Origin of the sequence: Staphylococcus ureilyticus (assembly GCF_025558845.1) — a bacterium.
GTDB classification, from domain to species: Bacteria; Bacillota; Bacilli; order Staphylococcales; family Staphylococcaceae; genus Staphylococcus; species Staphylococcus ureilyticus.
Map to the genome: position 1 here is coordinate 980,414 of NZ_CP094825.1, position 57,671 is coordinate 1,038,084.

The 57,671-nt window shown below is 32.9% G+C and carries 48 protein-coding genes and 3 pseudogenes (2 of these 51 running past the window's edge); 48 read left to right on the forward strand and 3 right to left on the reverse strand.

Annotated elements, in window-relative coordinates; translation table 11 throughout:
• The 7 genes from MUA21_RS04750 to MUA21_RS04780 form a co-directional block, all read left to right on the forward strand.
• On the forward strand, positions 1 to 3,850 hold the 3' portion of the coding sequence (locus MUA21_RS04750; RefSeq protein WP_262561978.1) for a PolC-type DNA polymerase III. The gene continues 467 nt to the left of window position 1, outside the view; 3,850 of the gene's 4,317 nt are visible here — the last part of the coding sequence; the start codon falls outside the window, past its left edge; it ends in the stop codon at positions 3,848 to 3,850.
• Positions 3,851 to 4,057: 207 nt separating this feature from the next.
• On the forward strand, positions 4,058 to 4,525 hold the full coding sequence (rimP, locus tag MUA21_RS04755; RefSeq protein ID WP_046208630.1) for a ribosome maturation factor RimP: 468 nt from the start codon (positions 4,058 to 4,060) through the stop codon (positions 4,523 to 4,525).
• A 23-nt stretch (positions 4,526 to 4,548) separates the two neighbouring features.
• Positions 4,549 to 5,745 (forward strand): transcription termination factor NusA, encoded by a 1,197-nt coding sequence (gene nusA / locus MUA21_RS04760; protein WP_046208629.1) that lies wholly within the window; start codon positions 4,549 to 4,551, stop codon positions 5,743 to 5,745.
• A gap of 16 nt (positions 5,746 to 5,761) precedes the next feature.
• Positions 5,762 to 6,046 carry an RNase P modulator RnpM gene (gene rnpM / locus MUA21_RS04765; RefSeq protein WP_046208628.1) on the forward strand — a complete coding sequence of 95 codons (285 nt, stop codon included), beginning with the start codon at positions 5,762 to 5,764 and terminating at the stop codon, positions 6,044 to 6,046.
• A complete protein-coding gene (locus tag MUA21_RS04770; RefSeq protein WP_046208627.1) occupies positions 6,043 to 6,360 on the forward strand; it encodes a L7Ae/L30e/S12e/Gadd45 family ribosomal protein in 318 nt (105 codons plus the stop codon). The genes rnpM and MUA21_RS04770 overlap by 4 nt, the downstream gene beginning before the upstream one ends.
• Before the next feature lie 4 nt (positions 6,361 to 6,364).
• On the forward strand, positions 6,365 to 8,479 hold the full coding sequence (gene infB / locus MUA21_RS04775; RefSeq protein WP_107525971.1) for a translation initiation factor IF-2: 2,115 nt from the start codon (positions 6,365 to 6,367) through the stop codon (positions 8,477 to 8,479).
• 316 nt (positions 8,480 to 8,795) lie between these two features.
• Positions 8,796 to 9,791 carry a hypothetical protein gene (locus tag MUA21_RS04780; RefSeq protein WP_225309919.1) on the forward strand — a complete coding sequence of 332 codons (996 nt, stop codon included), beginning with the start codon at positions 8,796 to 8,798 and terminating at the stop codon, positions 9,789 to 9,791.
• A 67-nt stretch (positions 9,792 to 9,858) separates the two neighbouring features.
• Here MUA21_RS04780 and MUA21_RS04785 read toward each other — a convergent pair whose 3' ends face one another.
• Positions 9,859 to 10,731 carry an HTH domain-containing protein gene (locus MUA21_RS04785; RefSeq protein ID WP_262561979.1) on the reverse strand — a complete coding sequence of 291 codons (873 nt, stop codon included), beginning with the start codon at positions 10,729 to 10,731 and terminating at the stop codon, positions 9,859 to 9,861.
• 423 nt (positions 10,732 to 11,154) lie between these two features.
• Between MUA21_RS04785 and rbfA the strand changes: the two genes are divergently transcribed.
• From rbfA to rny, 18 genes and pseudogenes are all read left to right on the forward strand, one after another.
• Positions 11,155 to 11,499 (forward strand): 30S ribosome-binding factor RbfA, encoded by a 345-nt coding sequence (gene rbfA / locus MUA21_RS04790; RefSeq protein WP_019468695.1) that lies wholly within the window; start codon positions 11,155 to 11,157, stop codon positions 11,497 to 11,499.
• Positions 11,500 to 11,625: 126 nt separating this feature from the next.
• Complete coding sequence (gene truB / locus MUA21_RS04795; RefSeq protein ID WP_107525969.1) at positions 11,626 to 12,543, forward strand: tRNA pseudouridine(55) synthase TruB; 918 nt, start codon at positions 11,626 to 11,628, stop codon at positions 12,541 to 12,543.
• A gap of 13 nt (positions 12,544 to 12,556) precedes the next feature.
• Positions 12,557 to 13,528 carry a bifunctional riboflavin kinase/FAD synthetase gene (locus tag MUA21_RS04800; RefSeq protein WP_107525968.1) on the forward strand — a complete coding sequence of 324 codons (972 nt, stop codon included), beginning with the start codon at positions 12,557 to 12,559 and terminating at the stop codon, positions 13,526 to 13,528.
• Positions 13,529 to 13,635: 107 nt separating this feature from the next.
• Complete coding sequence (gene rpsO, locus MUA21_RS04805; protein WP_019468698.1) at positions 13,636 to 13,905, forward strand: 30S ribosomal protein S15; 270 nt, start codon at positions 13,636 to 13,638, stop codon at positions 13,903 to 13,905.
• Positions 13,906 to 14,060: 155 nt separating this feature from the next.
• The gene (gene pnp, locus MUA21_RS04810; RefSeq protein ID WP_046208621.1) at positions 14,061 to 16,169 is read left to right on the forward strand and encodes a polyribonucleotide nucleotidyltransferase; all 2,109 of its coding nucleotides are present in this window, start codon (positions 14,061 to 14,063) and stop codon (positions 16,167 to 16,169) included.
• A 352-nt stretch (positions 16,170 to 16,521) separates the two neighbouring features.
• The gene (rnjB, locus tag MUA21_RS04815) at positions 16,522 to 18,195 is read left to right on the forward strand and encodes a ribonuclease J2 (protein WP_046208620.1); all 1,674 of its coding nucleotides are present in this window, start codon (positions 16,522 to 16,524) and stop codon (positions 18,193 to 18,195) included.
• Positions 18,196 to 18,472: 277 nt separating this feature from the next.
• Positions 18,473 to 19,348, forward strand: a pseudogene (locus MUA21_RS13320) (DNA translocase FtsK 4TM domain-containing protein); the annotation flags it as partial.
• A 105-nt stretch (positions 19,349 to 19,453) separates the two neighbouring features.
• A pseudogene (locus tag MUA21_RS13325) lies at positions 19,454 to 20,908 on the forward strand (DNA translocase FtsK); the annotation flags it as partial.
• A gap of 2 nt (positions 20,909 to 20,910) precedes the next feature.
• Entirely contained in the window at positions 20,911 to 21,624 is a 714-nt protein-coding gene (locus MUA21_RS04825; RefSeq protein WP_107525967.1) for a GntR family transcriptional regulator, read from the forward strand.
• Between the two features lie 10 nt (positions 21,625 to 21,634).
• Entirely contained in the window at positions 21,635 to 22,921 is a 1,287-nt protein-coding gene (gene yfmF, locus MUA21_RS04830) for an EF-P 5-aminopentanol modification-associated protein YfmF (protein ID WP_262561984.1), read from the forward strand.
• Between the two features lie 2 nt (positions 22,922 to 22,923).
• On the forward strand, positions 22,924 to 24,210 hold the full coding sequence (yfmH, locus tag MUA21_RS04835) for an EF-P 5-aminopentanol modification-associated protein YfmH (RefSeq protein WP_262561985.1): 1,287 nt from the start codon (positions 22,924 to 22,926) through the stop codon (positions 24,208 to 24,210).
• A 3-nt stretch (positions 24,211 to 24,213) separates the two neighbouring features.
• Positions 24,214 to 24,918, forward strand: a complete 705-nt coding sequence (gene ymfI, locus MUA21_RS04840) for an elongation factor P 5-aminopentanone reductase (protein ID WP_046208616.1) — start codon at positions 24,214 to 24,216, stop codon at positions 24,916 to 24,918.
• A 190-nt stretch (positions 24,919 to 25,108) separates the two neighbouring features.
• A complete protein-coding gene (locus tag MUA21_RS04845; protein WP_046208615.1) occupies positions 25,109 to 25,939 on the forward strand; it encodes a DUF3388 domain-containing protein in 831 nt (276 codons plus the stop codon).
• A 31-nt stretch (positions 25,940 to 25,970) separates the two neighbouring features.
• Positions 25,971 to 26,363, forward strand: a complete 393-nt coding sequence (locus MUA21_RS04850) for a helix-turn-helix domain-containing protein (RefSeq protein WP_080937823.1) — start codon at positions 25,971 to 25,973, stop codon at positions 26,361 to 26,363.
• Between the two features lie 54 nt (positions 26,364 to 26,417).
• On the forward strand, positions 26,418 to 26,996 hold the full coding sequence (pgsA, locus tag MUA21_RS04855; RefSeq protein ID WP_046208613.1) for a CDP-diacylglycerol--glycerol-3-phosphate 3-phosphatidyltransferase: 579 nt from the start codon (positions 26,418 to 26,420) through the stop codon (positions 26,994 to 26,996).
• Between the two features lie 226 nt (positions 26,997 to 27,222).
• Positions 27,223 to 28,374: a CinA family nicotinamide mononucleotide deamidase-related protein gene (locus tag MUA21_RS04860; RefSeq protein WP_107525965.1), complete on the forward strand. Its 1,152-nt coding sequence runs from the start codon at positions 27,223 to 27,225 to the stop codon at positions 28,372 to 28,374.
• Positions 28,375 to 28,540: 166 nt separating this feature from the next.
• Positions 28,541 to 29,596 carry a recombinase RecA gene (gene recA, locus MUA21_RS04865; protein ID WP_262561990.1) on the forward strand — a complete coding sequence of 352 codons (1,056 nt, stop codon included), beginning with the start codon at positions 28,541 to 28,543 and terminating at the stop codon, positions 29,594 to 29,596.
• Between the two features lie 331 nt (positions 29,597 to 29,927).
• Positions 29,928 to 31,487: a ribonuclease Y gene (gene rny, locus MUA21_RS04870; protein ID WP_107525866.1), complete on the forward strand. Its 1,560-nt coding sequence runs from the start codon at positions 29,928 to 29,930 to the stop codon at positions 31,485 to 31,487.
• 408 nt (positions 31,488 to 31,895) lie between these two features.
• Here the strand turns inward: rny and MUA21_RS04875 are convergent, their stop codons facing one another.
• Positions 31,896 to 32,111, reverse strand: a complete 216-nt coding sequence (locus tag MUA21_RS04875) for a hypothetical protein (RefSeq protein WP_046208610.1) — start codon at positions 32,109 to 32,111, stop codon at positions 31,896 to 31,898.
• 165 nt (positions 32,112 to 32,276) lie between these two features.
• Between MUA21_RS04875 and MUA21_RS04880 the strand changes: the two genes are divergently transcribed.
• The 21 genes and pseudogenes from MUA21_RS04880 (at position 32,277) to hfq (ending at position 55,594) form a co-directional block, all read left to right on the forward strand.
• Entirely contained in the window at positions 32,277 to 33,068 is a 792-nt protein-coding gene (locus MUA21_RS04880; protein ID WP_046208609.1) for a TIGR00282 family metallophosphoesterase, read from the forward strand.
• A gap of 110 nt (positions 33,069 to 33,178) precedes the next feature.
• A complete protein-coding gene (locus tag MUA21_RS04885; RefSeq protein WP_046208608.1) occupies positions 33,179 to 34,939 on the forward strand; it encodes a 2-oxoacid:acceptor oxidoreductase subunit alpha in 1,761 nt (586 codons plus the stop codon).
• Positions 34,940 to 35,806 (forward strand): 2-oxoacid:ferredoxin oxidoreductase subunit beta, encoded by an 867-nt coding sequence (locus tag MUA21_RS04890; RefSeq protein ID WP_046208607.1) that lies wholly within the window; start codon positions 34,940 to 34,942, stop codon positions 35,804 to 35,806.
• 165 nt (positions 35,807 to 35,971) lie between these two features.
• Positions 35,972 to 36,571, forward strand: a pseudogene (locus MUA21_RS04895) (poly-gamma-glutamate hydrolase family protein).
• A 117-nt stretch (positions 36,572 to 36,688) separates the two neighbouring features.
• The gene (locus MUA21_RS04900; protein WP_262561992.1) at positions 36,689 to 37,312 is read left to right on the forward strand and encodes a poly-gamma-glutamate hydrolase family protein; all 624 of its coding nucleotides are present in this window, start codon (positions 36,689 to 36,691) and stop codon (positions 37,310 to 37,312) included.
• Between the two features lie 68 nt (positions 37,313 to 37,380).
• The gene (locus MUA21_RS04905; RefSeq protein WP_064209022.1) at positions 37,381 to 37,779 is read left to right on the forward strand and encodes an RrF2 family transcriptional regulator; all 399 of its coding nucleotides are present in this window, start codon (positions 37,381 to 37,383) and stop codon (positions 37,777 to 37,779) included.
• Between the two features lie 108 nt (positions 37,780 to 37,887).
• The gene (locus MUA21_RS04910) at positions 37,888 to 38,787 is read left to right on the forward strand and encodes an NAD(P)/FAD-dependent oxidoreductase (RefSeq protein ID WP_107525862.1); all 900 of its coding nucleotides are present in this window, start codon (positions 37,888 to 37,890) and stop codon (positions 38,785 to 38,787) included.
• Positions 38,788 to 38,870: 83 nt separating this feature from the next.
• Positions 38,871 to 39,167, forward strand: a complete 297-nt coding sequence (locus tag MUA21_RS04915; protein ID WP_073342254.1) for a thiamine-binding protein — start codon at positions 38,871 to 38,873, stop codon at positions 39,165 to 39,167.
• 384 nt (positions 39,168 to 39,551) lie between these two features.
• On the forward strand, positions 39,552 to 41,093 hold the full coding sequence (miaB, locus tag MUA21_RS04920; protein WP_070658454.1) for a tRNA (N6-isopentenyl adenosine(37)-C2)-methylthiotransferase MiaB: 1,542 nt from the start codon (positions 39,552 to 39,554) through the stop codon (positions 41,091 to 41,093).
• Positions 41,093 to 41,452: a YlbF/YmcA family competence regulator gene (locus MUA21_RS04925; RefSeq protein ID WP_262561994.1), complete on the forward strand. Its 360-nt coding sequence runs from the start codon at positions 41,093 to 41,095 to the stop codon at positions 41,450 to 41,452. The genes miaB and MUA21_RS04925 overlap by 1 nt, the downstream gene beginning before the upstream one ends.
• A gap of 34 nt (positions 41,453 to 41,486) precedes the next feature.
• A complete protein-coding gene (gene thiW / locus MUA21_RS04930; RefSeq protein WP_046208599.1) occupies positions 41,487 to 41,975 on the forward strand; it encodes an energy coupling factor transporter S component ThiW in 489 nt (162 codons plus the stop codon).
• A gap of 435 nt (positions 41,976 to 42,410) precedes the next feature.
• Positions 42,411 to 45,032: a DNA mismatch repair protein MutS gene (mutS, locus tag MUA21_RS04935; RefSeq protein ID WP_438873808.1), complete on the forward strand. Its 2,622-nt coding sequence runs from the start codon at positions 42,411 to 42,413 to the stop codon at positions 45,030 to 45,032.
• A 15-nt stretch (positions 45,033 to 45,047) separates the two neighbouring features.
• Complete coding sequence (mutL, locus tag MUA21_RS04940; RefSeq protein ID WP_262561996.1) at positions 45,048 to 47,009, forward strand: DNA mismatch repair endonuclease MutL; 1,962 nt, start codon at positions 45,048 to 45,050, stop codon at positions 47,007 to 47,009.
• Positions 47,010 to 47,022: 13 nt separating this feature from the next.
• Positions 47,023 to 47,556: a glycerol-3-phosphate responsive antiterminator gene (locus MUA21_RS04945; RefSeq protein WP_262562239.1), complete on the forward strand. Its 534-nt coding sequence runs from the start codon at positions 47,023 to 47,025 to the stop codon at positions 47,554 to 47,556.
• Positions 47,557 to 47,663: 107 nt separating this feature from the next.
• Complete coding sequence (locus MUA21_RS04950) at positions 47,664 to 48,698, forward strand: S66 family peptidase (RefSeq protein ID WP_262561997.1); 1,035 nt, start codon at positions 47,664 to 47,666, stop codon at positions 48,696 to 48,698.
• 171 nt (positions 48,699 to 48,869) lie between these two features.
• Positions 48,870 to 49,688, forward strand: a complete 819-nt coding sequence (locus MUA21_RS04955) for an MIP/aquaporin family protein (protein ID WP_064209016.1) — start codon at positions 48,870 to 48,872, stop codon at positions 49,686 to 49,688.
• A 177-nt stretch (positions 49,689 to 49,865) separates the two neighbouring features.
• Positions 49,866 to 51,368 carry a glycerol kinase GlpK gene (gene glpK / locus MUA21_RS04960; RefSeq protein WP_046208594.1) on the forward strand — a complete coding sequence of 501 codons (1,503 nt, stop codon included), beginning with the start codon at positions 49,866 to 49,868 and terminating at the stop codon, positions 51,366 to 51,368.
• A gap of 147 nt (positions 51,369 to 51,515) precedes the next feature.
• Positions 51,516 to 53,189, forward strand: a complete 1,674-nt coding sequence (locus MUA21_RS04965; RefSeq protein ID WP_064209015.1) for a glycerol-3-phosphate dehydrogenase/oxidase — start codon at positions 51,516 to 51,518, stop codon at positions 53,187 to 53,189.
• 277 nt (positions 53,190 to 53,466) lie between these two features.
• Complete coding sequence (locus tag MUA21_RS04970) at positions 53,467 to 54,408, forward strand: alpha/beta fold hydrolase (RefSeq protein WP_107525857.1); 942 nt, start codon at positions 53,467 to 53,469, stop codon at positions 54,406 to 54,408.
• A 15-nt stretch (positions 54,409 to 54,423) separates the two neighbouring features.
• Complete coding sequence (gene miaA / locus MUA21_RS04975; protein ID WP_107360250.1) at positions 54,424 to 55,371, forward strand: tRNA (adenosine(37)-N6)-dimethylallyltransferase MiaA; 948 nt, start codon at positions 54,424 to 54,426, stop codon at positions 55,369 to 55,371.
• A gap of 1 nt (position 55,372) precedes the next feature.
• Positions 55,373 to 55,594, forward strand: coding sequence for an RNA chaperone Hfq (hfq, locus tag MUA21_RS04980; protein ID WP_070037804.1), 222 nt, complete (start codon positions 55,373 to 55,375; stop codon positions 55,592 to 55,594).
• A gap of 99 nt (positions 55,595 to 55,693) precedes the next feature.
• Here hfq and MUA21_RS04985 read toward each other — a convergent pair whose 3' ends face one another.
• A complete protein-coding gene (locus tag MUA21_RS04985) occupies positions 55,694 to 56,167 on the reverse strand; it encodes a glutathione peroxidase (RefSeq protein WP_262561999.1) in 474 nt (157 codons plus the stop codon).
• A gap of 103 nt (positions 56,168 to 56,270) precedes the next feature.
• On the opposite strand from MUA21_RS04985, the gene hflX reads away from it, so the two are divergent.
• The gene (hflX, locus tag MUA21_RS04990) at positions 56,271 to 57,503 is read left to right on the forward strand and encodes a GTPase HflX (protein WP_262562000.1); all 1,233 of its coding nucleotides are present in this window, start codon (positions 56,271 to 56,273) and stop codon (positions 57,501 to 57,503) included.
• Between the two features lie 14 nt (positions 57,504 to 57,517).
• Positions 57,518 to 57,671, forward strand: the beginning of a protein-coding gene (locus tag MUA21_RS04995; protein WP_064209013.1) for a methionine gamma-lyase family protein. 1,070 nt of this gene lie beyond the right edge of the window; 154 of the gene's 1,224 nt are visible here — the first part of the coding sequence; it begins with the start codon at positions 57,518 to 57,520; the stop codon falls past the right edge of the window.

Genomic DNA, 57,671 nt, shown 5'->3' on the forward strand with positions numbered 1-57,671 from the left:
AATCAGTAGTATCATTTTTGAAACAGACCATACATCAAATGGAGACGACTTGGCATCGTTAGAAGCACACATTCAACAAGAAGATGAGCAAAGTGCACGTGAAGCCACTGAAAAGTTAGAAAAGATGCGTGCTGAAAAAGCTAAACAACAAGATAATAATGAAAGTACTGTAGCTAAATGTCAAATTGGAAAACCAATTCAAATAGAAAATGTAAAACCTATTGAATCGATTATTGAAGAAGAATTTAAAGTTGCAGTTGAAGGTGTTATCTTTGATATTAATTTAAAAGAATTGAAAAGTGGACGCCATATAGTAGAACTAAAAGTTACAGACTATACAGACTCCTTAGTATTGAAAATGTTCACTAGAAAAAATAAAGATGATTTAGCTCATTTTAAAGCTCTCAGTGTCGGTAAATGGGTTCGAGCACAAGGTAGAATAGAAGAAGATACATTCGTACGTGATTTAGTCATGATGATGTCTGATATAGAAGAAATAAAAAAAGCAGTTAAACAAGATAAAGCAGATGAAAAACGCGTAGAATTTCACTTGCATTCGTCCATGAGTCAGATGGACGGCATTCCGAATATAAGTGCATATGTAGAACAAGCAGCTAAATGGGGTCACAAAGCTATTGCAATTACTGATCATAATGTGGTTCAAGCATTTCCAGATGCGCATGCTGCAGCAGAAAAAAATGATATTAAAATGATTTATGGCATGGAAGGCATGTTGGTCGATGATGGTGTGCCCATAGCGTATAAGCCTCAAGACATTGATTTAAAAACTGCAACATATGTTGTTTTTGACGTTGAAACAACAGGTCTATCTAATCAGTATGATAAAATTATCGAACTCGCAGCTGTAAAAGTACAAGAAGGAGAAATTATTGATAAGTTTGAACGTTTTAGTAATCCACACGAACGTTTATCTGAAACAATCAAGAATTTAACGCATATCACAGACGATATGCTCGTCAATGCACCTGAAATTGAAACTGTTTTAACCGAGTTTAAAGCGTGGGTCGGTGACGCGATATTTGTAGCACATAATGCATCATTTGATATGGGGTTCATTGATACCGGTTATGAAAAAACTGGCCTAGGCGCATCAACTAACGGTGTGATAGATACACTTGAACTTTCTAGAACCATCAACACTGAATATGGAAAACATGGTCTGAACTTTTTAGCTAAAAAATATGGTGTAGATTTAACACAACATCACAGAGCGATTTATGATACTGAAGCAACAGCTTATATTTTTATAAAGATGTTAAAACAATTAGAAGAAGCAGAAGTTTATAATCATCAAGATATTAATAAGTCTTTATCAAATGAAGACGCTTATAAACGTGCTCGCCCAAATCACGTAACACTTATTGTGCAAAATCAACAGGGCTTAAAGAACTTATTTAAAATAGTAAGCGCATCTTTAGTTAAATATTATTATAGAACACCTAGAATTCCACGTTCACTTTTAGATGAATATCGAGAAGGTATTCTTGTTGGTTCCGCATGTGATGAAGGTGAAGTATTTACTGCAGTAATGCAAAAAGACCAATCTCAAGTGGAAAGAATAGCAAAATACTATGATTTTATTGAAGTACAACCACCTGCATTATACCAAGATTTAATAGATAGAGAATTGGTGAGAGATAATGAAACATTACATGAAATTTATCAACGTCTCATCCAAGCTGGAGATGTGAATGATATACCTGTTATTGCAACAGGAAACGCGCATTATCTAAATGAACATGATGGTATTGCACGTAAAATTTTAATAGCGTCACAGCCAGGTAACCCGTTAAATCGTAGTACTTTACCTGAGGCGCACTTTAGAACAACGGATGAAATGTTAGATGAATTACATTTCTTAGGTGAAGCAAAAGCACATGAATTAGTTGTGAAAAATACAAATGACTTAGCAGACCGTATCGAACGCGTAGTTCCGATAAAGGATGAATTGTATACGCCCCGCATGGAAGGTGCTAATGATGAAATACGAGATATGAGTTATGCTAACGCCAGAGCATTGTATGGTGAAGATTTACCACAAATTGTAATTGACCGATTAGAGAAAGAGCTTGAAAGTATCATTGGGAATGGTTTTTCTGTGATATATTTAATTTCACAAAGACTGGTTAAAAAATCATTAGATGACGGTTATCTAGTTGGATCACGTGGCTCTGTAGGTTCGAGTTTTGTAGCGACAATGACTGAAATTACAGAAGTTAACCCATTACCTCCACATTATATTTGTCCAGAATGTAAAGAAAGTGAGTTCTTTAACGATGGATCCGTTGGTTCTGGTTTTGATTTACCAGATAAAAAATGTGCCACATGTGGATGTGATTTAATTAAAGAAGGCCAGGATATTCCTTTTGAAACTTTCTTAGGTTTTAAAGGTGATAAGGTTCCTGATATCGACTTGAACTTTAGTGGTGAATATCAACCACAAGCTCATAATTATACAAAAGAATTATTTGGTGAAGATAAAGTATTTCGTGCAGGTACAATTGGTACGGTGGCTGAAAAAACAGCTTTCGGTTTTGTGAAAGGATTTTTAAATGATCAAGGTATTCACAAAAGAGGCGCTGAAGTTGATAGACTCGTAAAAGGTTGTACTGGTGTAAAACGTACAACAGGACAACACCCTGGAGGCATCATCGTTGTACCAGATTATATGGATATCTACGATTTTACACCTGTTCAATTTCCGGCAGATGATCAATCATCGGCTTGGATGACGACTCATTTTGATTTCCATTCAATACATGATAACGTTTTGAAACTGGATATATTAGGACATGATGATCCGACGATGATTCGTATGCTGCAGGATTTATCAGGTATTGATCCTAAAACGATACCTGTCGATGATAAGGAAACTATGGGTATTTTTAGTTCGCCAGAACCTTTAGGTGTAACTTCAGAACAAATTTTATGTAAAACTGGAACATTTGGTGTGCCAGAATTCGGTACAGGATTTGTGCGCCAAATGTTAGAAGATACCAAGCCAACTACATTTTCAGAGTTAGTAAGAATATCTGGATTATCACATGGTACGGATGTTTGGCTAGGTAACGCACAAGATTTAATACGCTCAGGAACTTGTGATTTATCAAGTGTTATTTGTTGTCGTGATGATATTATGGTTTATTTAATGTATAACGGTTTAGAGCCTTCACTCGCCTTCAAGACAATGGAATTTGTACGTAAAGGTAAAGGGCTAACTGACGATATGGTTGAAGCAATGGTAGACAATGAAGTGCCAGATTGGTATTTAGATTCATGTAGAAAAATTAAATACATGTTCCCTAAAGCCCATGCGGCAGCATATGTATTGATGGCAGTACGTATTGCGTATTTCAAAGTTCATTATCCACTTTATTATTATGCAAGTTACTTTACGGTACGTGCATCTGATTTTGATTTAATTTCAATGATTAAGGATAAAGAAAGTATTCGAAATACAGTAAACGATATGTATTCTCGTTATATGGATTTAGCAAAAAAAGAAAAAGATACATTAACCGTATTAGAAATCATGAACGAAATGGCGCAACGCGGTTATCGTATGCAACCAATTAGTTTAGAGAAAAGTAAAGCATTTGATTTTATCATTGAAGGTGATAGTTTGATTCCGCCATTTATCGCTGTTCCTGGATTAGGTGAAAACGTTGCACAACGTATTGTTGAAGCACGCGAAGAAGGACCGTTTTTATCAAAAGAAGATTTAAATAAAAAAGCTGGGTTGTCACAAAAAGTCATCGAGTATTTAGATGAACTTGGTTCATTACCTAACTTGCCAGATAAAGCACAATTATCAATATTTGATATGTAATCGAGCAATATATTGGTAGGCATGGAATAAAAAATGTTAAATGTATAAAATTTTGATATTAGTTATTGTCATACTATATGAAAATATATAGTTGTTTGTATAGGAAATAAACATATGGTATAATAATGTTGCTTAAAAAATTAGACTCAGGCAGGAAGAGTGGGCGTTATACCCGCTCTTTTCTATTTGCCAAAAAAGGAGGTCAGTATGAGTAAAGTAACTGAGCAAGTTGAATCAATTATTCAACCCGTCCTTAACGACTTAAATTTTGAATTAGTTGAAGTCGAATACACAAAAGAAGGAAAAGATTACTTCTTAAGAGTATCCATTGATAAAGAAGGTGGCGTCGATTTAAACGATTGTGCCTTAGCTTCTGAAAAGATTAGTGAAATTATGGATGAAGAAGATCCTATTCAAGAAATGTATTATTTAGATGTAGCTTCTCCAGGTGCTGAAAGACCTATAAAAAAAGAAAAAGATTTCCAAAATGCTGTTACAAAACCAATATACGTTTCTTTATATGCGCCAATTGAAGGTGGAAAAGAATGGTTAGGTATCTTAAAAGAAGTAACAAGTGAAACGATTATTATGGAAGTAAAAGAAAAGTCAAAGAAGAAACAAGTTGAAATTCCAAGAAATAAAATCGCTAAAGCACGTCATGCTGTAATGCTTTAATGTGATGAGGAGGATGATAAGTCGTGTCAAGTAATGAATTATTATTAGCAACTGAATATTTAGAAAAAGAAAAAAAGATTCCAAGAGAAGTATTAATTGATGCAATTGAAGCAGCGCTAATTACTGCATATAAAAAGAACTATGACAGTGCAAGAAGTGTACGCGTTGAGTTAAACATGGATGAAGGTACATTTCATGTAATTGCTCGTAAACAAGTCGTAGAAGAAGTAATGGATAATAGAGAAGAAATCGACTTAAGTACAGCGCTAGTTAAAAACCCAGCATATGAAGTTGGTGATATATACGAAGAAGATGTAACACCAAGTGACTTTGGGCGTGTAGGTGCACAAGCTGCGAAACAAGCAGTAATGCAGCGTTTACGTGATGCTGAACGTGAAATATTATATGATGAATTTATCGATAAAGAAGATGATATTGTTAATGGTCTTATTGATAGAGTAGATCACCGCTATGTTTATGTTAATTTAGGACGTACAGAAGCTGTATTATCTGAGGCTGAAAGAAGCCCTAATGATAGTTATATTCCTAATGAAAGAATTAGAGTGTATGTCAATAAAGTAGAGCAAACGACAAAAGGACCGCAAATTTACGTTTCTCGTAGCCATCCAGGATTACTCAAACGTTTATTTGAACAAGAAGTACCAGAGATTTTTGACGGTACAGTCATTGTAAAATCTGTGGCACGTGAAGCAGGAGACCGCTCTAAAATCAGTGTTCATTCAGATAACCCAGATATCGATGCAGTAGGTGCATGTGTGGGTGCTAAAGGTTCTCGTGTTGAAGCGGTTGTAGAAGAATTAGGTGGCGAAAAAATTGACATTGTTCAATGGAATGAAGATCCGAAGGTCTTTGTTAAAAATGCTTTAAGTCCATCTCAAGTACTACAAGTGATTGTTGATGAAGCAAACCAATCAACTATTGTAGTTGTGCCTGATTATCAATTATCATTAGCGATTGGTAAGCGTGGACAAAACGCACGTTTAGCTGCGAAATTAACTGGTTGGAAAATTGATATTAAATCAGAAAGTGATGCTAGAGCTGAAGGTGTTTATCCGACAGACGAAGCACTAGAAATAGAAGAAGATGAAAATATTGAACAGGATACAAACATTGATTTGGAAGATGTGAATATTGAAACGCATGACTTAAAAACGGATGATGAAACAGATAGCATAGATGAAGATGACGCTGAAAAATAATTTGGAGTGAGCTTTTATGAAAAAGAAAAAAATTCCAATGCGTAAATGTATACTTTCAAATGAAATGCATCCAAAAAAAGATATGATTCGAGTTGTTATTAATAAAGAAGGCGAAATTTTTGCTGATGCTACAGGAAAACAACAAGGTCGTGGTGCATATGTATCAAAAGATGTTAAATTAGTAGAAGATGCACAAAAACAAGGTGTATTAGAAAAATACTTTAAAGTTGATGCAGAAACTCTAGATCCTGTATATAAGGAAATTATACGTCTTATTTATCGCGAAGAGATACCTAAATGACTATAGAGAAAATCGTAAATTTTTTAGGTTTAGCAATGCGTGCTGGAAAAGTAAAAACAGGTGAATCGGTCATTTTAAATGACATTAAGAAAAATAGGTTAAAGCTCGTAATTATTGCAACTGATGCTTCTGAAAATACAAAGACAAAGTTTCAGAGCAAGTGTGAAAGTTACCATATATCATTTCGCATATTTGGAACAAGAGCTGAATTAGGACAAGCTTTAGGTAAAGCAGAACGAGTTAACATTGGAATCACTGATCAAGGCTTTGCTAAAAAGTTAGTGTCAATGATAGATGAATATCGTAAGGAGTGACTATATGAGTAAAATAAGAATTTACGAATACGCCAAAGATTTAAAATTAAAAAGTAAAGATATTATAGATGAGTTAAAGAAAATGGACGTTGAGGTAACGAGCCATATGCAAACGTTAGAAGATGACCAAATCAAGGCATTAGATAAGGTTTATAAACCAGAGAAATCGAATGCATCAGAAAATAAACAACAAGGTCAAAATCAACAAAAACCATCAAATAACAAGTCTAATGCTAATAAAAAAGATAATAATCAAAACAACAAAAATAACAACAAAAATAACAACAAAAATAACAACAAAAATAAGAAAAACAGCAAAAACAACAACAAAAATAAACAAACTAAACAAGAAGAACCAAAAGAAATACCTTCACACATCACTTATCAAGAAGGTATCACAGTTGGAGAACTTGCTGAAAAAATCAATGTTGATTCTTCAGAAATAATTAAAAAGTTATTCTTATTAGGCATCATGGCTAACATAAATCAAGCATTAGATGATGAAACTTTAGAATTAATTGCTGATGATTATGGTGTTGAAGTTGAAAAAGAAGTTGTTGTTGATGAAGAAGATTTATCAATTTACTTTGATGATGAATCTGAAGATGAAGATGCAGTAGAAAGACCAGCAGTTGTTACTATTATGGGACACGTTGATCATGGTAAAACAACGTTATTGGATTCTATCCGTCACACACAAGTAACAGCAGGTGAAGCTGGTGGTATTACACAACATATCGGTGCTTATCAAATTGAAAATGATGGCAAAAAAATCACTTTCCTTGATACACCAGGACATGCTGCATTCACAACAATGCGTGCACGTGGTGCGCAAGTAACTGATATTACAATTTTAGTTGTAGCAGCAGATGATGGTGTAATGCCTCAAACGATAGAAGCAATCAACCATGCCAAAGAAGCGAACGTACCAACGATTGTAGCAGTCAATAAAGTTGATAAACCAACTGCTAACCCTGATCGAGTAATGCAAGAATTGACAGAATACGGTTTAATTCCAGAAGATTGGGGTGGCGATACAATTTTCGTACCGCTTTCTGCTTTAAGTGGCGATGGTATAGATGATTTAATAGAAATGATTGTGCTTACATCTGAAATTCAAGAACTAAAAGCAAATCCTGCTAAAAAAGCAGTAGGTACAGTGATAGAAGCAGAATTAGATAAGTCACGTGGTCCATCTGCATCACTTCTAGTGCAAAATGGTACACTGCATGTTGGAGATGCTTTGGTTGTTGGTAATACGTATGGTAGAATTCGTGCGATGGTTAATGATTTAGGACAAAGAATTAAATCTGCAGAACCGTCTACGCCTGTTGAAATCACAGGTATTCATGATGTACCACAAGCTGGGGATCGTTTTGTTGTGTTTAAAGATGAGAAACAAGCAAGACGTATTGGTGAAGCACGTCATGAAGCTAATGTTTTACAACAACGTCAAGAAAGTAAGAGCGTTTCACTAGATAATTTATTTGAACAAATGAAACAAGGTGAAATGAAAGATTTAAATGTCATCATTAAAGGTGATGTTCAAGGTTCTGTCGAAGCACTTGCAGCTTCACTAATGAAAATTGAAGTAGAAGGCGTTAATGTTCGCATAATTCATACTGCAGTAGGTGCGATTAATGAATCTGATGTAACTTTAGCGAATGCGTCAAATGGTATCATCATCGGCTTTAACGTAAGACCGGATACTGGTGCCAAACGTGCAGCCGAAACAGAAGGTGTAGATATGAGATTACACCGTGTTATTTATAGTGTTATTGAAGAAATAGAAGCTGCAATGAAAGGCTTACTAGATCCAGAATATGAAGAACAAGTGATTGGCCAAGCAGAAGTGCGCCAAACATTTAAAGTTTCAAAAGTGGGTACAATAGCTGGTAGTTATGTCACAGATGGTAAGATTACGAGAAATGCGGGTGTCCGTGTTATCAGAGATGGTATCGTCCAATTTGAAGGTGAACTGGACACATTAAAACGTTATAAAGACGATGCAAAAGAAGTAGCTCAAGGCTATGAATGTGGTATTACGATTGAAAAATATAACGACCTAAAAGAAGGCGACATAATAGAAGCTTTCGAAATGGTTGAAATTAAAAGATAAAGACAGTTATCTTAAGAAAATACAAAAATTTTAAACCGTAGGCTAATTTATCATGTTAGCTTACGGTTTTTTTATTTTAAATATGTTATCTTTTGGGTAAGAGAAGGTGTGGCTTTGAAGCATTTGAAAAAATTGTTTATTTTTATAATTTAATATAATGTTTTGTTTTAAGTGCATAGTTACTTGTAAAATTAGCCATTTATTAAGCATTGTAAACCAGTTAAAAATTTTTTAGTAAAATTGCTTGTTATTTCAATATGGACACTAACTGTCTATGTACTTAATTAAACTTAGCATAAATAGGAGGTTATAAGTGATGAGTGAATATTTAAAAGAAATAAATGAATTTTGGCAAGAATACTTGGATCAATATAACTCTATTTATGATTTAGAAACTTTAAATGAAATCAGAGAAAGACATGACATGACTGCTTTTCTACACCCTCAAGATTTAGCATATTTAAAAAGAAATTTTGGTGAAGATTTTAGTAACATACCAAGATTTAAAAAGTTGATTGATTTTGCAAATGGAAAAGTAAAAATCAATAAGCATAGACAACGAATTGTCCAAAATGAAGCAGAATTAAGTCCAGCCATAGCAAGACCGTATTTTGGAAATCCTGAAAGAGCAGATATTGTAATATTGAAAAAAAAGGCGGAAAATGATTTTATAATTAATGATCCTACCTTACCAGATGATATGGTAGTACATTACCGTAATAGAATATTGCAAGACATACAAGGTAAATTGAATTTAAACGGTCATAAGGTATTTATTCCTTATATAGATCATCATTGTTGGTTTAAGAAATATATATATAGTAACGGATCAATTTTGAAGCAATTCAATATTAATCCCAATAGAGTGATGGTTATGAATTTCTTTCCATATCAAACTGGTCATACAGCAGGTATACCAAAAGATTTTTTAACATTTAATCATTATCTACCGTCACAAGTTATGAATTTTGAACTCTTACTAAAAATTATAAATGATGATAAGCGTCGAATTTATATTGTTAGTGAAGAAGAACTCTTTATTTCAATCTTTAAAAATTTTACTAATAGTGATTTACATCAATATCTTGTTGACAATTTGTTTGTGCTTTCATCTAAACAGAATAGACATATTACAGCATGTAATGTATTGAGTTATAAAGAGCATATTAGACGTTTAAAAAAGAAAGAGTCATTGAATAAAATAGATTATTATAAGTGGAATCAGCAACAAAAGAAAGAGCGAGAGCTAGGGAATTCAGATTTTATAAGAAAGCTTAAAGCTATTCAATATAAAGAAGCATTACCGCGTTAGTAAAATTGAACTGACTAAAAAGGTAACTTTCATTTCAAATGATATGAAAGTTACCTTTAATATGTAGTTAAATATGATAATGCTTGAATAATGATTTGATTTGATTTTTAAAATCTTCTACATAATGATCTGGTTTTAATAAAATGATTTCTTGTGGATATTCATATGCTAAATTTAGGCATTCGTTTTTTGAGATTATGAGTTCTGCTTCAATAAATGCTTCATTATTTTGTGAATTTAGTACTATAAATTGCCGTTGAATTTGTTCCCATATGGAAGGGAGAAATTTCATAATGACTGTTGGAACTTGCAGAAAGATATTTTCATCAAATGCTTCATCATATTGCTCGATATCATGTATTGAGTTTAAATCTTGTGTAAAAATTTCGTGTTGATATATATAAGTAATCCAATATTTATTTTTGAAATATCTTGTGTATACCGGTACGACTTTATACGTTTGATTGTCAACATCATTTAGCAATATAATCTGTTTGTTTTGTATAGCAAGTTGAATTTTATAAATAAGTGTTGATTCTGTTAATTCGTGATTGATTGTAAATTGATTAAGTAATGTATTAGATAAAAATTTTTCAGCTAGATTCGAATCACTGTTTAGCCCTTTAATTAAATTGTAGGTATCGATATGAATGTGAGGTGTGAAATTTTTCATCCTAAATAGCAAGTTAAGTAACCGATTATTTTTAAATTTATAGCGATCTATACTAATGCGATGTCGGCCTATATTATTTTCATAAACAATCCTTGCATTTAGCCCTTCCCATTCATGGTCTTCATATAAAAAGTTATTTATATCACTAAAATCTCGTTGTATGGACCTTACATTAACGTTTAATTGTTGTGCAAGTTCTTCTTTGCTTAATTTTTTTCCGTTAAATAGACGAGTGAAAATATAAAGTAGTCTTTCTGATTTATCCAAGTATACACGCTCCTTATCATTTCAATAGAAAAATTCATTTTTTATTAGTTTGAATTATAGCATGATACTTTCTATAATGTGTAAAACATTATAAAATAAATTAAAAACTTAAATGATATTAAAGTAGTGACTTTTTATAAAATTAAACTTAGTTTTTCATAAATGATCATTGTATTTAAAAAACAAAAATGTAATAAAGTTTCATTTTATAACACTTTGGAAATATAATTGTGCCTAACTGTTATGAAATCATGTTTAATTGTTTCAGAGCTATTACCTTTTTGAGTTATAATGAATTTGTAATTAAATTTTTAAACGTAAAAAAGAAGGAAGTTTGTTTGACGTTGTGAAATGAACTGTCATATAATCTTTAAGTAAGATAAATATACATGTATGAATGATATTTGTGAGGTGAAATATAATATGAATATGAGAGCTGAACGTGTTGGCGAACAAATGAAACAAGAAATTATGGATATTGTTAATAATAAAGTCAAGGACCCTAGAATTGGTTTCCTAACAATAACAGAAGTTCAATTGACGAATGATTTATCTATTGCAACAATTTATTTAACTGTACTTGGAAATGATAAACAAATTGATGATACGTTTAAAGGTTTAGAGAAAGCGAAAGGTTTTATAAAATCTGAAATTGGTTCAAGAATGCGCTTAAGAATTGTTCCAGATTTAAAATTTGAATACGATGAATCGATAGACTACGGTAATAAAATTGAAAAGATGATTCAAGATTTACACAAAAATGATTAATTTTAAAAGCTGAAACAAATACCCATTGAGATATTTGTTTCAGCTTTTTTATAACCATTTATTTATTGAGACGTGTTAATATAAATAAGGAATGATATTAAAAGGACGATTGAAGGTGACATTAAAATGTATAACGGTATTTTACCTGTTTATAAAGAACGTGGTTTAACAAGCCATGATGTTGTATTTAAATTAAGGAAGATTTTAAAAACAAAAAAGGTTGGACACACTGGTACATTAGATCCTGAAGTATCAGGTGTATTACCCATATGTATAGGTTCAGCAACAAAGGTAAGCGATTATATTATGGAAATGGGAAAGACTTATTTTGCAACTGTATATTTAGGGTTTAGTACAACTACAGAAGATCAGACAGGTGAAATTTTAGAAAAAAAGCACATTGAGGAAAATACACTTATAGAGGCGCAGATTGATAGCGCAATAGCACGTTTTGAAGGTGTCATTACGCAAATTCCTCCAATGTATTCATCAGTAAAGGTGAATGGTAAAAAGCTTTATGAATATGCAAGAAAAAATGAAACAGTCGAAAGGCCTTCAAGAGAAGTTGAGATTTACGATATTAAACGAGCGTCTGATTTAAGATTTGAAAATCGAGGTTGTCAATTTGATATCAGAGTAAAGTGTGGTAAGGGTACTTATATTAGAACGTTGGCAACAGATATAGGAAAGATGCTTGATATACCAGCACATATGTCAAAGTTAACAAGAATACAAAGTGGTGGGTTTGATATTGAAGATAGCCTTTCAATCGAACATGTACAATCACTACATGAGCACGAAACATTACAAGAAAATCTTTTTCCGATAGAATATGGTTTGAGAGGTTTGAAAAAAGTCAATATTTCAAACGAAAATCAGAAAAATAAAATATTGAATGGTCAAAAATTTAGTAAGAATGAATTTGATCAGTCTATTAACACGTTGGTTGTGATGTTTGACACAAAAGAAAATAGGGCATTAGCAATTTACACACCACATCCTGATAAACCTTATGAAATAAAACCCAAGAAGGTATTTAACTAAAGGAGAAATAACCATGAAAGTAATTGAAGTAACTCATCCGATTCAAGAAAATCAGTATATATCAGAAGATGTAGCAATGGCTTTTGGTTTTTTTGATGGCATGCATAAGGGCCATGCAGAGGTATTTGATACTTTAGAAAAAAAGGCAGAGGCATCGAATTTAAAAAAAGCTGTAATGACATTTGATCCACATCCTTCTGTTGTGTTAAACCCCGAACTTAAACGTACAGATTACTTAACACCGATTCAAGATAAAATAGAAATATTAGATTCATACGGTATTGATTATTGTATCGTTATTAACTTTTCATCTAAATTCGCCAATGTAAGTGCCGAAGAATTTATAAGAGAATATATCATTAATAATCATGTAAAAGAAGTGGTTGCAGGATTTGACTTCACTTTCGGCAAATTTGGAAAAGGAAACATGATGATTTTAGATGAAATGACGGAATTTAATACGACTATCGTGAGTAAACAAGAGCTCGAATCGGAAAAAATTTCTACAACAGATATTAGAAAATCACTCAAAACAGGAGACTTACAAAAAGCTAACGATGAACTTGGATATCGATATCGAATTAAAGGTATGGTTGTACAAGGCGAAAAACGTGGGAGAACAATTGGCTTTCCCACTGCGAATGTAGAGCCAAGTGGAGATTACGTTTTGCCTAAAAATGGCGTTTATGCTGTGAGTATGAAAATAGGTGCAGATGATAAAGTTTATCGTGGAGCTGCCAATGTTGGCGTCAAACCCACATTTCATGATCCGTCTAAAGCGCAAGTTGTAATAGAAGTTAACCTGTTTGACTTTCATGAAAATATATATGGTGAGCGTGTTATCGTTTATTGGCATCATTATTTAAGACCAGAAGTTAAATTTGATGGTATAGATCCTTTGGTTGAACAAATGAATAAAGATAAAGAAAAAGCGAAATATTTACTTTCTGTTGATTTTGGTGACGAAATATCATATAATATTTAAGTCTGATGTGTTAAACACACATACTAGGCACCTTTATCTTGGCAGTTCGAGACTCCGACGTTTTGCTCGGATAAAGGCGCATAAAAATAAAAAGGAGGAAATTGACTATGGCAATTTCACAAGAACGTAAAAATGAATTAATTAAAGAATATCGCACACACGAAGCGGACACTGGTTCTCCAGAAGTACAAATCGCTGTGTTAACTGCAGAAATCACTGCATTAAACACTCACTTACGTGAACACACGAAAGACCACCATTCACGTCGTGGATTATTAAAAATGGTAGGTCGTCGTAGACACCTATTAAACTACTTACGTAGCAAAGATATTCAACGTTACCGTGAATTAATTAAATCATTAGGTATCCGTCGTTAATCTTTAGACGTATATTTATCGGGAAAGAACCTTTGGGGTCTTTCCCTTTTTTATAATTTTTGCATTTATAATTATACATTAAACTATATACTAATATAAATCTTTATTAATAAATGATATGATAGGATTAACAGATAAATGAGAGGAGATTCGTAATGTCTCAAGAAAAAAAAGTTTTCAAAACCGAGTGGGCAAATAGATCTTTAACGATTGAAACGGGACAATTAGCCAAACAAGCAAACGGTGCAGTACTTGTTAGATATGGTGATACAGTCGTTTTATCTACTGCAGTAGCATCGAAAGAACCACGAGATGGTGATTTTTTCCCATTAATGGTTAACTATGAAGAAAAAATGTATGCTGCAGGTAAAATACCTGGTGGCTTTAAAAAACGCGAAGGACGTCCAAGTGATGAAGCCACGTTAACTGCACGTTTAATTGATAGACCCATTCGACCACTGTTCCCTAAAGGTTACAGATATGACGTTCAAATTATGAATACAGTATTGAGTGCTGATCCAGATTGCTCTCCTGAAATGGCAGCAATGATAGGTTCGTCAATGGCATTAAGTGTTTCTGATATACCTTTTCAAGGTCCAATAGCAGGTGTAAACGTTGGTTATATAGATGGTGAATATGTGATTAACCCTACCGTTGCACAAAAAGAAGTATCTAGACTCGATTTAGAAGTAGCTGGTCATAAAGATGCGGTGAATATGGTAGAAGCTGGTGCAAGTGAAATTACAGAAAATGAAATGCTTGAAGCGATTTTCTTTGGACATCAAGAAATTCAACGTCTAGTTAGCTTCCAAGAAGAAATTATCGACCATATTCAACCAGAGAAAAAAGCATTTATTCCTGTTGAAAAAGATGAATCACTCGTTGCCAATGTAAAATCATTAACTGAATCATATGGTTTGAAAGAGGCCGTATTAACATTTGACAAGCAACAAAGAGATATTAATTTAGATGAACTTAAAGAGAAGGTTGCATCAGAATTTGTTGATGAAAATGATGACGAAAATGAAGCATTAATCAAAGAGGTCTACAGTATATTAGATGACTTGGTTAAAGAAGAAGTTAGACGTCTCATTGCAGAAGAAAAAATTAGACCAGATGGTCGTAAAACAGATGAAATTCGTCCATTAGAATCTGAAGTAGGTATTTTACCAAGAGCACATGGTTCAGGTTTATTCACAAGAGGACAAACTCAAGCACTTTCAGTATTAACATTAGGGTCAATGAGTGAATACCAAATCTTAGATGGTCTTGGTGAAGAAGAACAAAAGCGTTTTATGCATCACTATAATTTCCCAAATTATTCAGTTGGTGAAACTGGTCCAGTTCGTTCACCTGGTCGACGTGAAATTGGACATGGTGCGTTGGGAGAACGTGCGCTTAGCCACATCATTCCAGACGTTAAAGATTTCCCATATACTGTGAGAATAGTGAGTGAAGTATTAGAATCAAACGGTTCATCATCACAAGCTTCTATTTGCGGGTCCACATTAGCGTTGATGGACGCAGGTGTTCCAATCAAAGCCCCAGTTGCGGGTATTGCCATGGGATTAGTGACACGTGACGATAGTTATACGATTTTAACAGATATACAGGGCATGGAAGATGCGCTTGGAGACATGGACTTTAAAGTAGCAGGTACATCGGAAGGTATTACAGCTATACAAATGGATATCAAAATTGATGGTTTAACTAAAGAAATTATTAAAGAAGCGCTTGAACAGGCTCGAGAAGGTCGTTTAGCCATATTAGATCATATGTTAAAAACAATTGATACGCCACGTAGTGAACTTAGTGCTTTTGCACCTAAGGTTGTTACGATGTCTATTAAACCTGAAAAAATTAGAGATGTCATTGGTCCTGGTGGTAAAAAAATCAATGAAATCATTGATGAAACGGGTGTTAAATTAGATATCGAACAAGATGGAACGATATTTATTGGTGCAGTAGATAAAGATGCGATTGAAAAAGCACGTAGTATCATAGACGAAATCACACGAGAAGCGGTAGTTGGAGAGGTATACAATGGTACAGTTAAACGTATTGAAAAATATGGTGCCTTTGTTGAATTATTCCCAGGTAAAGACGCACTTGTACACATTTCGCAAATTGCTAATGAGCGCATTGATAAAGTAGAAGATGTGTTGAAAGTAGGAGACACATTTAAAATTAAAGTTACAGAAATTGATAAACAAGGTAGAGTAAATGCTTCGCATAAAGCATTACTATCTAATCATTCTAAATAATGTTTATTGCTAGAGACTGGTAAAATGATGAGAACTGCTTACAATAGAATTATTTTAATTCTATTGTAGAAAAGTTCAAGTCAGTTCACTGGTTTCTTTTTTTAATGTTTGAGCTAGTCTAATAAAAAATATTAAGTCAAAAGTTAAATATATATTTGAAAATGCACATTAAAAAGTGCGATTAATACGACATTACGCTCCTGAGAAAAATTTTTAAATAAATACAAATCCTCCAATGATATATTTTAAAACAACTAAAGAACTACTTTAATAGTGTACATAAGGCCTATTTTCACTTATAATAAACTATGAGTTTATATATGGACGGGTAATTTAAATAGGAGGTAACATTTTGAGTTTAATTAAGAAAAAAAATAAAAATATTCGTATTATCCCTCTCGGAGGCGTTGGGGAAATTGCGAAAAATATGTATATCGTTGAAGTAGACGATGAAATGTTTATGTTAGATGCGGGACTGATGTTTCCAGAAGATGAAATGTTAGGTGTAGATATTGTTATTCCTGATATTCAATATGTGATAGAAAATAAAGAGAGATTAAAAGGTATATTCCTAACGCACGGGCATGAGCATGCGATAGGAGCTGTAACTTATGTGCTTGAACAAGTTGATGCACCTGTTTATGGATCGAAATTAACAATTGCATTAATCAAGGAAAATATGAAGGCGCGCAATGTTAATAAGAAAGTTAGATATTATACTGTTAATAATGAATCAATTATGCGCTTTAAGGGTGTTAATGTCACATTCTTTAATACTACTCATAGTATTCCAGATAGTTTAGGTGTTTGTATACACACTTCATATGGTGCGATTGTTTACACTGGAGAATTCAAATTCGATCAAAGTTTACAAGGTCATTATGCACCAGATTTGAAAAAGATGACTGAAATTGGACAAGATGGTGTGTTTGCGTTAATCAGTGATTCTACTGAGGCAGAAAAACCAGGTTATAATACACCTGAAAACGTGATAGAATCTCATATGTATGATGCGTTTACAAAGGTGAAAGGTAGATTAATCGTTTCATGTTATGCATCTAATTTTATTCGCATTCAACAAGTTTTAAACATTGCACAAAGGTTAAATAGAAAAGTATCTTTCCTAGGTCGTTCGTTGGAAAGTTCGTTTAATATCGCTAGAAAGCTTGGCTATTTTGATATTTCTAAGGATCTACTAATACCAATTAATGAAGTGGAAAATTATCCCAAAAACGAAGTGATTATCATTGCTACTGGTATGCAAGGAGAACCTGTTGAAGCTTTAAGTCAAATGGCTCAAAAGAAACATAAAATCATGAATATTGAAGAAGGAGATTCCGTCTTCTTAGCAATTACTGCATCTGCTAATATGGAAGTGATTGTTGGAAATACGTTAAATGAACTCGTTCGAGCAGGCGCAGAAATCATTCCAAACAGTAAAAAAATTCATACATCAAGTCATGGTTGTATGGAAGAGTTAAAAATGATGATTAATATCATGAAACCTGAGTATTTCATCCCAGTAAATGGTGAATTTAAAATGCAAATTGCCCATGCCAAGTTAGCTAATGAGGCAGGCGTCCAACCAGAAAAAATATTCTTAGTGGAAAAAGGCGATGTAGTAAACTACGATGGCGAAGAAATGATTTTAAATGAGAAAGTTAATTCTGGCAATGTGCTCATTGATGGTATAGGTGTAGGTGATGTTGGTAACATCGTATTACGTGACCGTCATTTACTTGCTGAAGATGGTATTTTTATCGCAGTCGTAACGCTAGATCCTAAGAATCGTAGAATTGCTGCTGGTCCAGAAATTCAATCTCGTGGTTTTGTTTACGTAAGGGAAAGTGAGGCTTTATTAAATGAAGCTGAAGAAAAAGTACGTGAAATCGTTGAATTAGGTTTACAAGAAAAACGTATTGAATGGTCAGAAATCAAGCAAAATATGCGTGATCAAGTAAGCAAACTACTTTTTGAAAATACAAAACGCCGTCCGATGATTATTCCGGTAATTTCTGAAATTTAATAATTTCTATTCTAAAATAAAGAGGTTAAGACAGACGCTTTGGTAAAGTTATTTAAAAGTACATTGTATATATGTTATATCTAAACAAATTATATACAACCTTTAAATATACTGGAGCGAATAATGTCTTACCTCTTTTATGTTATTATAAGTATGTAATAAAATGATTTTATAGTATTTAAAAGCATATTTATTATGTGTATTTTCACTTGTAATTAAAATACACATTTATGGTTCATATACATATTGAAAAAACAGAGTTGAAAAGAAGGTGTGAATGTTGGCACAAACAAGAAAGAGCTCAACAACAAAGAAAAAAACATCGAATACGAAAAAGAAAACCGCAAATAATAAAAAGAAGAAAAGTGATAGTCCGTTAAGATATATTATTGCGATAGTGATTTTTATTGCTATCATCCTTGGTGTTTTTCAATTGGGTATTATAGGCACCATGATAGATAGTTTCTTCAATTACTTATTTGGTACAAGTAGGTATTTAACTTATATATTAATCTTGATTAGTACTGTATTCATTACTTATTATAAAGCGTTACCAAAGACAAGACGTACCACTGGCGCATTTGTTTTACAAATTGCATTGTTACTTGTGACTCAAATAGTATACTATTTCATGCATAGAGCACAATCGCTCAGAGAGCCTGTGCTATCATATGTTTATAAATCTTATGAACATACGACATTTCCAAATTTTGGTGGAGGCTTATTTGGACATTACTTATTGGCATTATTGATACCTCTTATTTCAATTGTCGGAGTGATTATTGTAACGATATTATTAATCGCTTCTAGTTTTATCTTATTGACAAAACAAAGACATAGAGATGTATCTAAAGTTGCTTTTGAAAAAATGAAAATAAAAAGTCAGGATGCTTCTGCAAATCTTAAAGAGCGTCGCAAAGAAAATAAAATTAAGAAAGATGCTAAAGCACGTATAAAAGCAGAAAGAAAAGCTGAAAAAGCAGCTGAGCAATCACAATCTCAAAATAACGTTAAAGATGTCACTGATTTACCTGAGATTAGTAGCAACACGACTGAGCAACAATCAATTCCGATTTATGGTCATAACGATTATAAAGATGAAGATATTCAACAAGCACAACCTCAAAATAAAAGGTCTAAACGCGTTTTTGATCAAAATAATCAAAATGCGGCGAAGCAAATGAATCAAGAAGATAATGGAATTACAGAGCAACCTTTAAACGAATTAGAAGAAAGTGAAGTATATGATAAAGATGCAGCTTCTAATTCTATATCTGAGGCAGGAGAAGTAGAAAACGAAGCCTATAAAATACCACCATTAACGTTATTGAAACAGCCAGCTAAACAGAAATCAACTTCTAAAGCTGAAGTGCAGAAAAAAGGGCAGTTGTTAGAAAACACTTTAAAAAACTTTGGTGTAGATGCTAAAGTCACTCAAATTAAAATAGGTCCAGCAGTGACACAATATGAAATACAACCCGCTCAAGGTGTTAAAGTAAGTAAGATTGTTAATCTTCATAATGATATTGCGTTAGCATTAGCAGCTAAGGACATACGTATCGAAGCACCAATACCTGGCCGATCTGCTGTTGGTATAGAAGTACCAAATGATAAGATTTCACTTGTTTCTTTAAAAGAAGTGTTAGATGAAAAATTTCCAGCTTCGAATAAATTAGAAGTAGGACTAGGTAGAGATATTTCAGGTGACCCAATCACAGTAGAACTTAACAAAATGCCTCATTTACTTGTAGCAGGTTCTACAGGAAGCGGGAAATCTGTTTGTATCAATGGTATTATTACAAGTATCCTATTAAATGCAAAGCCACATGAAGTTAAACTTATGTTAATTGATCCGAAAATGGTAGAATTAAACGTATACAATGGCATCCCTCATTTGCTCATACCTGTTGTAACCAATCCTCATAAAGCATCACAAGCTTTGGAAAAAGTAGTTGCAGAAATGGAAAGAAGGTATGACTTGTTTCAACATTCTTCTACTAGAAATATTGAAGGTTATAATGAAGCGATTAGAAAGCAAAATGAAGCGTTAGATGAAAAGCAATCAGAATTACCATATATTGTCGTGATTGTAGATGAGTTAGCAGATTTAATGATGGTTGCTGGTAAAGAAGTAGAAAACGCAATTCAAAGAATTACACAAATGGCACGTGCTGCTGGTATTCACTTAATAATCGCAACACAACGTCCATCCGTTGATGTAATTACTGGTTTAATCAAAAATAATATTCCGTCTAGAATTGCCTTTGCTGTGAGTTCACAAACTGATTCTAGAACAATCATTGATAGTGGCGGAGCAGATAAATTACTTGGTAAAGGTGATATGCTTTATGTCGCTAATGGTGGATCAACTAGAACAAGAGTTCAAGGTGCGTTTTTAAGTGACCAAGAGGTTCAAGACATCGTAAATTATGTCGTAGAGCAACAAAAAGCGAATTATGTAAAAGAAATGGAACCTGATGCCCCAGTTGAAAAATCAGAAATGAAGAGTGAAGATGCCTTATATGATGAAGCGTATTTATTTGTAATTGAACAACAAAAGGCAAGTACATCGTTATTGCAAAGACAATTTAGAATTGGTTACAACCGTGCTTCTAGATTGATGGATGATTTAGAACGTAATCAAGTAATTGGACCACAAAAAGGTAGTAAACCTAGGCAAATACTTGTGGATTTAGATAGTGATGAGGTGTAAATATGGAAGTAACTTCTGTTTATAAAGTAAAAGAATGGCTGATTCAAGAGATAAGTACGAGAGGATTGAAACCGGGAGATGCTTTACCTAGTAATCTTGCGGTTGCTAGAAAATTAAATGTTAAAACAGATGATGTATACGATGCAGTTGATGAACTAATTACTGAGCAAGTGCTATCTAATAATTTAGAAGAAGGTGCAAGTGTGAAAAAGCTGCACCCATTCTTCTATCCATTAGATGAGTTGGTTAGTATTAGTAAAATGATAGAAGATCAAGGGTATCATGCGAGTACAGAATTTATAAATTTAGACGAAAAACCTGCGACCTCTTTAGATGCTAAAAGATTAAATCTTCCTGAAAAGGCGTTGGTGACAATTATTGAACGTGTGAGAATGGCTGACCGCATGCCAGTTGTTTATTGTTTGGATAAGCTACCAGCTGAAGATTTAACATGTGCAGAGTATCAAAATAGTGATGAATCTTTGTTAAATGCTTTGGAATATTATGCTTCGAAAAAAGTGGCATATGCAGAAACTGAGATTGAAGCTATTGGTTATGAACCACATATTTCGGATATTTTAGATGCTTCTCCACATGAAGGACTTATGTTATTGAAATTAATTCATTATGATAAAAATGATCAACCAATACTTTATTCTTTTAATTATTTCAAAAGTAGTTTAGTAAAATTTAAAACGGTTAGAAATAGTATATAATAACAAAATTATGAAAGTGAGGTTTGACAATTTGAAAATTAATGAACAACAAAATAATTTGCATATTAATGTGTTACCAATAACAAAGTTCAAAACGACCACAATTACTTTAAAATTTATGGCACCATTAGATAGTGAAACCATGACAGCTCGATCAATTCTCAGTAAGTTACTCGTGCGTGCTACAAAAAAATGGCCAACAGACAAGGCGTTTAACCGTCATCTTTCAGAATTGTATGGTGCGTATGTTAATAGCTTTGTCTCAAAATTTAAAGACAAACATGTCATCACAATATCATTGGAATTAGTGAATGAACGCTATCTTACTGATCAAACCCCATTATTTGAAAAAGGTTTAGATTTGTTGAGAGAAATGATTTGGAATCCTTTAGTTGTTAATGATCGTTTTGACGAAAACTTCGTTTCACAGGAAAAAGCTTTATTAACTAAAAAATTAGAAGCAATGGTTGATAATAAATCTCAAATATCTTTTTTAAATTTATTGAAGTATATGTTTGGTGAACAACCATATCGTCACCTAGCTTCAGGACAAGTAGATTACATAGCAGATATTTCACCTGAAAATTTATATCATACATATCAATCTATGCTACACAACGACTATTGTGCTGTTTATGTCGTGGGTAATGTAGATGAACAAGAAGTAAAATCTCAAATCAAAACTTATTTTGATATAAAACCATTCCAATTCAAACAATCTCATGCGACGCCAGTGCCACAAGCAGATAATGTGCCACAAGAAATTATTGAGACAGATGAAGTGGATCAAGCTAAATTAAATATTGGATTTAAATTGCCTGTACAATTTGGAGATAAACAATATTTTGCAAGTGTTGTTTTTAATACTATGTTTGGCGGAGACCCATCTTCCGTTTTGTTTAACGAAGTACGAGAAAAACAAAGTTTAGCATATTCAATTCATTCCCAAATAGATGCAAAAAATGGTTTTATGTTTGTTCTTAGTGGTGTTTCATCTGACAAATATGAAGTAGCGAAAGATACAATTATTGCGGAATTTGAAAAGTTCCAACAAGGTCAATTTAGCGAAGAAAAATTAGAACTTGCTAAAAAGATTATTATTTCACAGCGTCAAGAGTCATATGACCGTCCTAAACGCATCATAGAGATATTAAATAATAATATTCTATTAGAACATGATATATCAGAGGAAGCATACATTAAACACATTCAAGATGTGGATTATGATGAAATCATAGATTTAGCAAAAAATATAGAACTCAATACAATCTATGTTTTAACGAAAGGGGATAATTAATAATGCAATGCACATACTATAAGCAAATAGATGAAACTGTATATGAAGCTGAGTTAAATAATGGATTGAAATTATTTGTTATCCCTAAAACTGGCTTTCAGAAAACATTTGTTACATATACAACTCAATTTGGTTCCTTAGACCGTAAATTTAAACCACATGGCAGTGAAGATTATGTTACTGTACCAGATGGTGTAGCGCACTTTTTAGAACATAAACTATTTGAAAATGAGGAAGAAGACTTGTTTACTGCATTTGCAGAAGATAATGCACAAGTAAATGCCTTTACTAGTTTTGACCGAACAAGTTATTTGTTTAGTGCAACAGATAATATTGAAAGCAATATAAAACGCTTGTTAACCATGGTTGAAACACCATACTTTACCGAAGCATCTGTAGATAAAGAAAAAGGTATTATTGCTGAAGAAATAAAAATGTATCAAGAGCAACCTGGATATAAATTAATGTTTAATACATTAAGAGCTATGTATGAATCACATCCAATTCGTGTAGATATAGCTGGTAGCGTAGAAAGTATTAATGAAATAACTAAAGAAGATTTATACCTATGCTATGAAACATTCTATCATCCTTCTAATATGGTTTTATTTGTTGTTGGAGATGTAGATGTAGACCATATTTACAATGTTGTTGCTGACCATGAAAATCAAAGAGATAAAACGAATCAACCGCGAATAGTTAGGGATTCTTTAAAAGAACAGGATAGTGTAAAAGAAAAAGTAGTCACTGAAAAGATGAAATTGCAATCACCTAGAATTATGCTTGGCTTTAAAAATATGCCATTAACTGATGTGCCAGATAGATTATTGGTAAAAAAAGATTTAGAAATGACTTTGTTTTTTGAATTACTATTTGGTGAAGAAACTGACTTTTATCAAATGTTACTTAATGAAGAGTTGATAGATGAAACATTTGGGTATCAATTTGTATTAGAGCCTACATATAGTTTTTCCATGATTACCAGTGCGACTCAACAACCAGATAAGTTAAAAAAATTATTGTTGGATGAACTCGAAGCAAAACAGGGCAATTTAACTGATACAGAAGCATTTAATTTATTGAAAAAGCAATTTATTGGTGAGTTTATATCAGGTTTGAATTCGCCTGAATATATTGCGAACCAATATACAAAACTTTATTTTGAAGGTGTAAGTTTATTTGATCTATTAGATATTGTTGAAAGTATTACATTGGAAAGCGTAAATGAAACGGCACAATCGAGTTTGAATTTATCCCAAATTGTAGATAGTCGTTTGGAGATGAAATAAACAATGAAAGCTTTAGTTATAGGTGGCTCAGGGTCAATTGGTTCTGCAATCGTTAATCGCTTATTATCTGATGGGTATGAAGTCATCGTTCATTATAATAATACAGATATCAATAAATTAAAGTTTCAGTTCAACCATAGTTCAGTGCAATTGGTACAATGTGATTTGCGCAACGTAGATGATTTTAACCAATATTTTCATTTTATAAAAAATTTAGATTGTCTTATTTATGCGAGCGGCACTGCATTGTATGGTCAGTTGCAAGATATGACGGATGCAATGATTGATGAGCATTATCAAATTCACGTGCGCCAATTCATTAGAATGTGTAGATATTTTGTAGACCAGTTACGACAAAGTCAAAATGGGCGGATTATAGTTATTTCATCAATATGGGGAGAAACAGGTGCGAGTATGGAAACAGTCTACTCGGCGATGAAGTCAGCTCAAATTGGCTTCGTAAAAGCACTGAGTCAAGAATTATCATTGACTTCAGTCACTGTGAACGCGATCGCACCTGGTTTTGTAAGTGGTAATATGTTAAAAGCTTGGGGAGAAAATGATCTTGAAACTTTATCTCAAGATTTACCACAACAAAGATTTATTGAACCAGAAGAAGTTGCCCATACTTGTAGTTATCTTTGTAATCCATTAGCCAAAAGTGTCACTGGTACAATACAAAAAGTGAATGGTGCTTGGTATTTATAATTTTTGATATAATAGAAAAAATAAACCACCTGTGAATCATTCAATGATATAATATCAATATCATTCATTACATTACTTTTAAATTATTTATATGGTACTATGCTTTTTTCATTTAATAAATAACTGAAAATGTGATAGATTTTAGTCAAAGCGCATTGTTGCGATTTATAAACTAAGGGGTGTATATGCCATGACAGTTGCTACAAAAAAAGAATGGTATTTAGAATATGAAATTACAATGAACAGAGCTGGATTATTAGGTGACGTTTCCAGTTTATTAGGTATGATGGGTATTAGTATTGTTACAATAAATGGCATTGACGAAGGCAGAAGAGGTCTATTAATTAAATCGGATAACCTTGAAAAAGTTAGTAGATTTGAAAATATCGTTAGTGAAATTGATGACATCTCTATTACTAAATTGCGTAAACCAGAATTACGAGATCGATTGGCTGTACGACATGGTAGATACATAGAACAAGATGCTGCTGATAAAAAAACATTTCGTTTTGAAAGAGAAGATTTAGGTTTATTAGTAGATTTTATGGCCGAATTATTTAAAGAAAAAGGGCATAAATTAATCGGAATTAGAGGTATGCCTAGAGTAGGTAAAACTGAATCGATTGTTGCTGGTAGTGTCTGTGCCCATAAGCGTTGGCTATTTATTAGTTCTACGCTAATTAAACAAACTGTTCGTAGTTCGCTCATCAAAGGTGAGTATGATTCTGATCATGTCTATATTATTGATGGTGCGGTTACAGCCAGAGAATCTAACCAAAAACATCAAGAATTAGTGAAAGAAGTTATGAGCTTACCAGCGATTAAAGTTGTAGAACATCCAGATTTATTTGTGGAAACTAGTGATTATGAGATGAGTGATTTTGATTATATCATTGAGCTAAGAGAAAATAAAAATCAAGAAATCCATTATGAAGAAATGAAAAAACATACCGTAAAAAGTAAAAATAATCTTGATTTCGGTGACGATGTTTTCGGTGGTGGTTTTGGATTTTTTGAATAGTAAAAGATAATGGAAGAGGAGGACTAACATCGTGAGTTTAGTTGGTCAAACTTTAAAAGGACGTCGCGAAAGATTAGGTATGACATTAACAGAATTAGAAAACCGAACAGAAATCAAACGCCAAGCTTTAACACTCATTGAAAATAATGATTTTGAGTCCCTTAAAAATGCAGATTATGTAGAAGGTTTTATTCGCAAATATGCAAAGGCTGTAAATATTGATGCTGAACAGCTTATTCATGCACATAGAGATGAAATTCCTAATCATGATAACAATTTGAAAGAAACGATTGATGCTTTTTCTTCAGATCATCAACCTACTTATCGTAGTAAAAACAAAGAACCTCTGCAGTTAGCAGTAGTAATAAGTCTAGTGATTATTATCACTGCCATACTGTGGATATTAGCGGTATTATTTTTATAAAAAATGTTATTGTAGTTTTGTTGTAAGTTATATATATAGAAATGAGGATTTGAAATGAATATTCCGAATTGGATAACTGTCTTTAGAGTTATATTAATTCCAGTATTTCTATTATTCGCTTTAGTAGATTTTGGTTTTGGTAATGTAACTTTTATTGGTGGATATGAAATTAGAATTGAATTATTGATTAGTGGTATTATCTTTATTGTTGCTTCGTTAAGTGACTTTGCAGATGGTTACTTAGCAAGAAAATGGCAGCTTGTTACAAATATGGGTAAATTTTTAGACCCATTAGCAGATAAATTACTCGTTTCAAGTGCTTTGATTGCTCTTGTTGAAATTGGGTTAACAAACTCATGGGTTGCGATTATTATTATTGCACGTGAATTTGCGGTTACAGGGTTACGTTTATTACAAATCGAACAAGGTTTTGTAAGCGCAGCAGGCCAATTAGGTAAAATTAAAACGGCGGTTACGATGATTGCGTTAGTATGGATTTTACTAGGCGACCCATTAGCTACATGGATTGGTTTTCCAATAGGTCAGGTGCTATTATACATAGGGGTATTCTTTACGATTCTATCTGGTATTGAATACTTTTATAAAGGTAGAGATGTATTTAAGGCTAAATAATATGAGTTTGGTTCTGGCAAACATGAATTCAACTGGAAAGTGTTTTTAAGCACCTTTCCAGTTTTTTTGTTAAAATAGTATATCTTGATACAGAATCGTTATTAATTAAGACAGAATAATCTTCAAACGAAATTTTAGTTTTTAAATAGAATTGGATTTATAATATAAATAATAAGTTTAACAAATTAAATAGCGAAATTTTTCTTTCGGACAAGGAGGGGAAAGTGTGAATATATCAATTATAGCAGTTGGATCTGAATTATTGCTGGGTCAAATTGCAAATACCAATGGTCAATATCTATCAAAATTATTTAATGATATAGGACATAGTGTTGTAGAACACACTGTAGTAGGAGATAATCCTAATAGACTTGAAAGAGCAATACATTCATCATTGGAACAATATGATGCTGTTATTCTTACTGGTGGATTAGGACCTACTAAAGATGATTTAACAAAGCATACGGTAGCTCAAATATTAGATCGCAATTTAGTAACGGATGAAAAGTCATTGATGTATATTGAGCATTATTTTAAAGATCAAAATGTTGAAATGACTCCGAACAATAAACAACAAGCACTAGTCATTGAAGGTGCAACAGTTTTAGAAAATAAAGTAGGTATGGCACCAGGTATGCTGATTGAATATAACGATAAACACATCGCTCTATTGCCTGGTCCACCTAAAGAAATGCAACCGATGGCAAAAGATGGCTTATTACCATATTTTTTAACTGGAGAAGGTATTATTTTTTCAGAATTATTGCGTTTTGCAGGGATAGGTGAATCTAAAGTTGAAACTATTTTAATTGATTTGATAGATAATCAAACAAATCCTACTATTGCACCATTAGCTGGTACGCATGAAGTTAATATAAGACTGACGGCGAATGGTAACTCTAAACAAGAGTGTGAAGCACTAATAGCACCAGTAAAAAAAGAAATCCTGTCACGTATAGGTAAATATTATTACGGGTCAGATGATAATTCCATAGAATCATCCTTTTTAGGACATATGAAACAATCATTTGCAATCTATGATGGTGTAACAGATGGCGAATTATATTCTAGAATGAAAGATCATGATTATTCAAATAAGCTATTTGGTATGTTACCCCATCACCAACAGTTTATAAATTCTAAAGAGGATATGGAGCATCAATTACTAATTTCATGCCGTATCGTCAAAGATTTGTATAATGCTGAAATTGGTATTTCATTATTACATGAAAATGGTACAGTATACTTAGGTATTTTAGAAAACGAATGCCTAACCATTAAATCATTTAAAATGACGAAGAATAGAAATTTAATTAAAAAAAGATCACAAAACTATTCATTGATTAGATTATTAAACTACTTTAGAGAAAAAAATTAATAATTCAAAACAAACAATGATTAGTACGTACGTTCCCTTTTTATAAAGAATTGTTCTGCTATTAGCGAACAAATATTCGTAAAATGCTTGCAGAATACTTTAAATCAATGTATAGTATGGTTAAGATATTTTTCAGAGATAAATCTCATTTAGGAGGTCCAGCGTTTTGGATAATGATCGTCAAAAAGCTTTAGATACAGTAATTAAAAATATGGAAAAATCATTTGGTAAAGGTGCAGTAATGAAACTTGGTGATAATGAAGCACGTAAAGTTTCTAGTGTATCAAGTGGTTCGGTAACACTAGATAACGCATTAGGAGTTGGTGGTTACCCTAAAGGTAGAATCATAGAAATATATGGGCCAGAAAGTTCTGGTAAAACAACAGTTGCATTACATGCCATAGCCGAGGTACAAAAAAATGGTGGTATCGCTGCATTTATTGATGCTGAACATGCTTTAGACCCTGTTTATGCAGAAGCATTAGGTGTTGATATTCAAAACTTATACTTATCTCAACCAGATCATGGTGAGCAAGGCTTAGAAATCGCTGAAGCATTTGTTAGAAGTGGTGCGGTTGATATCGTCGTTGTCGATTCAGTAGCTGCGTTAACACCGAAGGCTGAAATTGAAGGCGAAATGGGCGATACACATGTCGGTTTACAAGCACGTTTAATGTCACAAGCATTACGTAAATTGTCTGGTGCTATTTCTAAATCAAATACAACTGCTGTATTTATAAACCAAATTCGTGAAAAAGTTGGCGTTATGTTTGGTAATCCTGAAACGACACCAGGTGGACGTGCATTAAAATTCTATAGTTCTGTACGTTTAGAAGTTCGTCGTGCTGAACAGTTGAAACAAGGTCAAGAAATTGTTGGTAACAGAACAAAAATCAAAGTGGTAAAAAACAAAGTAGCACCTCCATTTAGAGTGGCTGAAGTTGATATGATGTACGGAAAAGGTATCTCTAAAGAAGGAGAGCTCATAGACCTTGGTGTAGAAAATGAAATCGTTAATAAATCGGGTGCTTGGTATTCATATAATGGTGAGCGTATGGGTCAAGGTAAAGAAAACGTTAAATTATATTTAAAAGAAAATCCAAAAGTTAAACAAGAAATCGATCAGAAATTGCGAGAAAAACTAGGTATTTTTGATGGTGATATAGATGAAAAAGAGGAAGAAGATGCACCAGCTACACTTTTTGATGAAAAAGATGAGTAACTTATAAATTAAGTTAAAATATTATAAATTTTCTTATAAAATAAGTGTGTATTTATAAATACACACTTATTTTTTTGTAATTGCATATAGGTTTAAAATTATTAAATAAAATTTTTTTATGATGAAAAAACAACAAGAAATAAGCAATAGCAGTAACTGTAACTATTTTAATGTAAAAGAAGCTATTCAAATATTTAATTAATGTAGTTGCACACCTTGACACTTCTTAGTTTGAAACCGTACAATTACATTGTATGATTCTTATATAACTTCATATAATCATATTGAATTTGATATACAGAGCAAAATCCTAGAAAAAGGGGGTGTTTGTGTGAATTTATTAAACCTCCTACTCATTTTGCTAGGTATTATTCTCGGAGTTGTTGTAGGGTATATTATTGCCCGAAATATATTGCATCAAAAGCAATTACAAGCAAGACAAACTGCAGAAGATATTATCGAACATGGTAATAAAGAAGCAGAGAATATTAAGAAGGAAAAGCTCCTTGAAGCTAAAGAAGAGAATCAAATCTTAAAAGAGCAAAGTGAAAATGAACTTCGTGAAAGACGCGGTGATCTTCAAAGGCAAGAAGCACGACTTCTTCAAAAAGAAGAAAACTTAGAGCGAAAATCTGATCTTTTAGATAAAAAGGATGAGATTTTAGAGCAAAAAGAGTCTAAACTTGAAGAACGACAACAACAAGTAGATGCAAAAGAGAGTAGTGTTCAGTCATTAATAAATAAGCATGAACAAGAATTAGAACGCATCTCTGGTCTCACTCAAGATGAAGCTGCTAACGAACAACTTCAAAGAGTCGAGGAAGAATTGTCACATGATATTGCAATACTTGTTAAGGAAAAAGAGAAAGAAGCAAAAGAAGCAGTCGATAAAAATGCAAAAGAATTATTAGCAACTACTGTACAACGGTTAGCTGCAGAGCATACTTCAGAATCTACAGTATCAGTTGTTAATTTACCAAATGACGAAATGAAAGGTCGAATTATTGGTAGAGAAGGTAGAAATATAAGAACGTTAGAAACGTTAACTGGTATTGATTTAATTATAGATGATACACCAGAAGCAGTTATTCTATCAGGTTTTGACCCAATTAGACGCGAAATTGCAAGAACTGCATTAGTAAATCTTGTTTCAGATGGACGTATCCATCCTGGAAGAATTGAAGATATGGTTGAAAAAGCTCGAAAAGAAGTTGACGATATTATAAGAGATGCTGGTGAACAAGCAACATTTGAAATTAATGTGCATAATATGCATCCAGATTTAGTTAAAATTCTAGGTCGTTTACAATATCGTACTAGCTATGGTCAAAATGTGTTAAAACATTCTATAGAGGTTGCCCATTTAAGCGGCATGTTAGCGGCTGAATTAGGAGAAGATGTTACATTAGCCAAACGTGCTGGACTACTTCATGATGTTGGTAAAGCTATCGACCATGAAGTTGAAGGCAGTCACGTTGAAATTGGTGTAGAATTAGCTAAAAAATATGCTGAAAGTGAAACAGTATTAAATGCTATACATTCACATCACGGTGATGTAGAACCAACTTCTATTATTTCTATATTAGTTGCAGCAGCAGATGCACTATCAGCTGCAAGACCAGGTGCTCGTAAAGAGACCCTAGAAAATTATATTAGAAGGTTAGAAAGACTAGAAACACTCTCAGAAAGTTATGATGGTGTTGAAAAAGCATTTGCAATCCAAGCTGGTAGAGAAATTCGAGTTATCGTATCACCAGAAACTATCGACGACTTAAAGTCACACCGCTTAGCAAGAGATATTAAGAGTCAGATTGAAGATGAACTTCAATATCCTGGCCATATAAAAGTGACAGTTGTTCGTGAGACTAGAGCAATTGAATACGCAAAATAATAAATAAGAACTTAATTAAGTTACGGAATAACTGCTAGTATAGATGTAAAATTTTACTAGCAGTTATTTTTAGTTTGTAAAACCGATATTATTAAGAAGTATAGTTAAAGTAAAAATACATTGTGGTTAACTTCACCTTTTTTCGATTTAACATATTTCACTCGTAACAGCTGACATTTGGATTGGATAGAATGATTTATTTGTGAGAGCTATTGCAAGCCGGATTATGTAAACCATATTACAGCACAATCACACTCGTACATGGTACATGCTTTAATTCAAAAGACTAGGTTAGAAATCTGGAAAAAATAAAGGAGTCTAGGATGAACAATAATGTTCCCCAGACTCCTTTGTTTTGAAACTAAACACTATACTTCAGTCTCTTTTATTACTGTGAATTACGTTAAGTTATTTTAATTCTAAATCTACTTTACTTAATTCTTTAATTACTTCGGCAGTGTCATAACAATTTGTGGAGATATTGGCATATCTTTCAGCAAGTCTATAAGCATTGATATATAACTCCAAGCTATCTTTAGCAATCTCCTCCGGATTGTCACTATTTGAAGGGTTTGCAGAAACAACTAAATCAGCAAAATGTTGTGGATCAATATTAATTGACATATCTTACATACAACTCCTATTTTTTGAAATGATACATAACTATAATATAAATATTACCACCAATCATAAATTTAAAACAAAGTAATGTTTATGAATATTTATTAAAGAGCCTTTTCATCATCGCTAATTTCAATTAAACTAACAGTAAGAGAGGATGACACGTAAATGAGAATTTTATTTATTGGGGATATTGTTGGTAAAATAGGTAGAGAAGCTATTTCAAACTATTTGCCCAAGTTGAAACAAACTTATAAACCTACGGTTACAATCGTAAATGCAGAAAATGCAGCACATGGTAAAGGTTTGACTGAAAAAATATACAAATCTTTATTAAGAGAAGGCGTTGATTTTATGACAATGGGTAATCATACATATGGTCAACGACAAATTTATGATTTTATAGAAAATGCCAATCGCATGGTTCGCCCTGCCAATTTTCCAGATGAAGCACCTGGTGTTGGTATGCGCTACATTCAAATTAACGAAATCAAATTGGCTATCATTAATTTACAGGGACGAGCATTTATGCAAGATATTGATGATCCATTTAAAAAAGCTGATGCGTTAGTAACTGAAGCAAAAAAAGAAACAGATTATATCTTTGTTGACTTTCATGCTGAGACGACTTCAGAAAAAAATGCAATGGGATGGTATTTAGATAATAGAGTTAGTGCCGTTGTCGGCACGCATACACATATCCAAACTTCAGATGAAAGAATATTACCTGGAGGCACAGGATATATTACAGATGTAGGTATGACAGGATACTATGATGGTATTCTTGGTATTAATCGTGAAGAGGTGATTACGCGTTTTATCACAAGCTTACCACAAAGACATGTTGTTCCTGACGAAGGTCGTAGTGTATTATCAGGTGTGATTATAGATTTAAATAAAGATGGTAAAACAAAACGTATCGAACGTATTCTTATCAATGATGACCATCCTTTTAAATAATCGTCCATTAGTATGAATTTTAAAATAAACCGCTCTTTTCATAGTAAAAGCGTGGTTTGTTTTGGTATGATGAAATATGAATTATTATAACCACTAGGAGGCTAGATGATATGAAATCTCAAGTATCATGGAAAGTGGGCGGACAACAAGGGGAAGGCATCGAATCAACAGGTGAAATCTTTGCCACTGCTATGAACCGTAAAGGATACTACTTATATGGGTATCGTCATTTTTCAAGTAGAATCAAAGGCGGTCATACAAATAATAAAATTAGAGTATCAACATCACCAGTACATGCAATTAGTGATGATTTAGATATATTAATCGCATTTGATCAAGAAACAATTGAAGTGAACCACCATGAGATGCGTAAAGACAGTGTGATTATTGCTGATAGTAAAGCTAAACCAGAAAAACCTGAGCATTGTGACGCACAATTGGTTGCGCTACCTTTTACTGCCACTGCGAAAGAATTAGGCACTACTTTAATGAAAAATATGGTCGCGGTTGGAGCGACTTGTGCAGTAATGAACTTAGACATTTCAGATTTTGAGACACTTATCACCAATATGTTTACTAAAAAAGGTGATAAAGTTGTAGAAATGAATATTGAAGCATTGAATGAAGGTTACCGTTTAATGAACGAACAATTAAGTCATATTGATGGTGATTTTGTTTTAGAAAAAACAGAAGGTACACCACATCTATATATGATTGGCAATGATGCGATAGGTCTAGGTGCGTTGTCAGCTGGTTCTCGATTTATGGCAGCTTATCCTATTACACCAGCATCTGAAATCATGGAATATATGATTGAAAATTTACCCAAAGTTGGGGGTACTGTTGTACAAACTGAAGATGAAATCGCTGCGGCAAATATGGCAATAGGATCTAACTATGCTGGTGTACGTGCATTTACAGCGAGCGCTGGACCTGGTCTTTCACTCATGATGGAAGCAATTGGCCTTTCTGGTATGACGGAAACGCCATTTGTTGTAATTAATACACAACGCGGCGGTCCATCCACTGGATTGCCTACCAAGCAAGAACAATCAGACCTTATGCAAATGATCTACGGTACGCATGGCGATATACCTAAAATAGTTGTAGCACCAACAGATGCTGAAGATGCATTTTACCTTACGATAGAAGCTTTCAATCTTGCTGAAATGTATCAATGCCCGGTCATTATTTTAAGTGATTTACAATTGTCATTAGGTAAACAAACTGTAGAATCATTAGATTATAATAAAATTGAAATAAACCGAGGAGAAACGATTCAATCGGATATAGAAAGAGATGAAGATGATAAAACATACTTCAAACGATATGCGTTGACTGAAAGTGGGGTCTCTCCAAGACCAATCCCTGGAGTTAAAGGGGGCATCCATCATGTCACAGGTGTGGAACATAATGAAGAAGGTAAGACAAGTGAAGCAGCTGATAACAGACAACAGCAAATGGATAAACGGATGCGAAAAACAGAACATCTATTGATCAATCAACCTGTAGAAAATAATGCAGTCCATGATGAAGCAGACATACTTTACTTAGGTTTCATCTCTACTAAAGGTGCGATTCAAGAAGGTAAAGAAAGGTTAGAGCAACAAGGATTGAAGGTTAATCATTTACAAATCAGACAACTACATCCTTTCCCAAGCAAAACGATACAAGAAGCGGTTGATAAAGCTTCAAAAGTTGTCGTTGTGGAACATAACTATCAAGGACAACTTTCCAATATATTAAAAATGAATGTGAACGTTGGAGATAAATTAATTAATCAAACGAAATATGATGGTACGCCATTCTTACCAAATGAAATAGAAGCCAAAGGATTAGAAATTGCCAAAAATTTAAAGGAGTTGGTATAAGTGGCAACATTTAAAGATTTTAGAAATAATGTGAAGCCCAATTGGTGCCCAGGTTGTGGAGATTTCTCTGTTCAAGCAGCTATTCAAAAAGCAGCTGCAAATGTTGGGCTAGAACCTGAAGAAGTTGCAATTATAACAGGTATCGGGTGTTCAGGCCGCTTATCAGGTTATGTTAATTCATACGGTGTACATGGGATCCATGGTCGTTCATTACCATTAGCACAAGGCGTGAAAATGGCTAATAAAGACTTGACCGTAATTGCCTCTGGTGGTGATGGTGATGGGTATGCGATTGGTATGGGACATACGATCCATGCGTTGCGTAGAAATATGAACATGACATATATAGTGATGGATAACCAAATCTATGGTTTAACTAAAGGACAAACATCACCTTCATCAGCACAAGGGTTTGTGACTAAATCTACGCCTAAAGGTAATATTGAAAAAAATGTTGCGCCATTAGAACTTGCGTTGTCTTCAGGTGCTACATTTGTTGCACAAGGTTTTTCTAGTGATATTAAAGGATTAACTAAAATGTTGGAAGATGCAATTAACCATGACGGTTTTTCATTCGTTAACGTATTCTCTCCATGTGTAACATATAATAAAGTCAACACTTATGATTGGTTTAAAGAAAATCTTACAAGTATTGATGAAATTGAAGATTTTGATGCGACCGACAAACAAAAAGCTACTCAAAAGGTTTTAGAGTATAATTCATTACTTAAAGGCATTGTATATCAAGACACGGAAACACCTTCTTATGAATCTCAAATTGAAGAAATAGAAGGTACAGCATTAGCCAAAAAAGATATTCACCTTGATGAACAACAATTTAAAGACTTAACAAAACAGTTTGTATAATCGTTTATCTACTTAAATAATAATCAATAGCGTAAAATAACTAGCTGATCACAAAAGATGATTTTCATAGAAAAAATCATTGTTTTATATTTGTGAATCAGCTAGTTTTATATTTATATACGAAAAATGGAAGGTTAGAGAGATATGGTTGATTACTTTGAAACAATGACGGAATTATTAACTTACACAAATGAAGATAAAGATTGGGAAATTCAAACGTGTGAAAGAGATTTACCAGTACTTATTACTGCTGTCCATGGCGGTGCTATAGAAAGAGGAACTACTGAAGTTGCACAACATTTAAGTGAAACAGGTAAGTATAGTTTTTATAGTTTTAAAGGTGTAAGAAAAAATAAAAACAATGAACTTCATGTAACTTCAATTCATTTTGACGAGCCAAAATTACAAAAGATTGTGACTGAACATGCTCAAGTTATATCTATACATGGTTGCATGGGTAAGAAAAATGAAGTGTATATCGGTGGTAGAGATAAATCACTAATTACGCAAATAAAACAAACGTTAAATGAAACAGGAATCGTTACAAAGGATGCACCTTCTCATATTTCTGGTAAACAATAGGATAACTTTGTGAATTGTGGTCAAAAAGGTATGGGGGTACAGTTAGAATTGACTGTTAACTTTAGGAAGCATTGTTTTGTTAATAAAAAATTTAATTTAAAAGACCGAGAAAATCGTTCGAACTGGTCAACCTATTTAGAAGCGTTTTCAAAAGCTATGATTAAAGCAATCAATAATCAGTAATAGTTAACTGTAAAAATTGAGTTAATAAATTATCAAAAACTTAACAGTGATTTAAAATAATGGACGCTAAAATGTGGTATACAAAAAGTGTACATATAAAATAGAGGGGGATAATCAATGGCTGATCGATTTAAATCTATGACGGAATTAATGCAGCTAACAGAGGAAAATACGGATTGGATTATTAATTCAATTGACCGAAATAGCAACGTTATCATAACTGCAATTCATGGTGGAGCAATAGAACCTGCTACTACCGAATTGGCGGAATTAACAGCTGAAAAAGGTGGTTTTGACTACTTTACGTTTAAAGCAATTAGAACAAAAGGTAATGCAGAATTACATGTGACGTCCAGAAATTATGATGAACCTAAATTAATGAAAATGATTGCAAATAATCAATATGCCATCGCGATACATGGTTGTAAAGGTGAAGATGAAATTGTCTATATGGGTGGTAAGGATGAGCAATTAATGGATGAGATGACGGCAGAATTTGAAAAATTAGGGATAATAGTTAGACAAGCCCCATCACATATGTCTGGTGCGCATGATGACAATATTATAAATTGCTGTAAAACTGAGAAAGGTGTCCAACTCGAGTTAACCTCAGGAATAAGAAAGAAATTGTTTGAAAATGAACGTTACAATAAAAAAAGTAGAGAGAACAGTAGTAACTGGGCTCAATTTATGTATGATTTTGCAGATGCAATTATTAATGCTACTAAAAATTTAGCGTAATATTGAAAAAGAAAAACAAATAAGTTATTATAGATTTATTATATCTATAATAGGAAGATGATAAATTTATGAAATTTTCAAAAGCAACTGATTATGCTTTACATGCACTGTTATTTATGATTAATAATCAAGGTGATCAGAAAAAGATTCCTGTACAAGACTTAGCATCAGTTTTAGGTGTTTCTACAACTTATTTATCAAAAGTAATGACACGTTTAGTTAAGCGTAATATCATTTCTGCTAGTAGTGGTGCTAAAGGCGGATATCAATTAAAGAATGGATGGGATTCAGTATCTATCTATGAAGTCATTGTTACGATAGATGGGGAGCAAAGTTTATTAGAAGACACTTTTAATCATGATGAAGGCTGTCCTATCAAAGCTATAATGGAAGATGCTGAAACAACTTTGGTAACAACTTTGAAGCAAAAGAAACTATCGAGTCTGCTAAAACCTGTAGTTAAATAATTTTATAGTATAGAAATAGCAAAGCATAAACTATTTCTATACACTTTTTTAAAACTATTATAGATATTAAAAGTCTTTAATAGACGTGTAATTAAAAGGAGTGGAATGATGGAATATGAAGTAATTGTCATAGGCGGTGGCCCAGCAGGTATGAGCGCTGCATTGAATTTTGGTAGAGGAATGATGCATACATTAGTCATTGATGAAGATAAACCACGAAATAAAGTTACTCAATTATCACATGGTTATTTAACGCAAGATGGTATTTCGCCACAAAAATTTAAACAACAAGCTATAGAAGATGTATCCAAATACAAAGATGTATCCATAGTGAACGCAAGGGTCGTAGATATTAAACAAATTGAATCCGGATTTAAAGTATCAACAGCATCAAAATCCTATACAGCCAAGCAAATACTTGTTGCTACAGGTGTTAGAGAACATTTACCTAAAATAAATAATATTGAATCCTTTTACGGTAAAACGGTATTTTATTGTCCTTGGTGTGATGGCTTTGAAATGAAACATACTCAATTAGGCGTATTTTACTCTGATAAAGATGTAATACACATTGTTAAATTATTGAGAAATTTTTCGAAAAAAATCACTGTATTTACTAATGGTATTGAAACGTTAGAGCCAGAGGCAATTAAATTTTTAGAACAACATCATATTGAGGTCTGTTCAACAACGATCAAAAAACTATTAGGAGAGCAGGGACAATTAAAAGGAGTCGAATTAGAAGATGGTAGTGTCATAAAAATAGAAGGTGCATTTACACAAATGGGGTGGGATACCGAATTCAATTTTCTAAATAATATATTGTTAGAACGTGATGAACAGGGCAAAATCAAATCATCACCATATGGAGAAACAAATATTAATGGATTATATGTAACTGGAGAGACTAAGGACAATTTTCCTAGCCAATTAATCGATGCGGCTTCAAATGGTGGTAACGTTGCTAAAAATATGATGATGTCACTTATAAACGAAACCTATCAATAAATAAACAAAGCTTTCGATTTCTATACCTTAAGTTAATGTTTTGGTAAACTGAAGGTAAGTAAAATTTAAGGGGTTGAACAAGTATGAATGATACTTTAATGAGTGTACAAATTATTCCTAAAACTGCTAATGGTGAAGATGTTATACCTTACGTAGATGAAGCAATTCAAGTGATCGATGATTCTGGTTTGGATTATCGTGTTGGACCTTTAGAAACAACTGTACAAGGTGAGATGAATGAATGTTTAATATTAATCCAAAAGCTTAATGAGCGAATGGTAGAACTAGAAATACCAAGTACTATCAGTCAAGTGAAATTTTATCATGTTCCAGAAGGTATAACGATTGAAACATTAACTGGAAAATATGATGAAATCTAAGTAGTTTTCTTGATAGTAAGGTATTGCATTATGATATTGTAAAATTAAAATTAAAGTCGTAACTATAAGGTACATCGTTTATTTAATAAATGTTATTAAATGATACGTAAGTGCCTTATTTTTGTATCATTATTTTATTAAAAATGTTTGTTATTGGACAAAGTATATTTAATCAAGATGGTTTTTATTGTAAAATGTACTTTTGAAATCAACATTCATTATTGTAGATGACTTTTGCACTTTATTGCTAAATTTAATATAATGAAATAATGATTATAGATAAAGTTATAGAACTTTGAACGACTCGATTGTAAAACAGCGAGATAAGATCTATTTTAATGCGTTTGTTCATAGTTTTTATGATATAGAAAGGGTTTTGTTAGCGTGAATGAAGAACAAAGAAAGCAAACTTCTATAGATGTTTTGGCCGAGCGCGATAAGAAGACAAAAGATTATAGTAAGTATTTTGAGCATGTATACCAACCACCAAGTTTAAAAGAAGCACGTAAACGTGGTAAAGAAGAAGTACATTATAACCGTGATTTTCAAATCGATGAAAAATATCGTGGTATGGGTAAAGGTAAAACATTTTTAATAAAAACATATGGTTGCCAAATGAATGCACATGATACAGAAGTAATGGCAGGTATTTTAAGTGCTTTAGGTTATCAGCCAACAGAAGAAATCGATGAAGCGGATGTTATTTTAATTAACACTTGTGCAATTCGTGAAAATGCAGAGAATAAAGTGTTTAGCGAGATTGGCAATTTAAAACACTTGAAAAAAGAAAAACCTGAAACAGTTATTGGTGTTTGCGGTTGTATGTCCCAAGAAGAATCAGTCGTGAATAAAATATTAAAATCATATCAAAATGTTGATATGATTTTTGGTACGCATAATATACACAGACTGCCTGAAATACTAGAAGAAGCTTATCTATCAAAAGCAATGGTGGTAGAAGTTTGGTCTAAAGAAGGCGATGTAATTGAAAATTTACCTAAAGTCAGAAAAGGTAATATAAAAGCATGGGTTAATATTATGTATGGTTGTGACAAATTCTGTACATACTGTATTGTGCCATTTACACGAGGTAAAGAGCGAAGTAGAAGACCACAAGATATTATAGACGAAGTTAGAGATTTAGCTCGTCAAGGATATCAAGAAGTTACACTATTAGGTCAAAATGTTAATTCATATGGTAAGGATATTGATGGATTAGAATATGGACTTGGCGACTTGCTAGAAGATATTTCGAAAATAGATATTCCTAGAGTACGTTTCACTACGAGTCACCCATGGGATTTCACCGATCGTATGATTGAAGTGATTGCTAACGGTGGAAACATCGTTCCACACGTGCATTTGCCTGTACAATCAGGAAATAATGCTGTTCTTAAAATTATGGGACGTAAATATACGAGAGAAAGCTATCTCGATTTAGTCAATCGTATTAAGTCAAAAATACCTGATGTTGCTTTAACAACAGATATTATCGTAGGCTATCCAAATGAAACTGCAGAACAATTTGAAGAAACATTGACTTTATATGATGAAGTAGCATTTGAACATGCATATACGTATATTTATTCTCAAAGAGATGGCACGCCAGCAGCTAAAATGAAAGATAATGTACCATTAGAGGAAAAAAAGGCAAGATTACAACAGTTAAATAAAAAAGTAGCCTATTATTCTGAACAAGCTATGGCACAATATGAAGGCCAAACAGTACAAGTTCTTTGTGAAGGTGCTAGTAAGAAAGATGATACTGTACTTGCAGGTTATACGAATAAAAATAAACTAGTTAATTTTAAAGCACCTAAAGAAATGATTGGAAAGATTGTTGATGTAAAAGTTGATGAAGCTAAACAGTTTTCATTGAATGGTACGTTTTTAGGCGTTAGTGAAAAAGCAGTGGTGACACAATAATGTATGAAAAAGATGAAATATTGGCAGAGGCAGATAAACTCAGTCAACGTATTCAATCATTAGACACTGTTAAAGAATATCAAGCGATTGAACAGCAAATTCATCAAAATAAAAATATTGAAACACGTATGAAAGACTTGAAAAAAACGCAGAAACAGTCTGTTAATTTACAAAATTATGGTAAACAGCAGGCACTGCGTCAGTCTGAAGATAAAATTCAAGATATCGAGCAAAACCTCAATATTATACCTATTGTTGAAGAATTTAGAGAATCACAAGCAGAGGCAAATGACTTATTGCAAATGATGATTAGTACGATGTCAAACCGTTTAAATGAAATTCAACAAAATAAAGATTAATGCATAATCCATATGTAGAAAGGAAATGAGCAATATGAAAACAAGAAAATTAACACTGACTGCGATATTGATTGCAATAAATGTAGTGTTAAGTAGCATTGTTGTTATACCACTTGGGCCTATCAAAGCGGCGCCTATACAACATTTAATCAATGTGATATGTGCGGTATTTGTGGGGCCTTGGTTTGGTCTGGCACAAGCGTTTATTTCTTCGCTGTTAAGAATGGTGTTTGGTACCGGTAGTTTCTTTGCATTTCCTGGAAGTATGGTAGGTGTATTATTAGCAAGTGGTTTTTACTTTTATCGCAAGCATATTTTTATGGCAGCAATCGGTGAAGTTATAGGTACAGGCATCATTGGTAGTATTATGTGTATACCATTAGCCTGGGTATTAGGTTTTGCTAACTTTGCTGTCAAGCCTTTAATGATAGCTTTTATTGCTTCAAGTGTGATTGGTGCAATGATTAGTTATGTTATTTTAATGGTTATGAAAAGAAAAGGCATCTTAAAACGATTCTTATAAATATGAAAAGGTTAAGTTTCATTGCTTTTAACATATCAATGATTTAATTATAATGTGGATTTGTAATTAACTAATTGTATGTGCAAATGAAGCTTAATCTTTTTTATTTTATAAATATCATTCATCAAGTAGTTAATTGACAACATTTTACATCAATCCTAATTTGTAAGCATAAGCGTAAAAACTAAAGTTATGTTAAAATTTAAGAGTTAAATGGACAATAAAAATATCGAAATATGGTTTAAAAGTACGAAATAATATAAGAATAGAAACACTAGTTATAAAGTAAAAATAGCAATCAGTTAAACAAGTGAGCAACCATCTGATTTAATGATATAACATACATAAATAATAGTTTATTTAATGTATTGTAAATAACAGTAAGAAACTAATAGAAGGATTGTGAAAGATTAAATGACTAACCAAACGCCAATGATGCAACAGTATTTAAAAATAAAATCACAATATCAAGATTGTTTATTATTTTTTAGATTAGGCGACTTTTATGAAATGTTTTTTGAAGATGCGAAAGAAGCTTCTAGGGTTCTAGAGATTACATTAACAAAGCGAGATGCTAAAAAAGAAAATCCTATTCCTATGTGTGGGGTCCCTTACCACTCAGCAGATGGCTATATTGAAACATTAATTAATAATGGATATAAAGTAGCTATTTGTGAGCAAATGGAAGATCCTAGACAGACAAAAGGAATGGTAAAACGTGAAGTTGTTAGAATCGTTACGCCAGGTACGGTTATGGATCAAGGTGGCGTAGATGAAAAACAAAATAATTATATTTTGAGCTTTGTACAAATAAATGACTGTTATGCATTAAGTTATTGTGATGTGTCTACGGGAGAACTAAAAGTAACTTCCTTTAACGATCAAGCTACATTAATAAATGAAATAACAACCATTAATCCAAATGAAATCGTAGTAAATGAGCATATTGCTGAAGAACTAAAACGTCAAATAAGTTTAACAACTGAAACGATTACAGTATTGAATGAAATATCAGATGCACATTATGCAGTAAATACTAGTAATGAACAATCTTTATACAATGCGACTCAGTTATTACTTGATTATATTTTTCATACGCAAAAACGAGATCTATCTCATATAGAAACTGTTGTTAAATATGAAGCAGTAGATTTTATGAAAATGGATTTTTATGCAAAAAGAAATTTAGAATTGACCGAAAGTATTCGTCTGAAAAGTAAAAAAGGAACATTACTATGGCTGATGGATGAAACTAAGACCCCTATGGGTGCAAGAAGATTAAAACAATGGATTGATAGACCGTTAATTCACAAAAATCAAATTGAATCACGTCTAGATACAGTTGAGCAATTTATAGACTTTTTCATAGAGAGAGATACATTGAGAGAACATCTTAATCAAGTATATGATATCGAGCGCTTAGTCGGTCGAGTGAGTTATGGTAATGTAAATGCTAGAGATCTAATTCAACTCAAACATTCAATTTCTGAAATACCCAATATTAAGCAATTATTAGATCGCTTAGATACAGAAACTACTGAGCGATTTAAAGCACTTGAACCTTTAGATGAACTGTTAGCATTATTAGAAAATAGTTTGAAAGAAGAACCGCCAATATCTGTTAAAGAAGGTGGATTATTCAAAAAAGGGTTTAATCAGGAGCTAGATGAATATTTAGAAGCATCGAAAAATGGTAAAACTTGGTTGGCTGAACTTCAGACTAAGGAGCGTCAACGCACTGGTATTAAATCACTGAAGATTAGCTTTAACAAAGTGTTTGGATACTTTATTGAAATTACAAGAGCCAACTTGCAAGGTTTTGACCCTTCTGCATATGGTTATCATCGTAAACAAACCTTATCAAATGCAGAACGGTTTATTACGGATGAATTAAAAGAAAAAGAAGACATTATATTAGGTGCTGAAGATAAAGCGATTGAATTAGAATATCAATTATTCGTTGAATTACGTGAACAAATAAAGACATATACAGAACGCTTACAAAAACAAGCAAAAGTTATTTCTGAATTGGATTGTTTGCAAAGTTTTGCCGAGATAGCACAAAAATATAATTATGCAAGACCTGCATTTAGCGAAGACAAAACACTTAAATTAACAAATTCGAGACATCCTGTTGTAGAACGCGTTATGGATCACAACGACTATGTGCCAAATGATTGTAATTTAGATCAAGATACGTTTATCTATTTAATCACTGGACCTAATATGTCTGGGAAATCTACTTATATGAGACAAGTTGCAATCATAAGCATTATGGCACAAATGGGTGCTTATGTGCCGTGTGAAACAGCTGTATTACCAGTTTTTGATCAAATATTTACAAGAATTGGAGCTGCAGATGATTTAGTTTCTGGTAAAAGTACATTTATGGTTGAGATGTTGGAAGCACAAAAAGCACTCGCTAACGCTACAGAAAATAGTTTAATTATTTTTGATGAAATAGGTAGGGGAACCTCTACTTATGATGGATTAGCATTGGCACAAGCAATGATTGAATTCGTGGCACATACTTCTCATGCTAAGACATTATTCTCTACACATTATCACGAGTTAACAACATTAGATCAGTCGTTGCCTTCGTTGAAAAATGTTCATGTTGCAGCAAATGAATACAAAGGTGAGCTTATCTTCTTACACAAAGTTAAAGACGGGGCTGTCGATGATAGTTATGGTATCCAAGTTGCGAAGTTAGCACATTTACCAGAAGCAGTTATATCACGTGCACAAGTGATTCTAGATGCATTTGAACAAAATAATAATCATGGACAAGCGACAAATGAACAAATGAACGTTATTAAATCGGGCGTGGAAGCACCGCCGATAGAAAAATCATTTGTATCTGAAAACGAGCACAGCTATAACGATGACAAGCAAGCACAAAGTAGCCACCAATTTGAACAAGCAGCTTTTGATTTGTTTGATTATCCTGCGGTACAAAGTGAAGTTGAGACTGAAATTAAGCAATTAAATTTATCGAATATGACACCGATAGAAGCTCTAGTAAAACTTAGTGAATTACAAAAACAGTTAAAATAGAGGTGAGGTCATTCAATGGGTAAAATAAAAGAATTACAGACATCTTTAGCAAATAAAATAGCAGCCGGTGAAGTAGTAGAAAGACCTGGATCGGTTGTGAAAGAATTATTAGAAAATGCAATTGATGCTCAAGCGACAGAAATAAACATAGAGGTTGAACAATCAGGAGTCGCTTCTATACGTGTGGTTGACAATGGTACTGGTATAGAAATCGATGATTTAGACTTAGTATTCCATCGCCATGCAACAAGTAAATTAGATGCAGATGATGATTTGTTCCATATTCGCACATTAGGATTTCGCGGTGAGGCTTTAGCTAGTATTTCTTCAGTTTCTAAGGTGACATTGAAAACATGTACAGATAATCAAGAAGGCCAAGAAATTTATGTGGAAAATGGGGAAGTTTTAAATCGAAAACCAGCTAAAGCAAAAAGAGGCACAGATATTTTGGTAGAGTCATTGTTTTATAATACGCCAGCACGTTTAAAATATATTAAAAGTCTCTATACAGAACTTGGAAAGATTACAGATATCGTGAACCGTATGGCTATGAGTCATCCTGATATTCGTATTTCACTAGTTTCTGATGGTAAAACAATATTAAAAACAAATGGATCAGGTAGAACAAATGAAGTCATGGCAGAAATTTATGGTATGAAAATTGCAAAAGATCTAGTTCATGTAACGGGTGATACAAGTGATTATCATTTAGAAGCTTATTTTGCAAAGCCAGAACATTCTAGAAGTAATAAACATTATATTTCTATCTTTATTAATGGCAGATATATTAAAAACTTCTTATTAAATAAAGCAATTTTAGAGGGCTATCATACTTTATTAATGGTTGGTCGTTATCCAATATGCTATATCAACATTGAAATGGATCCGATATTGGTAGATGTTAATGTGCACCCAACTAAACTAGAGGTAAGGTTATCAAAAGAAGACCAGCTTTTTGAATTAATTGTGACAAAAATTCGTGAAGCATTTAAAGATCGTATTTTAATTCCTCAAAATGATATGGATAAAATGACGAAGAAAAACAAGGTATTAGACCAATTTGAGCAACAGAAAATGGACTTCGAAAAACGGCAACAACAAAATAACCTTGAGCAAAATGTTGAGCAATCAAGTGAATCAAACGTGAATAATGCAAATAACGCAAGTGCAGACAATTCAACATCCTATATAAATCAACCGGATAATGAACGAAGCGGCATTCAAGAGTCACAAAATGATTATGATGATTATAAGAAAATACAAAATGATTTGCTTTATGATTTAGAAACGTCAAGTAGTGATTCTACTGATAACGAAGTATCAACCGCGGATAACATTTTACAAGACAATGGTGAAGAAGATATTAAAGGGCGCGTGAGTGCTTCGCCAACACGTAGAATACCTTATATGGAAATTGTTGGACAAGTGCATGGCACTTACATCATCGCTCAAAATGAAAATGGTATGTTTATGATTGATCAACACGCAGCTCAAGAAAGAATAAAGTATGAATATTTCAGAGAAAAAATTGGGGATGTTGTAAATGAAAGTCAAAATTTATTGATTCCATTAACTTTCCATTTTTCAAAAGATGAATTAATGATAATTAATCAATATAAAGATGAATTAGATAAAGTAGGCGTGCATTTAGAACCATTTGGTGGACATGACTACATTGTAGATAGCTATCCAGTATGGTTTCCTAAAGAAGAAGCTGAAGAAATCATCAAGGATATGATCGAATATGTATTAGAACATAAAAAAGTTGACGTGAGAAAAATTCGTGAAGAAGCTGCGATTATGATGAGCTGTAAAAAATCAATCAAGGCCAACCACTATCTAAAAAATAACGAGATGGCAGATTTAGTTAATCAATTGAGAGAGACTGAAGACCCATTTACCTGTCCACACGGTAGACCCATTATTATTAATTTCTCAAATTATGAATTAGAACGCCTATTTAAACGTATTGTCTAAGGAGGAATTCATGTTGAAACCGCATATTTTGCCTGCAGTTCGCTCAATGAAAGATTTAGAAAAATTAACGATGACCGATTACAAGGCATGTGTCATGTTAGATGCGCATATCGGACATGTTAAAAGTATTATGGGTCTATTAAACAAGAATAAGATTGAAACATACATGCATATCGATTTAATCAAAGGTATGAGCCATGATGAATTTGCTTGTGAATATATCATTCAAAATTATCATCCTAAAGGCATCGTTTCAACTAAGACAAAAGTAATTAATAAAGCAAAATCATTAAATACTACAACCGTGTTCAGAGTGTTTGTATTAGATAGTCATGCACTATCTAGAAGTATCGAATTGATTAAGCGTGTAGAACCAGATTTTGTGGAAGTTTTACCTGGTATTGCTACTAAAGCAATACGTATCATTAACGAAGAAACGAATACTGCAGTAATTGCAGGTGGGCTCATAAATAGCAATGAAGAAGTAGATGTTGCAGTTTCAAATGGCGCAAAATATATTACAACTAGTGACCGATCACTATGGTAATCGAATCATGTGGTGTCATTAAAATGATAAAAATTTAACTATTTCCATATTATTGATTCATTTATTTGTAATCAATCATTGTGAACGAGTATAAGGGGATGACGACAATGATAAAACCAAAGCAATTGAAAGTAGGAGACACAGTAGCAATTGTGTCTCTTTCTTCTGGTTTAGCAGGTGAAAGTAATATGTTATGGCGGACTCGACAAGGCATTCAACGTTTGGAAAATGAATTTGGCTTAAAAGTCAAAGTAATGCCAAATGCCTTAAAAGGTGTAGCGTTTATTCACAATCATCCAGAATGTAGAGCTAAAGATTTAAATGAAGCAGTAAAAGATCAAGAAGTTAAAGCTATTATTAGTTGTATTGGCGGAGAAGATGCGATACGTATTTTACCTTATGTAGAGTTCCAAGCAATTGCAAACAACCCTAAAATATTCAGTGGTTATTCAGATACAACAACAGTACATTTGATGTTTTATAAAATGGGAATAGTTAGTTTTTATGGTCAGGCATTACTTACTGACTTTGCAGAAAATATAGCAATGGATACATATACAGTAGAGAATATTAACAAGTGTTGGTTTAATACAAATAAAATAGGAAAAATAGAACCAGCATTTTATATGAGACCATATGGATTAAAATGGAATAAACAAAACAAATATACATGTAGAGCTAAAATAGAACAAAAAGGATACGAAATATTAAATGGAAATAAAAAAGTGAGCGGACACCTTTTAGGTGGAAATCTAGAAACTTTTGTTGATTTAATGCATACATCAATATTTCCTGAAATTGAAGCATTTAATGGTGCAATATTATTTTTAGAAACCTCAGAAGACACACCTACACCTGATATGTTTGCTAAATATTTAGAGGAATTGCTGAAGCAAGGGATTTTAAATCACCTGAATGGTATGGTTTTTGGTAAGCCATTTAATAATGTATATTATGAAAATTATAAAAGAGAGATATTAAAAATAATTAAAAAAAGCAATAATCCTAAAATGGTAGTTTTTTATAATTTATCATTTGGTCATAACGAGCCCAAACGTGCGATTCCTTATGAGTTAACGGCACAAATTGACCCATTGACTAGTCAATTTAGTATTGATGAAAATAGTGTGATATCAACTTGAGTTGTGACAACTTTTTTACAAAGTATTTGACAACGCTTACAACAACGGTGTAAGATGTACACAAGTTAATATTTAGAACAGAGATGGGAGATTTCTACAGTAATTAAACCGGTGGTTCACAACTGGATATAATTGTAGGGGTCTCCCTGTCTTATTTTAGGAGGAGTCTTTATGAGTGAATATTTTGCTGAATTTTTGGGAACAGCAATACTTATACTATTTGGGGGAGGCGTTGTTGCAAACGTCAACTTAAAAAGAAGTAATGGGAATGGCGCAGATTGGATTGTTATTGCTACAGGTTGGGGATTAGCAGTTACTATGGGAGTGTACGCGGTAGGTAATATTTCAGGTGCACATTTAAATCCTGCAGTTACTTTAGCATTTGCCATGGATGGTGCCATTAGTTGGGCTATGGTGCCAGGCTATATTATCTGTCAAATTCTAGGTGGTATCGTTGGTGGTGCATTAGTTTGGTTAATGTATTTAGCACAATGGAAAGCCACAGAAGATCAAGGCACAAAATTAGCTGTATTTTCTACAGCACCTGCCATTAAAAACTATTTTGCAAACTTCATGAGTGAAATTATTGGTACAGGTATTTTAACAATGGGGCTTTTATTCATTGGTATGAACAAAATTGCTGATGGTTTAAATCCATTAATTGTCGGTAGTTTAATCGTTGCAATTGGATTAAGTCTAGGTGGGCCAACAGGTTATGCAATTAACCCAGCTCGTGATTTAGGTCCACGTATTGCACATGCGATTTTACCAATCGCAGGTAAAGGTGATTCTAATTGGTCATATGCAATTGTACCTGTGTTAGGACCTGTAACTGGTGGTATGATTGGTGCAGTGATTTACAGATTATTTTACAAAGGTGCATTTGATACAATGTCGGTAGTTGCTATCGTATTATTAATTATCACACTTATTTTAGGCGTAACGTTAAATAAAGCGAAAAATGCTAAAGGTATAGAAACTATATATTAATTACGTTTAATTTAAGTGTATTTACGTTAAAATATAACTAGATATTATTGTCATTGTATTAATATAAAATTATTAGTTGAGTGAACTAATAAAAATTGGGTACAGAGAAGTATATATATCAATGTGAATTACATATGTAATTCGTATTACGAACATTTGAAGAGGGAGCTAATCATTATGGAAAAATATATTTTGTCAATCGACCAAGGTACTACGAGTTCGAGAGCAATTCTATTTGATCAAGACGGAAAAATTAAAGGAGTTGCACAGCGTGAATTCAAACAATATTTTCCAAAATCAGGCTGGGTAGAACATGATGCCAATGAAATTTGGACATCCGTTTTAGCTGTTATGGCGGAAGTTTTAAATGAAGAAAACATCGGTGCTGATCAAATAGCTGGTATTGGTATTACAAACCAACGTGAAACTACGGTAGTATGGGATAAGAAAACATCAAGACCAGTGTATCATGCGATTGTTTGGCAATCTCGTCAAACTCAAGGCATCTGTCAAGAATTAAAAGAGCAAGGCTTAGAAGATAAATTTAGAGAAAAAACAGGTCTTTTACTAGATCCATATTTTGCTGGAACAAAAGTTAAATGGATTCTAGATAATGTGGAAGGTGCTAGAGAGAAAGCTGATAATGGAGATTTATTATTCGGTACTATTGATTCTTGGCTAGTGTGGAAATTATCTGGTGGTAAAGCTCATATTACAGATTATACGAATGCAAGCCGTACGTTGATTTATAATATCCATGATTTAGAATGGGACCAAGAATTATTGGATATATTAGAAATTCCAAATACTATGTTACCTGAGGTTAAAGAATCTAGTGAAGTTTATGCAAATACCATTGATTATCATTTCTTCGGACAAGAAATTCCAATTGCTGGTATTGCAGGTGACCAACAGGCAGCATTATTTGGTCAAGCATGCTTTGAACGTGGAGATGTAAAAAACACTTACGGTACAGGTGGCTTTATGCTGATGAACACTGGTGAAGAAGCTGTAGCATCTGAAAGTGGATTATTAACAACAATTGCCTATGGACTAGACGGAAAAGTTAATTATGCACTTGAAGGTTCTATCTTTGTTTCAGGATCAGCTATTCAATGGTTGAGAGATGGATTGAGAATGATTAATTCTGCACCACAATCAGAAAATTACGCGGAACGTGTAGAATCTACGGAAGGTGTTTATGTTGTGCCAGCATTCGTAGGTTTAGGAACACCATATTGGGATGCTGATGCACGTGGAGCAATCTTTGGTTTAACGCGTGGTACTGAAAAAGAACACTTTATTCGTGCTACATTAGAATCATTGTGTTATCAAACACGTGATGTGCTTGAAGCAATGGAAAAAGATTCTGATATTACAGTAAATAACCTACGTGTCGACGGTGGTGCTGTTAAAAATAATTTTATTATGCAATTCCAATCAGACCTATTAAACGTGAGTGTGGAACGTCCAGAAATTAACGAAACAACAGCTTTAGGTGCCGCTTATTTAGCTGGTTTAGCTGTAGGTTTCTGGGATAGTAAAGATGAAATTGCTAACCGTTGGAAACTTGAAAAAGAATTTAATCCAGATATGGAAGAAAAAGAAAGAAATAAATTATACAAAGGCTGGAAAAAAGCTGTAGAGGCCACTCAAGTCTTTAAGTTAGACGAAGAATAAAAGAATTAGACTTATCTAAGTTTCTTATGCTATAATAAGGGTAAGTTAATATTATCGAGATGAGAATTGAGAGACACTGTTCGTACAATTATATATGTATGGGATAGGTCTCTCTTTTTTTATTACTACTAGGAGGCGCTAGATTTTATGAGTTTATCAACTTTGAAAAGAGAACAGATTAAGCAAGATTTAAAAAATGATACTTTTGATGTTGTCATTATCGGTGGAGGTATTACTGGTGCAGGTATTGCATTAGATGCAACACAAAGAGGTATGAAAGTCGCGTTAGTAGAAATGCAAGACTTTGCACAAGGTACAAGTTCACGTTCAACAAAATTAGTGCATGGTGGTTTGCGTTACTTGAAACAATTGCAAGTTGGCGTTGTAGCAGAAACTGGACGTGAACGTGCAATTGTATATGAAAATGGGCCTCATGTAACGACACCTGAACGTATGCTATTGCCAATGCATAAAGGTGGCTCTATGGGTAAATTTACTACATCTATTGGCTTAGCAATGTATGATAGACTAGCAGGCGTTAAAAAATCAGAACGTAAAACAATGTTAAATGCTAAAGAAACGTTAGCGAAAGAGCCACTTGTTAAAAAATCAGGCTTAAAAGGTGGCGGATCTTATGTTGAATATCGTACAGACGATGCGCGTTTAACAATTGAAGTCATGAAACGTGCAGCTGAAAAAGGTGCCACAGTAATCAACCATACGAAGTCAGTACATTTCACATATGATTCAAATGAAAAGGTCAACGGTATTCATGCAGAAGACCAAATTTCTGGTGAGACTTATCCAATTAAGGCTAAAAAAGTAATCAATGCAAGTGGCCCGTGGGTAGATGAAGTACGTAGTGGTGATTATGCACGCAATAACAAACAATTACGTTTAACAAAAGGTGTTCATATTGTTATTGATCAATCAAAATTCCCATTAGGACAAGCAGTATACTTTGATACTGAAAAAGATGGACGTATGATTTTTGCGATTCCTCGTGAAGGTAAAGCATACGTAGGTACAACAGATACATTTTACGATAACGATAAAACATCACCATTAGCTACACAAGAAGACAGAGATTACTTAATTGATGCGATCAACTATATGTTCCCAGATGTAAATGTAGCTGATGAAGATATTGAGTCATCATGGGCTGGCGTAAGACCATTAATTTTAGAAGAAGGTAAAGACCCATCAGAAATTTCTCGTAAAGATGAAGTTTGGGAAGGTAAATCAGGCCTACTTACAATTGCTGGTGGTAAATTAACTGGTTATCGTCATATGGCATTAGAAATTGTAGACCTATTATCTAAACGCTTAAAATCAGAATACGGTTTGAAATTTGATAAATGTGCTACAAAACACTTGCCAATTTCTGGTGGAGATGTTGGTGGTAGTGCAAACTTTGATCAATTTATTGATAAAAAAGTTGAAGATGCTAAAGCTTATCAAATAGATGATGCGACAGCACGTCATTTCGCAACGAAATACGGTTCAAATGTAGAAGAATTATTCAAAATTGCTCAAACAGCACAATATCAAGAATCTGGTTTACCTTTAGATATTTACACAGAATTGATTTATTCTATTCAAAACGAAATGGTTCATCGTCCAACAGATTTCTTTATTCGTCGTACTGGTAAACTTTATTTCAAAATAGATGACGTTCTCAATTATAAAGATCAAGTTATTGATGTAATGGCTGAATTACTAGGTTACACAGATATTCAAAAAGACTTGTTTACAAAAGAACTTCAAACTGCAATTGATGAAGCACAAACAGGTAATAATCAACCTGCAGTTAAAGAATAAATTAAATATTGTCCGAATCTAACATTTGTTCCTTATCCAATAATGAGTTAGTAGATTCAAATTTTGAACAATAGTTCTTTCCCTTCAAAGTAGACATTAAAAAATGTAGACTTTGGAGGGGTTTTATATTTTTAATGAGGTTTTGCATTTTATTTTATCAATAATAGCGCTGTAACAAGTGATAAGTCGAATAGCATTGTATTTGAAAACAGTGTATTTTGAAGGTATATTGTATTATGTATGATGAATGAAATGAAACGTGATTTGGGGGTAAAACATGAGTGGAAATGAGTTTAAAATCACTGTTGCAGATGGAACGACTTTAGAAGTGAAATTGAATAAGGCGAAAAAAGACACGATTGGTGTTATACACTTACTTCATGGCATGGCAGAACATATGGATCGATATGATGCACTTATTGATTCATTAAACCAACAAGGATATGATGTACTACGACACAACCATAGAGGGCATGGTAAAGATATAGCATCGTATGAACGTGGTCACATTGATAGTATGGAGCAAGTGGCAGATGATACTTTTGAAATTGCACAGACGTTGTATTCAGATACTGTGCATACGCCATATATTATATTGGGGCATTCAATGGGTTCTATTATTGCTAGAATTTTCACCCAAAAATATCCAGATGTTGCACAAGGCATGATTCTATCGGGAACAATGCAATACCCTAAGTTTTTAGGGAAATGCGTACAAATAATTTTAAAACTTATCACTTTAATAACTGGTAAAAGACGTCGTTTGAAATGGTTAAACCAAATAATGTATAAAACTTTCAATAAAAATATAAAAAACAACAAATCGAAAAATGATTGGTTATCCAGCGATGACCAAGAAGTTGAAAAATTTGAAAAAGACCCTTTTACTGGATTTTTAGTCTCAAATCAACTGATTTTTGAAACAGTAAAGTATATGTTACAGACAAGCAAATTAAAAAACATAAAAAAAATGAAGTCAGATCTTCCTATTTTACTAATTTCTGGAAAAGATGATGCGATAGGCAATTATGGAAAAGGGATTAGACATTTAGGAAAACTATATAAAAAGGGTAATATTCATCATATTACAGTACATTTATACAAAAATAAAAGACATGAAGTGTTATTTGAAAAAGATGCTACGACTACGTGGCAACATATGTATGATTGGATAGAAAGACAAATTTTAAAAAAATATAACAGAGTAGATAAAGCATAAAGAGAGTTGATATAAGTGCAGAGCGATAAACCTTTTATAATTGCATTAGTTGGTCCAACAGCTGTTGGTAAAACAGAATTAAGCATCGAATTGGCTAAAAGATTTAATGGTGAAATTATTAGCGGAGATTCTATGCAAGTCTATAAACATATGGATATTGGAACAGCAAAAATAAATAGAGAAGAGATGGCGGATATTCCACATCATATGATAGATATTCTTGAACCTGATGAAACATTTTCTGCGTATGATTTTAAAAATAGAGCGCAAAATTTAATAGATGAAATTACGGCTAGAGGTCATATGCCTATCATCGTAGGCGGTACAGGTTTGTATATCCAATCATTAATTTATAATTATGCTTTCGAAGATGAAACGATATCTGAAGCACAACAAATTAAAGTAGACCATACGCTAAATGAATTAGATTCATTATCAAATGAAGCATTGCATGATTATTTAGCTTCGATAGATAAAGATTCAGCTGATACTATTCACCCAAATAATCGTAAAAGGGTACGTAGAGCGATTGAATATTATTTAAAAACAAAAAAACTTTTAAGTTCACGCAAGAAAAATCAACAATATACAGAAAATTATGATACATTATTAATAGGGATAGAAATGTCACGCGAAACTTTATATCAAAGAATTAATAAACGTGTAGATATAATGTTGGAACGCGGATTACTAAATGAAGTGAAACAACTCGTTGAAGATGGTTTTGAAACTTGTCAAAGTATGCAAGCTATCGGATATAAAGAGATGTTACCTGTAATTAAAAATGAGGCTAGTCTAGCCGAAGCAACAAATAAATTGAAAAAGCATTCTAGAAATTATGCTAAAAGACAAATGACTTGGTTCAAAAACAAGCTCGACGTAGTATGGTTAGATAGAGAGATAATGTCACTTTCATTGATGTTAGATGAAGTTTCAGTCCAAATAAAGAAAAGGAGAACATAACATGAATACAACAGAAAACATCCAAGATAAATTCCTAGGACAATTTAAGGCTGATCAAACGAAAGTTATCGTATTTTTAGTGAATGGTTTTCAAATGAAAGGTATTATCGAAGATTATGATGACAATTTGGTTTGTTTATTAACACAAGGAAAGCAACATCTTATTTATAAACATGCTATCAGTACATTCACACTTGATGATGATGCAGTAGAAGAAGTATAACATTAAAAAACAATTTATTTTTGCATACTTTAAAAGAAGAAAGCTACACTTTGATAGAAATTATCAAGTGTAGCTTTCTTCTTTAAATCAGTAATTTATTTATAATAACGCTTCAATATCAGCTTCAATTTGACTTGGTTTTTTCTGTGGCGCATATCGATTAGTTACATTACCTTCTCTATCGATTAAAAACTTGGTGAAGTTCCATTTGATTTTTTCATTGAAAAAGCCATTTTGTTGTTCTGTCAGAAATTGATATAAAGGGTGTTGATTTTTGCCTTTGACATCAATTTTTTCGTGCATTGGGAAAGAAACGCCATAGTTAATTTTACAGTTTTGAGTAGCTTCTTCACCCGTACCTGGTTCTTGACCCCCAAATTGGTTACATGGAAAACCTAGCACAACAAATCCTCGATCTTTATAGTTGTCGTATAAGTGTTGTAGTCCTTCAAATTGTGGTGTGAAGCCACACTCACTTGCAGTATTGACAATTAGTAATACTTTATTTTTATATTCTTCTAACTTGTAAGTTTCGCCATTTGGTTTTTGAACTTCTATATCGTATATAGTCATATCGTGTCACCTCTTATTATTAATTTAACATAATTTGAGAAGATAGTCTTTATATAAACACTATGATAAAATAGCAAAGAAAACTTTGAAAGAGGTGCATGTTATGAGCCAACAAACACATACGACTAAAAAAGAATTAGAGACAGCAATTTTAGTTGGCGTACAAGCTCAAACCGATGAAGTGTTTGATTTTGAATCAACAATGGAAGAATTAGCTTCATTGTCTGAAACATGCCAATTAAATGTACAAGCTGAATTCACCCAGAACAGACAACATTTTGATAATAAATATTACGTTGGAAAAGGTAAATTAGAGGATATAAAAGCTTATATAGAAATGAATGATATAGATGTAGTTGTTGCTAATGATGAATTGACTACAGCCCAGTCAAAAACATTAAATGGTAATCTGAACGTTAAAATTATCGACAGAACACAACTGATTTTAGAGATATTTGCACTTCGAGCAAGAAGTAAAGAAGGTAAGCTTCAGGTAGAATTAGCGCAATTAGATTATTTATTACCTAGACTTCAAGGTCATGGGCGCAGTTTATCAAGATTAGGTGGTGGCATCGGAACGAGAGGTCCAGGTGAAACTAAGTTAGAAATGGATCGTCGTCATATTAGAACACGTATGAATGAAATCAAACATCAATTAGAAACGGTGGTTGAACATCGAGAGCGATATCGCAACAAACGTGAACAAAATAATGTGTTTCAAGTAGCACTTATTGGATATACAAACGCTGGTAAATCATCTTGGTTTAATGCATTGGCGAATGAAGCTACTTATGAGAAAAACTTGCTTTTTGCTACGCTAGATCCTAAAACAAGACAAATTCAAATCAATGATGGATTTAACCTAATCATATCTGATACGGTTGGTTTTATTCAAAAACTACCAACTACACTCATTGCTGCGTTTAAATCCACTTTAGAAGAGGCGAAAGGCGCAGATTTGCTATTACATGTTGTGGATGCTAGTCATCCTGAATATCGAGTTCAGTTTGATACAGTAAACCAAATCATAGGTGACTTAGATATGGGGCATATTCCACAAGCTATTATTTTTAATAAAAAAGATTTACACGAAGGAACTATGCCAACAACTCATTTACCATCAGTTTTTGTTTCGAGTAAAAATGAAGAAGATGAAGACAAAGTGAAACAATTACTTATAGAGCAAGTTAAATCAGCTTTAACTTTTTATGAAGAAAATGTCTCAAGTGCTGATGCGGATAGATTATATTTCTTGAAACAACATACACTCGTCACAGAAATCATATTTAATGAGAAAGATGCAACATATACTGTAAAAGGGTTTAAAAAAGAATAGGAAGAAGAATTACGATGAAAAATATGAAACAATTAATAGCAGATACAGAAGCAAAACTAGAACCTTATTTTAAAAATATAGAAGAGATTGCTTATATCAATCAAGAAAAAGTGTTGGACGCGTTCCACGCTGTTAAAGTATCCGAAAGTGACTTACTTGGCACAACGG

What these genes read in the sequence shown, in the direction of transcription:
- MUA21_RS04770 (WP_046208627.1), top strand. Translation starts at nt 6,043, where the DNA reads ATGACTATAGAGAAAATCGTAAATTTTTTAGGTTTAGCAATGCGTGCT.
- truB (WP_107525969.1), top strand. Translation starts at nt 11,626, where the DNA reads ATGTATAACGGTATTTTACCTGTTTATAAAGAACGTGGTTTAACAAGC.
- MUA21_RS04925 (WP_262561994.1), top strand. Translation starts at nt 41,093, where the DNA reads ATGTATGAAAAAGATGAAATATTGGCAGAGGCAGATAAACTCAGTCAA.
- pgsA (WP_046208613.1), top strand. Translation starts at nt 26,418, where the DNA reads ATGAATATTCCGAATTGGATAACTGTCTTTAGAGTTATATTAATTCCA.
- pnp (WP_046208621.1), top strand. Translation starts at nt 14,061, where the DNA reads ATGTCTCAAGAAAAAAAAGTTTTCAAAACCGAGTGGGCAAATAGATCT.
- ymfI (WP_046208616.1), top strand. Translation starts at nt 24,214, where the DNA reads ATGAAAGCTTTAGTTATAGGTGGCTCAGGGTCAATTGGTTCTGCAATC.
- rbfA (WP_019468695.1), top strand. Translation starts at nt 11,155, where the DNA reads ATGAATATGAGAGCTGAACGTGTTGGCGAACAAATGAAACAAGAAATT.
- thiW (WP_046208599.1), top strand. Translation starts at nt 41,487, where the DNA reads ATGAAAACAAGAAAATTAACACTGACTGCGATATTGATTGCAATAAAT.
- MUA21_RS04985 (WP_262561999.1), bottom strand. Translation starts at nt 56,167, where the DNA reads ATGACTATATACGATATAGAAGTTCAAAAACCAAATGGCGAAACTTAC.
- yfmF (WP_262561984.1), top strand. Translation starts at nt 21,635, where the DNA reads ATGAAAGTGAGGTTTGACAATTTGAAAATTAATGAACAACAAAATAAT.
- hfq (WP_070037804.1), top strand. Translation starts at nt 55,373, where the DNA reads ATGAATACAACAGAAAACATCCAAGATAAATTCCTAGGACAATTTAAG.
- mutL (WP_262561996.1), top strand. Translation starts at nt 45,048, where the DNA reads ATGGGTAAAATAAAAGAATTACAGACATCTTTAGCAAATAAAATAGCA.
- MUA21_RS04885 (WP_046208608.1), top strand. Translation starts at nt 33,179, where the DNA reads ATGAAATCTCAAGTATCATGGAAAGTGGGCGGACAACAAGGGGAAGGC.
- MUA21_RS04950 (WP_262561997.1), top strand. Translation starts at nt 47,664, where the DNA reads ATGATAAAACCAAAGCAATTGAAAGTAGGAGACACAGTAGCAATTGTG.
- MUA21_RS04780 (WP_225309919.1), top strand. Translation starts at nt 8,796, where the DNA reads ATGAGTGAATATTTAAAAGAAATAAATGAATTTTGGCAAGAATACTTG.
- infB (WP_107525971.1), top strand. Translation starts at nt 6,365, where the DNA reads ATGAGTAAAATAAGAATTTACGAATACGCCAAAGATTTAAAATTAAAA.
- yfmH (WP_262561985.1), top strand. Translation starts at nt 22,924, where the DNA reads ATGCAATGCACATACTATAAGCAAATAGATGAAACTGTATATGAAGCT.
- rimP (WP_046208630.1), top strand. Translation starts at nt 4,058, where the DNA reads ATGAGTAAAGTAACTGAGCAAGTTGAATCAATTATTCAACCCGTCCTT.
- MUA21_RS04915 (WP_073342254.1), top strand. Translation starts at nt 38,871, where the DNA reads ATGAATGATACTTTAATGAGTGTACAAATTATTCCTAAAACTGCTAAT.
- MUA21_RS04965 (WP_064209015.1), top strand. Translation starts at nt 51,516, where the DNA reads ATGAGTTTATCAACTTTGAAAAGAGAACAGATTAAGCAAGATTTAAAA.
- MUA21_RS04900 (WP_262561992.1), top strand. Translation starts at nt 36,689, where the DNA reads ATGGCTGATCGATTTAAATCTATGACGGAATTAATGCAGCTAACAGAG.
- MUA21_RS04905 (WP_064209022.1), top strand. Translation starts at nt 37,381, where the DNA reads ATGAAATTTTCAAAAGCAACTGATTATGCTTTACATGCACTGTTATTT.
- MUA21_RS04955 (WP_064209016.1), top strand. Translation starts at nt 48,870, where the DNA reads ATGAGTGAATATTTTGCTGAATTTTTGGGAACAGCAATACTTATACTA.
- MUA21_RS04880 (WP_046208609.1), top strand. Translation starts at nt 32,277, where the DNA reads ATGAGAATTTTATTTATTGGGGATATTGTTGGTAAAATAGGTAGAGAA.
- MUA21_RS04910 (WP_107525862.1), top strand. Translation starts at nt 37,888, where the DNA reads ATGGAATATGAAGTAATTGTCATAGGCGGTGGCCCAGCAGGTATGAGC.
- MUA21_RS04825 (WP_107525967.1), top strand. Translation starts at nt 20,911, where the DNA reads ATGGAAGTAACTTCTGTTTATAAAGTAAAAGAATGGCTGATTCAAGAG.
- hflX (WP_262562000.1), top strand. Translation starts at nt 56,271, where the DNA reads ATGAGCCAACAAACACATACGACTAAAAAAGAATTAGAGACAGCAATT.
- MUA21_RS04875 (WP_046208610.1), bottom strand. Translation starts at nt 32,111, where the DNA reads ATGTCAATTAATATTGATCCACAACATTTTGCTGATTTAGTTGTTTCT.
- rnpM (WP_046208628.1), top strand. Translation starts at nt 5,762, where the DNA reads ATGAAAAAGAAAAAAATTCCAATGCGTAAATGTATACTTTCAAATGAA.
- rpsO (WP_019468698.1), top strand. Translation starts at nt 13,636, where the DNA reads ATGGCAATTTCACAAGAACGTAAAAATGAATTAATTAAAGAATATCGC.
- glpK (WP_046208594.1), top strand. Translation starts at nt 49,866, where the DNA reads ATGGAAAAATATATTTTGTCAATCGACCAAGGTACTACGAGTTCGAGA.
- MUA21_RS04845 (WP_046208615.1), top strand. Translation starts at nt 25,109, where the DNA reads ATGACAGTTGCTACAAAAAAAGAATGGTATTTAGAATATGAAATTACA.
- MUA21_RS04800 (WP_107525968.1), top strand. Translation starts at nt 12,557, where the DNA reads ATGAAAGTAATTGAAGTAACTCATCCGATTCAAGAAAATCAGTATATA.
- mutS (WP_438873808.1), top strand. Translation starts at nt 42,411, where the DNA reads ATGCAACAGTATTTAAAAATAAAATCACAATATCAAGATTGTTTATTA.
- MUA21_RS04970 (WP_107525857.1), top strand. Translation starts at nt 53,467, where the DNA reads ATGAGTGGAAATGAGTTTAAAATCACTGTTGCAGATGGAACGACTTTA.